Source organism: Vibrio cionasavignyae, assembly GCF_050337155.1.
In the GTDB taxonomy this organism is placed as follows: Bacteria; Pseudomonadota; Gammaproteobacteria; order Enterobacterales; family Vibrionaceae; genus Vibrio; species Vibrio nomapromontoriensis.
This window is the reverse complement of the sequence record NZ_JAKJSR010000015.1, coordinates 173,015-214,734: the sequence shown is the minus strand read 5'-3', so window position 1 is coordinate 214,734 and position 41,720 is coordinate 173,015. Positions and strand designations below refer to the sequence as shown.

The following is a 41,720-nucleotide window of genomic DNA, read 5'->3' as shown; positions in this document are numbered from 1 at the left end:
GCGCAAGTAGTCGTGGTAAGGCTGTAATTTGGTTGGTCGAGATTGCCGCTCGGGATACACAGACTCTTTACTTCTGTCTCGAAGATAAGTGCGAACGGTATTCCTTGAGATACCTAAATCTCTCGCGATGCGGCGGATGCTTTGCCCTTGCTGATGTAAAACGTGTATTTCCACTAGTTGCTCCTGATTGATCATAATCCGCCGCTTTGTCCATTTACGAACGGATAGTTTGCCTCAGGTGGGTCAATTTTAAATCGGCGTTAGTGGGTCATTTTTACATCGGCGCTGACACTAGCAAGCTAGTTATGGTAGGTGTGGATCTAAATACAGTCCGAGAGTTGCTAGGGCACGCGGATATGAAAATGACCCTTAGGTATGCTCATTTAGCCCCAGAGCACAAAGCTGCTGCTGTTAACATGATAGGTTAATGAGCACTTGATTATGTTTGGTTATTTGCTTGGAGTGCTCTTGGGTTTTTTGGCGCTTTAACGAGTTTGATTAAAAGAGCTGAGTGAACGCGAAGTTGAATCACTCAGCTCTCTATTATTTATTCCTCGCCGATATAATCATCGTTATTTGGATTGTGAGCGTCAGCCCAGTCATCCATATCGGCATCATTGTTTGGATTGTTGATGTCTGACCAAATATCGAGTTCGTCTTGAGACATATCGCTTGTATTAGGCATGTTACTTCCCTTTTACTTGGTTTGGATTTAGTTGTTTACCGCGGTTACCTTGGTTCTGGTCATATTGGCGGTTTGTGCCAGGTGTACCTTTATTGGCATTTGGGATATTTGCCGCGTTATCTGCTGGTTTAATCTTCTTTGTCATATCCTTATTTCTCTATTAAGAACTAGCACTCTGGATTCGTTTCAGTGTGAGTTCGAACCCCTGTCTAGTTGTGATAGTTTTAGGTTTAAGTCCATCAGAATTACGTTGCCATATAAACCGCAAACCCCTACCCAACTTGAACCTGATGAGGTTCGGTGAAGAGCGGATTTTGCGGCCTCCCAGACTGAGGTAGGAGTCCCCTAAAACAAGCTGCTGCTCGATTTTCAAGGCACGTTCAATCTGGCATGCAGAAATATGAGATTGGAATGCATCAATTATTTGTTCTGTCGATTTCATTCTTATCCTCCCTGATGGACAAAACAAGAATGATTGAGTGCACTGCACTCGCAAGAACTAATTCAACAATTCTTCTAAAAAATTATCGAACTCTTTAGCGTGTTCATATTGACGACAAATAGTCTCTTGATACTTTTTAACAACTGGGTGAGAAGAGTTCGTTGTGATAGCCGCTTGATACGCTTTGTCGAGGTTTCCTTCTAAATAAAGACCAATCATCGTATCACTTTGATTCAGAGTCGCACTTTGTGCCAGTAGAGCTTGCATTACGCTCGTTAGACCGTTTAGAGAGAGCTGTGGTAGCTCCTCAAATGGATTTGGTAGTTTATTTTCTTCTAAAGACGTATCAGAACGTAATACTGAAAGTAGCTCCTCTATCTGTTGGTGAGAAACTGAAACACCAAGGATGCTCTGCCTATGAAGCAATAGGCTCTCAAGCAGTTGGGCTGCTTCTAGTCTTTTTGCTTGGTCAGTGAAAATTGCTTTTACTCTTTTAGTGTCAGAAAAGAAACCTTGAAGTATTACAGCGTTGTGCAGTTTATCTAAGCTTTTTCGTGAGACCAAAAGGTGGTTCTTATCTGAAGCGCTACCCATCGACTCTCTATGTACATCTAGAAAGCCTTTTGACCTGATTAACGGATAAACGTGGTCTTTGAAGCTCTTGTGTTTCGATAGTTCAACATGGAATAAAGAGCGTATAGCGTCAGGTGGAGAAAGATAGTCAGATTTCACAAGATAACCTCAGAATTTTCTGTTCTGATGGCGGTCGCTCTTCAAGTGCGTACTTTGCTATAAATTCTGCGCGTTTGAACCAGTTGGAACGGCATCCATACTCTGCTTTGGCATGCTGTTCTATTACGCCTAGACAGTATCCAGCTCGTAAGCTCTCAGAAAGAGAAGTTGTTTGTGCCGCAAGAAGGTGCTTTTCATTTTTCGAAGCATAGATGCTAATTAACTCGACACAGCTCTCGGTAAGAGACGGAGCTTTTGCTAGCGACAGGGCTGGGGCTAAGCAGAGGGTTAAGATGAGAGTAATTTTTGATTTGGGCATTTAGATTTCCGCCTTCGCAGTCGGTTGTGGGTTCGTTGAATGGATAGGATTTGCAGTTTCTGTTTCGGTTTTACTCGAATTTATATTGTCTGATAGACGACTGGTTTTACTTGGTACAGATATGTAAAGACTAATAAGAACGAATATAAAGCTGAGTGCCTGACTATAGTTTTCACTTCTAAGTAACCCCCAACTAACGTAGCTAGTACCTTTCCATAGATCGATAAAAGCGAAAATACTAGCGACAAACCATGCGCATAGAACGAAAATGCCATACCAAGTTATGGGCTTTACAATGAGTAGCCACCACTCGACAGTAGTCCTGCGGCTATAGCGAATATATCTATCGAGTAGAATTACACTCAGAACGGCAAATAGGATTTCGATGCTAGACAAGTCTGCCAGCCCGTCTTGATACTCAAAGACATCAGCGAAAGTGATATAGAGGAAAAAAAAGGCAATTACTGTAGTGGTGAGAAAAAGTACTAGCTTGATTGTGTTTGCAAGCATGCGGCCTAAAGACCAATCGATTTCGCACAAAAATCGGTAAACAGAGTTCTTACTAAAATTCGTTGCAGGTGACTTACTATCCACGTTGTTAATCATCCATAATCCGTGACTTGCGTTCCAAATATTCTACCAGTTTAATATTTGTCGACAATCTTTGGTTCGCTGATTAGTTATGAATGTGAGCTGAAACGTGTTGTCTTTACGCATAGTAAGCAGGTACGCAAATGGAGGGTATCGAATTCTGATGGATTTCTCGGCTACCTCCTACGATATCGGTTAGTATGTTTTATTGGACAATTAGTGGCAAAGCAATCTTTGAGCGAATTATGGAAGATACTCGTGAGTACATTAGGTTAAGCGAAGTTGAAAAATTAACCAATTTAACCCATGAACAGGTGCTAGATGCAGTTGAACTAGGGACGTTTGAACTCAGCGCGTGGATAAGTGCTAGTGGTGCTGGGGGCGTTGATAAGTACAATGAGCTGTTGGTTATTTTTGATGTCAATGCAATAGTAACGCTATCCAATTCACAATCTCGTGAGCTGCTGAGCGGTGAACTTCGGTTAAAGCGCTTTTCAGCCAATAATATCAAGGCTCTACAAAATATCTCCAGCGTTGCCAAGCGGTTTCCTAATGCGTTAAAAGGTGAGTTCAGTGGTGTAAGAGAAGGGGTGTTTGCTTCAAAAGAGCTTAAAGAGGTTGTTGCTCCGATATTCGCCACCGTGCCCACAGTTGACAGTTTGAACGCTGCATTCAACCGAAACTTCAATGCCGAAGAGTTTAAGGCTTCAGCTAAAGAGGATAAGGTTCAGGCGTTACTGTCTGGCCTAACGACTATGACCACTTCATTGTCTCAAAGTGCCAAACAGCTGCAAACCGGCTTTTTCAGTTTAAAGCCAGAGGATATCAGGTTGGATAGACATAGGCTTAACCAGTATTTCAACCAAACTAACCGAACCGATAATGCATTGATTAACAGTTCGCAAAGCGTTAAACGCTCGGTTAACCACATAGCTTCAAGTCAATCAAATCAAGGTTGTCAACCGAATATTGTTACTCATCCGATTGAGCAGATTATTCTTAGAGTACTCAGAGTCTACCCTCATGCTAGGGTTAGTGAGGTTTGGAACTTGATTAAGCGAGACTGCCAACTGGATATAAACAGACAGTTTGACGATGAAGGAATAGTGTCTTTTGTGACGAATGATACATTGGGCTATTTTGGAGTTGGTACAAATAGTGAAAAAAAGATTACTCGTGAGTACTTTAGGAAGAAACTATTCTACGCAGTAAACAAAAAGCTAAAGAAAACGTCACCTTAAATGTCACCCTCAGCATCACGTGACGTTCGCGAGGAATATTGTTGAACCTCCATAAGCAACGAGGAACAACAATATGATTCAAAATACAAAGAGAGCTTACACAGAACAAGAAACGGCGGAATACATCGGAATGAGTCGCTCATTTCTGCGCCAATCTAGAATGGAAGGGCAACGCAAGAACAGAACGATAGCTCCACCATTTATCAAAATTGGACGCGCCGTCCGCTACCTCAAAGAAGATCTCGACGGCTGGTTAGAAAGTCACCGTAAACTGGATAGCTTACCTTGCGGAGGTGACTTTGATGCTGAATGAAAATCAACCTAAATTTCCCCACGTACGCTCTTCAGATAAGGGGAATCTTACAGTGCTCAATACTGCCGATAATCTAAAAGCGCTCATAGAGTTTTCTGGTTTGGAAGCAAAGCAGAACAAGATGACGTTAGAACCAGATATATTTGAAAAAGGTGTGTGTATTGGTTCTCCTGAGTCAGTGCGCAGCCGTTTGATATCAGAAGCTTCAATTCATGGTGCGCCCAAGTCTATGATAGATGATCACTTTAGTGCCTTGGCTCAAGGCAACGAGTACCACCCTGTTAAAGATTGGCTTAAGGGTGAATGGGATGGTGTACCAAGAGTTGCAAAGGTTCTTAACTGTTTAAAAGCTGCCAATCAAGAGCTTGCTAGCTGTGTTATGACACGTTGGCTAATTGGTTGTGTGGCTTCATTGCTGGTACCCAACTTCAAATCAAAGTTGGTTCCCGTGCTTCAAGGTGAACAGTCGTTTAGGAAAACAGCTTTTGTTGAACGTATTGCGAGCGTTGTAGCAGGGGCTTTTTTAGAGGGTGCAGAGCTTAATCCAGACAACAAAGACAGCGTGCTTTCAGTGATTCGTTCTTGGATTGTTGAGCTTGGTGAATTGGAACGTTCTACTAAGAACTGCCAAGGTGCTCTTAAAGCTTTTATCAGTCGTCAAGTAGACACGGTTCGACCTCCGTATGGACGCACAGACATCAAGAAACCACGCCAAACTAACTTGATTGCTACGGTTAATGGTTCAGATTTTCTTAAAGATGAAACCGGGAATAGCCGCTATGCCGTAATTGAACTAGTCGGCGTCACGGATATGGATACGCTAAACGATACTCTTGGATGGGAGTTTGATTCAACGGGTGAGTTAAGATTGGCGGTGCCAGAAAGGCTAAGGGAGTTTTGGCTGGAGGTTAAATACATGCTTGAAGTAGAGGGGCGCTCTTGGTATTTGAGTGAAAGTGAACAAAGGTTGATCTCGAGAGAGTCGGAGAAGTATGTTGATAAAGGAACATGGCACAAGCTGTTATCTGACCATATTTCGCTTTGTGGAGACAAGGCTAGGCAATGGATGACTACAAAGGAGATCTGCGACTTAATGCGATTCGACTACTCGAAAGCGAATGCAATAGGTAAAGCATTGACAATGCTCAGTAGTGAGGGGCTTATAGAACGCAAGAAGAAAGATGGTATTAGCCGATACTGTTTCCCAAAAGTATTATAGTTTTAAGTTAAGGCTTTTTCAGCACTTACCCCACTTGAGGTAAGGGGGGTAAGTGCTGTAGTTAAATGTACTTTTCGAGGCTTGTAGCATGCGAATGAACTATCTAAATGAAGGCTTCAAGTTGAGCTTTATGTCAGTTTCGTTTGCGTCCAATGCTTTCGTACAAAGCTGTCCTCAAAGCGATTTGTACGATAACAGAAAGGTTTAAATCAACACGTTCTTTAGTTAAAATAACTTATCTAATATCAGTTGGTTAACTATGAATGGCTTTAAAATCCGTTAGAATAAAAAACATATTGTCATTTGATGACTGCACGATTACCGATTTTAGTGATTTCAACTGCATTATAGGAAAAAATAATGTTGGTAAATCAAACTTTCTTAAGGTTCTACGCTATTTTTATGCAAACCTTAAAGAAGAGTCGGTTGTACCTTTACCTTTAAATTCTAACTATTCTAGTATAGGCACGATTACCTTAACCTATGATACGACTCGTTTGGAGGAGGTTATTAAGTCGAGGAAAAATAAAAGTATTTATCAAAAGCACATCTATAGTTCTCTATTTAAAGACGATAACTTCTATCTTGTTTCAAAAAGAAAGATAAGAAAGAATTTCTCGCTAACACTTACTATAAAAAGTAACGGCTCAATTAGTTGGTCAGATAAGGATTCAAATGTTAGGAAGATAATAAATAGAATATATCCTTTCTTCTTTATAGATGTTAGGAAAATTGACCTGTATGACTGGGACGGACTTTGGAAAACAACTAGTCAACTTAAGTTCCTTAATACGAAATCCTTAAAAACTGAGCAAATCGTAGACTTCTTTGATAAGAAGGTTTCGAGCAATAGTAACTCCTATAAAGAATATGTAAAGATAATAGGTGACTTAACCAAAGCTTCTCCATATAGCTATCAAGACTTAATTTTAAATTACATAAAGGTGGGGCTTAGTGGCCATAAATTCAATATTGATGGCTTTGAGTTGACTACGCAATCTGATGGTACTAATTCACATAAATTCATAGAGCTATTTCTTTCTCTAATTATAACTTTAACTAGGCGAGAGTTTATTACCCCAATAGTATATATTGATGAGCCTGAATTAGGTTTACATCCAAAGCTAAATGAAAAACTAATATATAATCTATATAGCCTATATGATAGTTTAAAAAAACGAACAGACAATAAATCTTTAGGAAAATACGCAACACCTTTTCCAACTGTGTTGATGACCACACATTCACCAAATATACTAAAGTCAATCATCAAAAGTTTTGAAGCCGAAGGGGAGCATAGTATTTTCCATTTCGGACTGAAAACTAGGAAGACAACTGTGTCTTTATTAAATACAAAGTTCAAGGATAAACGTTTTCTCAATGTATTTAGTGATAATGAGGCTAGGCTCTATTTTAGCGACTTTATACTATTTGTTGAAGGGGAAACAGAGCTAGAATTATTCGGTAATATGAGATTAATAGAGTATTTTGATTTCCTGATAAATGTGGATGTATATAAAACAAATGAGGTTATACTACGCTCCCTAAATCCAAGGACTTCAAAAGCACCAATACCATATTTGAATATCTATGATGCGGACAAGATGGTGTCATATGATTTTGATGAAAATAAATTCTTACTTAAGCAAAAAGAAGTTAACTTGATTAATTTGGTGGAGCGTTTTAAATATTCTTGTTTTATTTCGCCAAACTACGCAATAAAGAAAGCTTTGAAAGCTATTCTTACGATTAATGGTAATCAAGTCTCAACTAATTACCATGGTACTGAGTTTGAAAAATTCAAATACCTTTACTTCATTTCTATGTGTAATGAAGTACTCATGAAAACAGATAGAGTTCATATTGCCCCATCTACGATCGAAGAAGTACTTCTATGCGAAAGTTCAAGAAAGCTTGCTTTAAAGTGGTTAATTGAAGAAACGAGTAAATTAGCCGATGGAGTATTGATGATCGGTGGTGGTGGTGATATTAATAAAAAGTTAGATAGCCTCAGAGGCAAGTTGAATAAAAGCAATGTCGAGTTCATCTACTCTAGAGTGTTTACCAAATTACCTTATAGTGGAGAGTTATCGGAAGTCAATAAGGCATTTATCAGAAAGATATTGGTCTTAAACCTTATGGGGTTGGTCAAACAGTTTTACTGCAAAAGCAACTCTCTAAGCCGAAAAGACCAAGTTACAGTTTTAAGGCTAGCTCTTGATGGTAAAACTCATACGTTATGTAGTCAAAAGTCTAAGTTTTATGAGAGTCACATTAGTGATGATGTACAAATTGCCGTTGCTAGTATCAAGGAAAATTGTCTAAGGAAACTTCCATTTCAACTTGGAAAAACTGGAGGTTGGGTCACATCATTTATGGATTATGCAATAACCAGTATAGAGATAGACTCCCAAGATCGCGATGATTTCTATATAAATTTTACTCGAAACTTCCCTTACTTAAGTGATATACTAAAGAAGATTTCAGTATCGATAGTTTAGAGGTGTTTTGTTCGCAAAGCAGATGCTTTATGTATCCCAGTCTCAACATTGTCTAATCCGTGCATCCAGGTTGTGATGTACTTTTAATGCACGACAAGTTCGTGAAAAGATGAATTAGTATCTATATGGAATCTGTATGAAAAATTACACTGTTAGTAGTTCTATTCTATCCTTAGTCAAGGAGTGTATGTTTTTCAATGAAGGGAGTGGCGTCAAGTCACTCCCTTTAAGCTGTGTGAATGAAACAAAAGTTAAAAATAAGTTTATTTATAGTATCGCTGGTTTAGAATGCGATAAGATTAATCACATTCATGAGGCTTTAAATAGAAGTCTCTTTAGTAGAATTCCTGTAAATCAATCTGCTACAGCTTATGTTAAAAATAAAACATATCTTAATTTTCTTGAACCACATAGAAACCACTATCATTTTTTGAGAATTGATCTTAAAAACTTTTTCCACTTTATTAGTGATAAAATTGTTAGAGAATCTCTAAAGGCGCATGTTTCAACATCAAATATTAGTGAAACCTGTAACCAAAGCAATTTAGACTTGATTACAAGCCTTGTAACCTACACTGTACCTAAGTCAGCAAAAAACACTGATTTTGTTGGACGTTCAATTTTACCCATCGGTTTTAAGACGTCACCTTTGATCTCAAATATTGTATTTAGAAAGTTAGATATTTTAATAGAGAAGTTCTGTTCTGAACATAATATCACATATACTAGATACGCTGATGATATGCTTTTTTCTAGCTCGACAATGAGGGGGGATAACTATCGGGAAAAGACTCCGTTTGATGATATTCTCGGTATTAAAGATAGAAAACCATTCCTTCACTCTAAAAGATTTATTGAGCAGTTATCGTTTATAGTTAATCTTGACGGCTATAAGATTAATAGAAGAAAAACTATTAAGAAGTCTGGTTATATATCTCTCAATGGATACTTTATAGCTGGCTCAAACTATCCTTATATAAAAGGTGAGTTGAGAGTTTCAAATAAAAAGACGAAGATAATATCTAAACTAATTTATGAATGTAATACTGATAAAAGTGATCGAGAGATTCTTAAGGCAGTTTTCAAAATTGATGTCGAAAAGTTGAAGTTTAGGTTTAGCCCCAAAGATTCATTTAAAGATGAATACTGCCAGTCACAGGTAAACAATAAATTAGTTGGCTATCGTTCTTTCTTGATATCCATAATTAAATTCAATGATTGTCATCAATCTATGGACAAAGAATTTATATATAGATGTATTCGATTGGTTGAGAATATTGAGTTGATTCTTAACCGAAGAACGTAGGGACTATAAATTAATAGTCCCAATAGCTATTGATGCATTAGTCTTAGATAGCAACGTTTCTATTTAATGGTTGCTTTATTAGCTTAGCCCTAATGTTATCTTCCTAGGGCTAAGTGTTTTCTTCTAGCTACTTTTAGGTGTTGTACGTTTTTCCGAAGGAGGGAAGTAAGATATAGAATCAATGAGTATGTCGATCAATACATAGTAACTATCACCATAAATCGCTCTCCAATTTGATAAGTTATTATCAAGGTAACGATATACGGAATACCAATCACCATAAGAATTAATAGTCAGTATAGTTTCATATTGATTTTTACCAACGAAATCCTCTTTATTTCGAAAGATAGAGGGTAATGCACGAAAGTTTTCTCTTCTCAGCTCCAACTCACCTTGCTTAACTTTTAATATTACAGGATATAACATGCTTTCCGTATCACATGATAAATGCTTTATAAAGTCAATGTCATATTGTTTATCTCCTTTCTTTATTGAATAAGATTCATAGGAAAAACTTCGGTATTGAGGCTTAAGTAGTATTTTACTTTCTACTTTAATAGCCCCGTTTATCCACCAAGCATTTGCTTTCAACTCAACTGATGGCGTCACACTTAAAGGAGTTCTGCATAGTTCTAAGATAGTGTTATTTGTATTGTCTTGCAGATAATTTGATAGCTCTTTATAGATTTTTTCGCTTAAAAGCGACTTGAAAATATCTTCAAGATCATTGCTTTTTTTGTTAGTGACTCTATCAATAAAAATAGCATTTTGAGGGTTGATAACAGCTGCCATGCCCTGCTCAATGTCGTCTGCAAATACATAACCTTTTACGTTTTCCCCAAGGAATTTAGCCTTTACAATATAGAAGTCTTGTTCAGAATCCATTCCAATTACTTGTAACTTTTCGTCAACCTTTGGGTTAGTAGAAGACATAAACACGGTTCTTCGCAAAGCCGAATTACCGGCACGATAATCTGATACACTTTCTAGATTAGGCCGTTTGAAGATTTCAATTTCAGTTCTGGGAAAAACAAATTCTCCAATATAGGAAGAAGAACTGACCAATGTTGATTTAAGGACATAGCCATACTTGCCTAAAGTAGTTTTTACATAAAAGTAGCACTGAGTGATTGGTTGTCTTCCTTGTCGCTTTTGATAATCGATCGGTTGAATGCCGAGCAATCGTACTATCGTACCTGATGGGAGGTATGATGAAACCGGGGCGTGACCACCTTTGATTGACAGCATAAAAGTACCCTTGTCGATGATATGAAGCTCATTGGGGATTGGAGTACTATTACATTCCATTTCATCGGCTTGAACGTTACATACCACCGTCAATAATAAAGCAAACAATACTTGTTTAAGACTAATATCCATTCTTGTTATTACTCCACTACTGAAGACTAGAGTCCTTGAATTACCATAAACCATTATGAAACAAGTCAACATATAACGGTATTGCTCGTCAAGATTTCTGAACAAGGATGTGACCAACAGTAGATATCTTGAAAAAACTCTTAGGTATTGGAATCTTGTAGCTGAGATGTTCCTTCGTACTGGTTGAAGTCAATGTCAGGTTCTTATTCCAGTTCAAGAAAGTTCATCATGGCCACATTGTTGAGTAAAAAATCTGGACCATAGAAAGTAATTTTCACAAGAATCAAGCCAGGTTGTATTGTAAATGACTACTAAGGGACTTTACTAACGATGGACGACGTCTGGCAAATAGAAAAGGTCTATTCAATGGAAGTGTAATTTGCTACATATTTGCTATACATAAAGCCAAAAACAACAAAGGGCTAGCAATCACTAACTTGCTAGCCCTTTTAATATGGCGCTCCCGACAGGATTCGAACCTGTGACCTGCCCCTTAGGAGGGGGCCGCGCTATCCAGCTGTGCCACGGGAGCTTATGGCTTATAATACTCAATTATTTGAATAAGTTAAGCCTATATTGTTAGATTTATGGCTGTTTGTGCATGACATCGCCAATTTGAATACTATTGGCTAAGCTAGGTTGGTCTACGGTAGCCTCTGCTTCTCGCTCGTACACTCGAGATACCGTTAAAGTAATGTCACTTTGTGAGACTTTATTACGTGGCAATCCATTTTGGTCGATGAATGACCCAGTATGCCAAAGCGTGAGTTTATCTCCGGCTTGGACACCATGTACTCGCCCTAAATCTAGCGTAATTTTATTGCCGTAGCTGGCAACGACTTCTGGCAAAGTCATTTTACAAGACACTTCCGCTTCAAAGTCCAGCATGATGTTGCGGCTGATGCGTTGCATCATTTCTCCGTAGGTGGATGTCCAAAAACGGGCGCTTTTTGTATCCACTTTACTGGTTTTCGCAAACGGCCATTTGGCGATTTCACGGTATGAATGCTGGAATATCTCATGGCCTGTTTTGCCATCAAAAATAGCCAGATTCATGGCAAATTGTCGATTGGTGACATCATCACTCAGTAAGCCACCGGCTGTTATGGTGGCTGTCAGATCATTAATCTCACCGGTAATTAGGTATTGTGCGCCAAGATCTTGTGCGATCATTTTTATCCGCTCTGGCTGTCGCTTATCAATTTCATAGCGTGTTGTACCGACAGAAACAAAGCTGTATGAACGAGTGGCAAGCTGTTTTTCAATCACCGAGCTGTAATCTTCGCCAAGCTTATAGATTTGTCCCATCACGGCTTGCTGAGGATCGACAATGTCAAACATTGCCACCCCAAAGGTCTTTTTGTATTGCTCTTGATGGCAAGCCTTTGCCGATGGGTAGATATCTACGCGGACTTTAACGAACATTTGGTTGCCGCTGGTGTATTTATCATCAATGACAATATGGCGAACTTCAGAATCAATGAACTGGTATTGTTCTTTGTCATCTTCAAGCAGTGGCGCCAGCCCTGAAAGGCTGCCAATATCGGCTCCGGCAAAATCTACCGCTTTGTAGACCGCGTCCTCTAAGGCATAGATCCTTGCCGCCTTTTCTGACGATACGATGGTTGAGACACCAGTGACCTCATACCAAGCGGCGTGTGCCGAGCTGGCACCAATAGCGAGTAAGGTACTTGAAACTAAAGAACAAATAATTTTTTTCATGCGACCAATCCAAATGCGGAACAATATTTGCTAGATGATTATTGCTAAACGTTTACCAGCGAATATTGGAGCGGACTTTCTTATTAACGACAACAATGAGAAAGCAAAGATTGTTCCAACCTTCACAGGCTCAGGAATTAATCTACCCAATTCACAACTTTGGAGAGTGAAACATGAAAAAGTGGCTATTGATGGCATCGGTGTTAACACTGACCTCTTGTGCCTACTCACCAATCTATAACGGTAAAGAAACCTACAGCGGCAGTAAGTTTATGCTGATGGAAAGTCCCCGTCATACGATGGACTATTTTGTAGAAGGTTTGACCGAAGACCTTGTTGAGTCAAACACCAGTGTATCGGTGAGAACCCCTATTGCAGTGGCATCCTTTGTGGATTTGCAGAGTATGGAATCCACCAATTGGTTAGGCAACTCGGTATCTGAAGGATTCATTCATCAGTTACAACGCCGTGGGTTTAAAGTTGTCGATTTTAAAACAACAGGCTCGATACAGGTGACGAGCCAAGGTGACTTTGCGTTAAGCCGAGATTGGAAAGACTTAGCTCAAGAGCAACAAATTCAGTTTGTCTTGACGGGCACGATGCTACGTCAAGAAGGTGGTGTGTTAATTAATGCTCGTGTGGTTGGTATGCAATCGCGAGTCGTGGTTGCGTCTGCACAAGGTTTCTTACCTGCAGATCGCATTGGTCGAGATCTTGATACGTTAAATCAAATGCGTACAGAAGATGGGGTATTGATTCGTTCTGACCCAATGATGACCTCGCCGCATACTATAATTCTACGACCATAGGAAATGACAATGAGAATCTGGTTAATGGCATTTGCTATGATGCTGATGGTTGGTTGTACGCCCATAAGTGCACTTAACCAAAATAATTTAACGGCAGTGGGTTATGCGAGCATTAGCGAGCAATCGGGCCGCACTGAAGAAGAGAAGCAAGTGCGTGCCATGCGTGCCTCAAAAATTGATGCATACCGCGAGCTGGCAGAGCAAGTATACGGTCTTCGAGTGTCGGCAAGGGCAGATTTGCAAGATCAAAAGCTTGGCGTAGAGTCGACAACTGGGGCCGTTGATGGTGTGATTCGTGGTGCTGAAGTGGTGAGAAGCTATAAAGTCGGTGACAGTTATGTCACAGAGCTGCTGCTCGATATTGAAAAAATGGATAGGCTTCGTGACTACGGTGAAATCCGCCGTGTTCCAGAGAAGAAGCGTCAAACCTTGTTTTAATGGATAACAGTTTTTACGGATAACTGTTTTAACGGCTAACGCTAAATGCAGGGTATATAAAGAAGCGGCAATGATTGTCGCTTTTTTTGATCGTGTATAAGAATTAGGCGTGCTTAAACTTTGAACGTTTGTAACATTCAGAAAGCGCTAGGCTTTAAGGTTAGTGCCCAGTGTTGAAAGCGTATGGGTCTGTCCGCCGGCGTTATAGGTCATGCCTATCTTACCGTGGCTTTGTTGCATCAAATTATTGAGTTTATTAAAGCTGAGTTGGGCCCGTTGTAGGCTTTGTCCGTTAATGTCGTTAATTTTTTGGCAATCAAGAATGATGGATTTGACGGTGCGGACTTGTTCAGCCAGTAAGGCTTCATCGGTGAGTCTTGCGACGTCTTGGTGTTGGCTTAGTCTTTGGTCCGTTTGTTGAAGCTGACCAATGAGCGCCATTTTTTCTTTGGCTAATCGCTCAATATCACCAGACTCACGAGCCGCGATGGCTTTGGTCTCTTCCGACAATAGAAGAGACAGGGCTTTTGCATTTTTAAGTTGATAGTCAACCAAATCAACAAGGGCTGCCATTCATTTTACCTTATATTTATCGAGTGAGTCGCGCAGTGCGTTCTCCCTAGATAGCGCGAATTACTTTAAACCACCTAGCTCTTCTTCAAACTTAATCATGTTATCAGCAAGTTTTTCTGGGTCAACGGTATAAGAACCGTTAGCAATAGCTTCTTTAATGGCGGCAACTTTTGCCGTATCAAAGCTAGGTTGTGATGCCATCTGTTGATGCATCTGCCCAATTGCTTTACCGCCTTGACTTAATGTCACGGCATCTTGCTTTGCTGATGACTGACTAACAGGGGCTGAGCTGCTGCTTGTGCTTGTTTCCGAACGGGCAGGGGCACGACTTGTCGTCGTTAGCGTCTGACCAGAACGAATGTTATCAATGCCTGCCATAGTTAAGCCTTCTTTGCATATGTTCGTAAATAATAGTATTCGTAAACAATAGAGTTGTCTTGTATACCGTCAGTATCGACCTATAGCGCAGATACTTTAGGAAAAAATTAAAAGTCACGGGTAATAAATTAAAAATTCACGGTAATTTCAGCCACTCCAGTGACAATACCTTCAATTATACGCTGAGACTTGTCATTTTTCACTCTTACTTGGTCACCATTCGAGCCATCACTCAGGGCAGTGCCTTTGGTTGAAATGGTCATACCGCTTTTGACGGCGCGTATTACGACTTTTTCATTTCGGCATACCACGCAAACATCATTGCGTTCGATGACGTCTCCGAGCTTTACATTTCGTTTCAATTTTGAGCCAACGACTTGCTCAAAATCGGTAAATCCTTGGCGGCGAAAGCGGTTTTTATCGATCATTGTCATCATGACATCGCCTTGAGTGACAATACTTCCTCGTGCGAGCGGTCGTGTTGCGGCAACGAGTGGTAATGAAATGGTGAGTCTAACGGGCACATAGAGTCGCCAATTATCACTTGGGCATTCAACTAAAACCGTGACGTTACTGCTGGTGTTTCTGGCATTGGAAGAGGAGGTTTGCAAAGGCTCGATGCAATCGGTCGCATGGACACGAGAGTCGATTCGTCCTGCGGTTGCTGTGAGCTCAGCGCCAAATGGGGCATCTAAGGTATCCAAAACATGAGCTTGGGCTGCCTTTTGGATGTTTTCTATTTGTTCTGGCGTCGCTGCGTGCGTTAATGCACTAAAGAAAAACGTGTGCCAGACGATAAAGAGTAAAAGCCCACTAAGCACTCGCTTAAAATTGGGGCTGGAAGTATTCAAAAAAGATGTCTTATAATACAGCATTCTGTTTCTCAGGTTCCTCGTTGCCTGCAGTAGACTATCACTTTTTTGGCGTAAAGTTTGAGATGGAGATGAACTTATGACCGGTATCTTAGATTCGGTGAACCAGAGAACGCAGCTAGTAGGTCAAAACCGGCTCGAATTATTAACCTTTCGCTTAATGGGACGTCAGAGATACGGTATCAACGTATTTAAAGTCAAAGAAGTGTTGCAATGCCCGCGACTTACCGCGATGCCGAATCTACATCGCTTGGTAAAAGGGGTGGCACATATTCGTGGTCAAACTATCTCGGTTATTGATCTTAGCTTGGCCGTGGGTGGCAGGCCAACAACAGACATTGCCAACAGTTTTGTGGTGATTTCTGAATTTAACCGCAGTGTGCAAGGTTTTTTGGTCAGCTCCGTCGAGCGCATTATTAATATGCACTGGGAGTCGATTTTACCGCCCCCTGAAGGGGCTGGGCGTGCGAATTACCTGACGGCAGTAACGAATATTGATAACGAATTAGTTGAAATCATTGACGTTGAGAAAATACTTGCTGAAATATCACCGGTTGAAGAAGCGATGGATGGTAATCTTGCCAAAGAAATTGCAGAAGCGGAAGTAAAGCAACAGAAGCAAATCGTGAAGCGTATTATGATCGCCGATGATTCAGCGGTGGCAAGGAAACAGGTCCAACGAGCAATAGAGTCTATTGGCTTCGAAGCCATTTTAGTGAAAGATGGTAAAGATGCGTATAACAAGCTAGTCGAAATGGCTTCAGAAGGAGACATTCGCGATCAAATATCCTTGTTGATCTCGGATATTGAAATGCCAGAAATGGATGGTTACACCTTAACGGCAGAGGTTCGCCGTCATCCAGATCTTAAAGATCTGCACATTATTTTACATACTTCGCTCAGCGGTGTGTTTAATCAGGCGATGGTAGAACGAGTCGGTGCCAACGAGTTTATCGCTAAGTTCAACCCAGAAGAACTGGGGAGCGCAGTAAAAGCGGCTGTTGTAGCAGGTTAGCGAAACAATAAAATCACAATAGAACTTGTATTAAGCAAGCTTTCAAAAGCAGTATAGAGTAGTTAATGACAGCGATAACCATAAGCGATCAAGAGTATCGTGATTTTAGCCGATTTTTAGAGTCACAGTGCGGCATTGTACTTGGAGACAGTAAGCAGTATCTAGTGAGAAGCCGCTTAAGTCCGTTAGTGAGTAAAAATGGGTTGACGTCATTGTCTCACTTATTGAGAGATGTCGTATCGGGTCGAAATCGCGAATTGCGCATTGCCGCTGTGGATGCGATGACGACCAACGAAACATTGTGGTTTCGAGATAATTACCCGTTCACGGTACTATCTGACAAGCTGTTACCAGAAATGGCGGCAAATAAACGTCCGATAAAAATATGGTCAGCGGCGAGTTCTTCAGGCCAAGAACCGTATTCAATGGCGATGACGATACTAGAAACTCAAGCGAAGAAGCCGGGCATGTTGCCGAATGTGTCGATCACGGCGACGGATATTTCCAACACAATGTTGGATGTGTGTCGTTTGGGCGAGTACGACAACCTTGCGCTCGGACGTGGCTTGTCACCAGAGCGTCGCCGAGCGTTTTTTGAAGATGCGAAAAACGGCAAGATGAAGATAAAAGATAGCGCGAAACGCTTAGTGAACTTTCGTCCACAAAACTTAATGGACTCGTATGCATTGCTAGGCAAGTTCGACATTATTTTTTGCCGAAATGTGCTCATTTACTTTTCGCCAGAGATGAAATCACAAGTCTTGAATCAAATGGCGCGCAGTTTAAACCCTGGTGGGTATTTATTGTTAGGTGCATCGGAGTCGTTGACTGGGTTAACTGACAAATTTGAAATGGTGCGATGCAACCCCGGCATTATCTACAAGCTGAAACCTTAAACTTGAATACTAGCCTCGGATCATCCGGGGCTTTTTCTTACCCCTTTCCATAGCATTTCTTGCTAAGCTGTAGTCATGTGGTTGGGTCGCGAGCAATCACTAACGACATTCCTAATCAATACCATCGCGAACGTGGCGCAGATATTGCTGTGCTAATCCCGAATGCGTTTACTGAATCAATTTTCACACTCATAGACATCAAGTGTCTGGCACTTTATCTAGCACCTGAAGCTTAAACCGGGGCAATGGCTTTACCTAGTACCCGTAGGTTAAATAAAATTACCTATGGTTTAGATAAAAATCCCCATGGTCTAAATAAAAAGTAACAGAGGCTTAAAACTTTGGCGCGGAAATTGCTTTATATTTTACAAGGCACCTATTTTTGAACAATGAGGTTTAAATGGCCATCTCTTTTAACAATGCACTTGGCATTCATCAGCACACCGTTGGTGTACGCGAGAAGAACGCTGAAGTCATCTCTACCAACATCGCTCAAGCCAATACACCTGGTTTTAAAGCGAAGGGGATGGATTTTAATCGTGCGTTAAAAGCGGCAACCTCAGGGGCAAGCATTGGATTGGATCGCACCGATGGACGGCATATATCTGCCTCTACCAATGTGACAGGGGAAATGCTCTACCGTATTCCCGACCAACCCGATACCGGGGATGGGAATACCGTAGATGTTGATCTTGAACGAAACCTATTCATGCAAAACCAACTAAGACATCAGGCATCACTCGATTTTTTAGGCAGTAAGTTCAAAAATATGACCAAGGCAATTAAAGGGGAGTAATTAAGATGAGTTTATTTAATGTTTTTAACGTAACCGGATCAGCAATGAGTGCTGAATCAGTTCGTCTTAATACCACCTCAAGTAACCTTGCCAACGCCGACAGTGTTAGTAGCTCAGCGAAAGAAACCTACAAGGCGCGTCATGCCGTGTTTGGAGCTGAACTGAGTAAAGCGCGTTATAACCGCGATCATACCGTGCCAGTCAAAGTGATGGGTATTGTAGAGAGCGATAAGCCCCTAAGTGCAGTGTACAACCCAGATCATCCACTCGCGAATGACGAAGGCTATATCTACAAGCCAAACGTTAATGTGATGGAGGAAATGGCAAACATGATTTCTGCGTCTCGTTCATACCAGACTAACGTCCAGGTAGCAGAAGCGAGTAAGCAGATGTTGCTTCGTACCCTGCAAATGGGTCAATAGAGATAGGAGATAGCAAATGGCCGGAATCAACAATGTTGGTCAAAGCGGTTTGTCCTACGTTGACCAACTGAAAAAGCTACAGGACCAAAACAAACCTGCAGAGACCACGGGTAAGCAAGATCTTAAGCAAGAAGATTTCTTGTCTTTGCTCACCAAACAACTGGCTCAGCAGGATCCGTTTAAACCGGTGAGCAATGATCAAATGATTGCTCAAATGGCATCGTTTGCCACGGTAGATGGTATTGGCAAAATGAATTCTCAGTTCGAGAATCTCAATTCGTCAATGACATCAAACCAAGCGCTTCAAGCTTCCTCTTTGGTAGGGCGAGACGTGTTGGTGCCGGGCGCAGCAGGTGTTAAGGAAGCGGATAAAGGTATGGCGGCAATGGTGAAATTGCCTCAGTCTTTAGAAAATGTTTTTGTCCGTGTAGAAAATGAAATGGGTCAACTGGTTCGTACCTTCAATGCTGGCGCAAAACCCGGTGGTGATGCTCGCGTAGAATGGGACGGCAAAGACGATCAAGGTAATTCATTGCCGCCTGGCAAGTACAAGGTGAAAGCCTCGGGTTTGTTGGACGGAGAAAGCAAAGAGCTTGAAGTGTCTAGTTATGCAAACGTCAACAGCGTGCTTCTTGGCAAAGGAGACGGAAACGTACTACTCAATCTAGCTGGTTTTGAAAATCCAGTTCGACTTGCAGAAGTATTGGAAGTCGGCAAAGCGTGAAAATAAGCTAGGTTAGGAGATTAGGAATGTCATATGTATCTTTGAGCGGATTATCATCGGCTCAGTTGGACTTAAATACGACCAGTAATAACATTGCCAACGCCAACACATTCGGCTTTAAAGAGTCACGTGCGGAATTTGGTGATGTGTATTCGAATTCATTATTCACGAATTCGAAAACCACCCCAGGTGGCGGTGTTCAGCCAAGTAAAATTGCTCAGCAATTCCATGAAGGGTCGAGTGTATCTACGAACAACCCGATGGATTTACGCATCAGTGGTACCGGCTTTTTTGCCGTGTCTAAAGAGCGTTTAGTGCCTCAGCAAAATGAAATCACTCGAAACGGTGCGTTTCACCTGAACAAAGACAGCTACATGGTGACATCGAACGATGAGTTCTTACTGGGTTATGAAGTCAACAAAGATACTAATGAAGTTGTTTCTTATGAGCCTAAGCCAATTAATGTTCCGCCTGAATTTGGTAAGCCAAAACAAACGGCTAACATTGAAATTGGTGCTAACTTACCCGCTAATGGCGACCTAAAAGACCCGGCATTATTCGACTTTACAGATCCTGAAACCTATAACCGCTCAACGTCTTCAACGATGTATGATTCAATGGGTCAGTCTTATAAAATGACGACCTATTATGTGAAGGATCAGAATCAGCCAAACACATGGCAAAGCTACTACACGGTGAGTGATGGTGCGGGTGAAAAGCCAGTGAATATCAGTGGCGGTGACGCCTCTTCTCCAGCGGGGCACGTTGGGCATACAATACGTTTTAATAACGATGGTACATTGGCGAGCCTTAATAATGGCCAACCAATTGTGACAGAAGCAATTGGCGAAGGCCCTAATGCGGTTGAAATGAATGGTGCCGATCCCGCTCAACAATTGTCTTTTAAGCTAGATAGCACCACACAATTTGCCGCACCGTTTGAATTAACGAAGTTTAGCGAAGATGGGGCAACAACCGGTTTCTTAACCAAGGTTGATTACGATGAGAAGGGTAACGTGCTCGGAACCTATTCTAATGGCGAAAACGTAACGCTTGGTCGTGTTGCATTGGTTCGTGTTGCTAATGAGCAAGGTCTTGAAAAGAAAGGCGGAACTCAATGGGATTCAACCACCGCATCGGGCGCGAAAATTTGGGGTGAATCGAACAAAGGCTCATTTGGTACTATCAACAATGGTACGCTTGAGCAGTCAAACATCGATATGACTCAAGAGCTGGTGGACCTCATTTCAGCGCAGCGTAATTTCCAAGCGAACTCGCGTGCACTTGATGTACATAACCAGTTGCAGCAAAACATCTTACAAATTAGATAATATGTTGTGAAAAGTGCCAGTTTTTGACTGGCGCTTTTCGTTAACCCTGTCATTTTTGCCAATCTTGCCACTTGACGTGAATTTGCCACGTTACCTTGCCGCGTTAATTTGCCACACGGGGCCATTCATTTGCCGTTCTAGGCTCTATCGGTCAACTTTCTTTTTGAAATTGCATTTAACCTATTGTATTAGTTGTGTTTTATATATTGGCATACAATTTGCTTTATATGTTCTGTACTTTGAATATTGGAGCTATCAATGGATCGTGCCCTATATCTATCTATGAGCGGCGCAAAGCAAAATATGCAAGCTTTGCAACTCAGAGCCAACAACCTCGCCAATGCCAGCACACCAGGCTTTAGAGCTGATCTTGCCCAAGCTCGATCTATGCAAGCCTATGGTGAAGGCATGCCGACGCGTGTATTTAGCATGACGGAACGTCCTGGTCATAACTTCGAGCAAGGCAGTGTCGTGACGACAGGCCGTGATCTTGATGTCACCATAGAAGGACAAGGTTGGATTTCAGTGATGGATAAAACCGGCAAGGAAGGGTTAACTCGTAACGGTAGCTTACAGGTTGATCAAAACGGTCTACTTAGTAACAGCAATGGCCACTTGATCTTAGGTGAACGTGGTACGCCAATTACGGTGCCAATTCCACTTAAAAAAATTGAGATTGGTCGCGATGGTACGGTATCGGTGATTCCACAAGATGCGCCTGCAGACGAAATGGAAATTGTTGACCGTATTAAACTGACCAATCCAGATAATCGTTCACTATTCAAAGATACTAATGGTTTGTTCCGCAATAAAAACCCAGAGTTAGGCTATGGCCTTGATGGCAATGTCCAACTGATGACGGGCGCGGTAGAAGGCAGTAACGTCAACCCTGTAGGTGAGATGACCAGCTTAATTGACCTGCAACGTCAGTTTGAGATGCAAGTTAAGCTCATGAAGTCAGCGGAAGACATGGACAAGGCGTCTGATGCCTTGCTTCGCATGGGTTAATTGGATTAGGGGAATAAGATGCATCCGGCACTATGGGTAAGTAAGACTGGCTTAGACGCGCAGCAAACCAACATATCAACGATCTCAAATAACTTGGCGAATGCCTCCACCGTTGGCTATAAGAAAAGCCGTGCGGTATTTGAAGATCTGTTTTATCAAAATATTAACCAACCAGGTGGTCAATCTTCTCAAAATACGGAGCTGCCGTCTGGTTTAATGTTAGGGGCGGGCTCAAAAGTCGTCGCAACCCAAAAGATCCACACACCAGGTAATGCGCAAACTACCTCAAACAGCATGGATATGATGATTGAAGGTGATGGTTTTTTCCAAGTATTGATGCCAGACGGCAATATTGGTTATAGCCGCAATGGTCAATTCACTCTCAATGATGAAGGCATTATTGTGACATCAGGTTCGGGTTACTCTCTGGAGCCAGAAATTGCGATCCCTGAAGACGCTATTTCTGTCACTGTCGGTACTGATGGTGAAGTGTCTGTACGTGTTCGTGGTCAGCAAGATAATCAGGTGGTCGGTAATATCACAACCGTCGATTTTATTAACCCCGGCGGCTTAGAGCCAATAGGGCAAAACCTCTACTTGCCAACAGGCGCGAGCGGCGATCCTAATGAAGGTGTACCGGGCTTAGATGGCTTTGGGCAAATTCGTCAATCTATGCTGGAAAGCTCAAACGTGAATGTAACCGAAGAGTTGGTCAACATGATCGAAGCGCAGCGCGTATACGAGATGAATTCAAAAGTGATTTCATCCGTTGATAAGATGATGAGCTTCGCAACCCAGCAGCTATAGATTCCAGTGCCTAGATATTAATGCACCTAAATATTAAAGCGCTAGATAGTGATTGGTAAACGTAGACTTAGTAACGTGACAGGATTTAGGACCATGAAAAAACTCTTTTGCATTACCGTGTTAGCCGTATTGTCGGGCTGTGCTCAATTTGGGCCGCAAGAGTCGGTGGACGAAGTCGCAGACAGCACCACCGCGGTCGATGCAGTAGAAGGCGATCGCACTCAATCTTCGGGCATTGTTGATACGCTAAGAGGCAGAACGGATCCAGTGGCAGACGATCCGGCATGGGCACCTATTCACCCTAAAAATAAGCCAGAGCACTACGCTGCCGCGACCGGCTCCCTATTTAATACCGATTACTCCCGCGATTGGTATGATGATTCTAAACCGCGCGGTTTAGGTGACATTATTACCGTTACGCTTGATGAAGCGACCAAAGCGGCAAAAAGCTCTGATGCGGATTTGTCGAAAGCGAACGATTCCACGATGGATCCACTGGAGGTCGGCGGAAGACCTGTCACGATTAACGACTATGATTTCTCCTATGCCCTTAAAAATGACAACAGTTTTAAAGGCAACGCGTCTGCCAATCAAAGCAATAGTTTATCCGGCTCGATTACGGTGGAAGTGATTGAAGTACTAGCCAATGGCAATCTGATTATTCGTGGCGAAAAGTGGCTGACCTTGAATACTGGTGATGAGTACATCCGATTGAGTGGTACGATCCGCCCAGACGACATTGAGTTTGATAACACCATTGCTTCTAATCGTATTTCTAACGCTCGAATTCAATATTCAGGCACGGGAACACAACAAGATATGCAAGAACCTGGATTCTTGGCACGATTTTTTAATGTCTCTCTATAGGACAGGTTTTAACGAATCGAAAGCGGCAAACCCTCTCCTATGAGGGTTTGTTTGTATTTGGGGTAAGGTAATGAAAAAGTTCACATTTTTACTATTAGGTTTGTGTTTTGCCGCGGCAAGCGTACAAGCGGCACGCATTAAAGATGTGTCAGAAGTTGCCGGGGTGCGTAGTAACCAACTGGTGGGCTATGGTCTTGTTACTGGTTTGCCAGGTACGGGTGAAAAAACACCGTTTACCGAACAGAGCTTCCGCTCAATGCTAGAGCGATTTGGTATTCAAATGCCAATTGGCTTTAAGCCTAAATTTAAAAACGTCGCGGCTGTGATTGTGACGGCTGAGTTACCTGCGTTTTCAAAGCCGGGTCAAAAAATTGATGTGACCGTGTCGTCTATCGGTGCGGCAAAAAGCTTGCGTGGTGGCACATTGATGCAAACCTTCATGCAAGGTTTGGATGGAGAAGTGTACGCCGTTGCTCAGGGCAACTTGGTCGTGAGCGGTTTCAGCGCCGAAGGTCTTGATGGGTCAAAAATTGTCGGTAATAACCCCGTAGTCGGCATGATTTCAAGTGGTGCAACCGTCGAGCGAGAAATTCCGAGCCCATTTTCTCGTGGAGACTACATTACATTTAACTTACTCGAGTCTGATTTCACCACCGCTCAGAATATGGCGAACGCCATCAACAACTTCTTAGGTCCACAGATGGCAAGCCCGTTAGATGCAACATCGGTACGTGTTAGAGCCCCTAGAGATTTGAGCCAGCGTGTTGCCTTCTTATCTGCGGTCGAAAATGTTGAATTTGATACGGCCGACAGTGGTGCGAAAATCATTGTTAATTCGCGCACTGGTACGATTGTCGTCGGTAAGCATGTTCGTCTCAAAGCGGCTGCGATTACTCATGGTGGGATGACCGTGGCGATTAAAGAGAATCTCAAAGTGAGTCAACCGGGCGCGTTCTCTGGTGGCGAAACGGTGGTGGTACCGAATTCCGACATTCAAGTAACGGAAGGAGACGGTAAAATGTTTAAATTTGAACCGGGCTTAACGTTAGATGACCTAGTCAGAGCCGTCAACGAAGTTGGCGCAGCACCATCAGATTTAATGGCTATTCTACAAGCGTTAAAACAAGCAGGCGCCATTGAAGGCCAGCTTATTGTGATTTAATAGGGCAGAACATCATGATTAATAACCCAAATGATGTCGGCTTTATTCACGATATCAGCAGTTTAGATAAGCTTCGTCAACAAGCGACAAGTGGCGATAAAGCCGATGATAAAGCGGCACTTCGCGCTGCAGCGACGCAATTTGAATCGATTTTTACCTCCATGATGTTGAAATCGATGCGAGATGCCAATACGCATTTTGAATCGGATATGATGAATAGCCAAAATGGTCAGTTTTATCAACAGATGCTTGATGACCAAATGGCCAGTGAATTGAGCTCATCTGGCTCAATGGGATTGGCTGACATGATTGTTGCTCAGTTGAGTGCAGGGCAGGAAGATGAAGAGCCGAGTAGTGAAATTCGTATGCGTAATGAGGCGTTCCATAGTTCGTTACAAATGCCTTACGACGAAGCAAAAGCACGTGAAATGGCAGCGACGCTAGGACTCAATCATCGTAAACAAACCCAAGCCGTTGATTTTAATACGCCTCAAAGCTTTGTTGAGTCGCTGAAACCGTATGCCGACAGTGCTGCGAAATCACTCGGTGTGGACCCTTCCTTGCTACTTGCACAAGCGGCGTTAGAAACAGGCTGGGGGCAAAAAGTAGTAAGTAATAGCCAAGGTAGCAGTAATAACCTGTTCAATATTAAAGCCGACCGCAGTTGGGATGGTGGCAAAGTCGCCACGCAAACTCTTGAGTATCATCAGAATGTGCCAGTTCAAGAGCGTGCGGCGTTCCGTTCTTATCGTACCTACGAAGAGAGCTTTAATGACTACGTACAATTCTTAAATGAAAACCCGAGATATCAATCCGCTCTCAAGCGTGACAGTGGTTCAGAGTCGTTTATTCGTGATATTCATCAGGCAGGTTATGCGACAGACCCAAGCTATGCCGATAAGGTCTTACGAGTAAAAGCGCAGATTGACGACATGAATCTGTAGCTTTTTTCGAAGGTTACCTGATGTTGCGTTGGGTAACCTTTATTTATTGGCTTCACCGCTCACTCTATTATTACCCTACTTACATCTGTTGGTTTTAAAGCTTGCTTTAGTTACCTTGAGATACATTCCTTTCCTCAAATGACCCGATAAATAAATACTGGCATATATATTGCAAAGTTGTATGGCGAGCTGGATTCTAGTTCGCTGATTCTTTAAGCGTAATGTGTGATTGAGTTACGCGAATGGTTATTTTTGGGGGGCGATATGGCGTCAGATCTTCTGAACTTAGGTACGCAAAGTGTACTCACGGCTCAGAGACAGTTAAACACCACTGGTCATAACATTTCAAATGCAAATACGGAAGGTTATAGCCGACAGTCTGTAGTTCAAGGCACCAATAGCCCAAGGCAATTTGGCGGTCAGACCTACGGCATGGGTGTGCATGTGGAAAATGTTCGCCGCTCTTGGGATCAGTTTGCCGTTAAAGAGCTTAATGTGGCAACGACACAAGTTAACTATCGTAACGAGAATTTGGCTAACCTTGATCTCATGTCAGGGATGTTATCTTCCGTGGCTTCCAAAAAAATACCTGAAAATTTAAATGATTGGTTCAGCTCCGTTAAAACCCTTGCCGACACACCAAACGATGTTGGTGCGCGTAAAGTGGTATTAGAAAAAGCCAATCAGGTACGTCAAACGTTTAACAATGTGCATGAAACCATTCGCCAGCAGGCTGATACAGCGAATAAAAAGCTAGAAATGGGCGTTGAGCGAGTGAATCAACTCGCGGTGGAGATCCGAGATATTCATCGACTAATGATGAAAACTCCCGGACCTCATAATGACCTGATGGATAAGCATGAAAACTTGGTGAAAGAACTGTCCGAATACACCAAGGTGACCATCACACCGCGTAAAAATGCCGAGGGATTTAATGTCCATATTGGCAGCGGGCATACCTTAGTTTCTGGCACAGAATCTAGTCAGTTGAAGATGATCGACGGTGATCCCGACGTTCACCAACGACGTTTAGCCATGGTAGAAGGTAAAGGCATAAAGGCAATTACTGCGACAGATATTGGCGGTAAATTAGCGGGAATGTTTGAGCTACGTGATAAAGAAATTCCGTACATTATGGATGAACTTGGGCGAGTGGCGACGGCCTTTAGTTTCGAGGTTAATAAGTTACAAAATCAGGGGCTTGATCTGAATGGTCAGGTTGGCGCTGATATTTTTGTTGATACTAATAGTGAAGCCATTGCGAAATCTCGCGTGGTAGCGACGCCGCAGTCGAATGCGGATGTAGCGGTGTACATTGGTGAAACCAGTGCTCTTAAAGGCGGAGAATATGCGCTTAAATATAATGGCACGAATTACACCGTGACGAAGCCCGATGGTGAAACCATCACGGCGGAACTTAATATTGATGGTCGCGCGTTTTACGTTGACGGCATGATCATTGATGTTCGTAACGCGCCAGCGGCGGGTGAAAAACTCTTGATTCGTCCTACTCGAAATGGCGCGGCACAAATCCAAATGGACACTAATGATCCTAAAGCCATTGCTGCACAAAGTTTTGAAGCATCGACGACGTCAGCTCAAGGAACGGCAAAGTTTACTATGCTTGCCGCAGGGCAGCTGCGAGAATTTGAAGTACTGGTTTCCCCGACAGGGAAGGAGTTCGCAGTAACGGACACCAAAGGGAATATATTGTTAGCCCCACAACCTTATCCACCGTCTGGTCCCGTTTCTGTATTAGGTACGGAGTTTCAGTTGACGGCAGGCGCGTTACCGAATGATAAATTTACCGCCAATCTCACTCACTCAGAGGGTGACAACGGTAACTTACGCAAGATGTTTGATATTCAGCGTGACAAAAAAATGAATGGTAATGAATCGACCATTATTGATGTCTACCATAATTTGAATACTGACGTAGGGTTAAAGGCTTCAACCGCGACACGTTTACAAGAAGTGGCGGAATTAGAGCACCAAGCGGCACAAAGTCGAGTAGCATCCATTTCTGGCGTCAATTTGGATGAAGAGGCGGCAAACATGATGAAGTTTCAGCAAGCTTATATGGCGTCTTCTCGCGTTATGCAAGCCGCCAATGAAACCTTCGATACTATCTTGCAGCTAAGGTAGGAGCGCTAATTTATGATGAACCGAATTTCAAGTTTTCATAGTTATCAGACTGTGCAAAACGACATGCGTAAACAAGAAAATAAAATCCATCATAATCAGGCGCAATTGGCGTCGGGAAAACAGTTGCAAAAGCCAGCTGATGATCCGCTAGCAATACACTACTTACAAAAGGTTGGGCAGCAAACGGAACAGTTAGATCAGTTTACTGATGCGATAGTGTTGTCGCGTAACCGCCTAGAGCACCAAGAAGTGATGCTGCGTGAGACCGAGCAATTTTCTGATAGGGCAAAGCGTCTGACGATGGAGTCGATTAACGGCGCATTGTCACCCCAAGATCGTGAAGCGAAAGCGCGAGAGCTGCAAGAATTAGCAAAGAATTTTCTCGCATTAGCCAATAATCAAGATGAATCCGGCAATTACACATTTGCAGGAACAAAGCCCAAAACGCAGCCATTTTTTGCAGATAACCAAGGGCATATAGCCTATGCCGGGGATGATTATCAGCGAAAAATGCGTATTTCCAACAGCATGGAAATGCCGACCAGTGACCCTGGCAGCAAGTTGTTTATGGAAGTGGATAATCCGTTTGGTAGTTACAAGCCAAATTTCCAATTACAAAATGCTTCTGAGTTGTTACTTGATAAAGCGTATAACCAAAACTCGAATGATAACAGTACTTACAAAATCACTTTTGTTGATATGGGACGCGAGCAATTTGGTTATCAATTAGAGCGAAATGGGTCAGTGGTTAAAGCGGGTGATTACGATAATAAAAATGGAATTTCACATGAAGGCTTCAGTCTCCGTGTGAAGGGACAGATTACCGCGGGTGACGCGATTACGCTTAGTCCAAGAGACAGCTTTAGTGTCTTTGATACGTTTAAGGATGCGATTAAGGCCCTAGATTCTGATGCGTCTGATGCCTCCGCGAATGCAGAGCTGCATCGAGTGACCGAAGAGTTTCATACGGCGTTCTTACATCTGACTAAGGCAAGAACCGATGTTGGTGTTCGCCTAAGTACCTTAGATACGCAAGAGCAACAAAACGAAGATTTTAAAATTTCACTGGCCCGCTCAAAAAGTAATTTTGAAGATTTGGATTACTCCAAGGCGGTGATTGAATTTGAAGAAAACTCGAGAGCGTTACAAGCTTCACAACTGGCGTTTGGTAAAACCAAAGACTTAACGCTGTTTAATTATTTGTAATAGTTCACTCATTCCAGCTTATTTGCAATGGGCATATCGCGTAAACGCAAAGCCTTTGGAATGTAGAGACAATGGTCACGGCCTCGGTTGCCATATGCGCAATGCCATATGAGCGTAGGTCGATAAAGCGGCAATTATTCCCGCCTTGTCATTGCCTCTGAGAACCAAACGGCAGCGATAGTATTGTTATTAGTAATAACACGTGCTGCTAACATACAGATAAATAAAGGTTTTGTTAATTGTGCGAGTAATAGCAAATTTTTGGCATAGTACTTGTATATTAACTTTGGAAAGCATCAATAAGACTAACGGAGTTCGTTGGTTTATTTTAATGAATAGATACTCCATCTGATACGGGGTATCAGATGGATGTTGTCGGTCAGTGCATTTCCTTATGAGAGCAATGCTGACCACTTCGCAACCCATCTTGAATGTTTGCGAACTCATTTAGGAGAGCAAAATGGCAGTGACAGTAAGTACTAACGTGTCGGCAATGACCGCGCAACGTTACCTTAATAAAGCTTCTGGGGATTTAAACACCTCAATGGAGCGCCTTTCGTCTGGTCATAAGATCAACAGTGCGAAAGATGATGCAGCGGGTCTGCAAATTTCTAATCGTTTGACCGCACAGTCTCGAGGATTAGATGTAGCAATGCGTAATGCCAATGATGGTATTTCGATTGCGCAAACCGCAGAAGGCGCAATGAATGAGTCAACAAACATCTTGCAAAGAATGCGAGATCTTGCGATTCAATCCTCTAACGGCACAAACTCGCCGTCAGAGCGTCAAGCCATCAATGAAGAATCCAACGCGCTTCAAGCTGAACTGAATCGTATTGCTGAAACAACCTCGTTTGGTGGACGCCGTCTACTGAATGGTTCGTTTGGCGACGCTTCTTTCCAAATTGGTGCGAACTCCGGTGAAGCCATGATTATGGGTCTGACAAGCATTCGTGCCGATGACTTCCGTATGGGCGGCTCGACTTTCTTAGCTGAAAACGGCAAAGACAAAGATTGGTCAGTGGCACCTGATGCCAGTGATCTGAAGTTTGAATTTGTCACGAAAAGTGGTGAAGAAGTGTCAATTGATATCATTGCTAAGCAAGGTGATGATATTGAACAGCTTGCCACTTACATCAATGGTCAGTCGGATAAAGTGAATGCGTCTGTTGGTGACAACGGTGAGTTGCAGATTTTCATCGCTGAGCCTGATTTAGAAGGCGATCTTTCCATTTCTGGTGGCTTAGCCTCGGATCTTGGCTTGAGCAATGAAGCGAAGCAAATGACGGTTCAAGATATCGATATGACTACGGTCGCGGGCTCTCAGAATGGTATCTCGATTATCGACTCGGCATTAAAGTATGTGGATTCACAACGTGCTGACTTAGGTGCTAAGCAAAACCGCCTAAGCCACAGTATTAATAACTTAGCCAATGTTCAAGAAAACGTTGATGCGTCAAACAGTCGCATCAAGGATACGGACTTTGCTAAAGAAACAACCGCAATGACTAAGAATCAAATTCTGCAACAAGCAGGCACATCGATTCTTGCTCAAGCGAAACAGTTGCCTAACTCTGCGATGACCTTACTCCAGTAGTAAACAGCGTAGGTTAAGTAAGAGTGATAGCCGCCAGACGTGGCAATCTATCATCACTTACAGGCATGCATATCTTGCGAAGGTGTTGGGGCTCTCTCTCACAACCTGCCCTAATACGGTAACAAGGTATGTTCGGTTTGCCGGTTTGCGTTCATTTCTCTTGATCTCCACGCAGCCTCTGGCGACCACCCAGCCCCAGTTCTCTCAAAGGAAAAGGGGCTTTTTCTTTTTTTAATGCCAACGTTTTACATTAAACCATTTCACAAGCCGCTCTCTGCGCGAATAATTCGTTTTCCTCGCTATTTTTCCTCACTATCGTTTTGCTATTAAGCTGTTCTGCTAGCGATGAATATCACGTCTTTTCCAGCCCTAATTAAATGGCAAACCAGATGTTGTCGGCCTCGTTTACGTAAACTTTACCCTTTTTCTGCACTTTTTTTTCTGTTTGTCTAAATCCTAATCAAACGGTTATTTTCTTGGTTTTTTTGCACTTTTTTTCTAAAGGTTTTCATCCCCGCGTCGTTAAAGGATTAACTTTGAGAGAACTACTTGGTTTTCCGAGACGTCGGAAACCGCTACACCGGAAAATCAATTGGAGAAACAACAATGGCAGTAAACGTAAATACCAACGTATCGGCAATGACCGCTCAGCGTTACCTAAACAATGCAAGTCAAGCGCAAGGGACGTCAATGGAGCGTTTGGCTTCTGGTTCTAAAATCAACAGTGCAAAAGACGATGCAGCGGGTCTACAAATTTCTAACCGCTTGAACGTACAAAGCCGTGGTCTTGATGTCGCAGTACGTAACGCGAACGATGGTATCTCGATTGCTCAAACCGCTGAAGGTGCGATGAACGAGACGACAAACATCTTGCAACGTATGCGTGATTTGTCTCTGCAATCTTCAAATGGTTCTAACTCAAAATCTGAGCGTGTCGCGATTCAAGAAGAAGTGACCGCGCTAAATAACGAGCTTAACCGTATCGCGGAAACCACGTCTTTTGGTGGTAACAAGCTGTTAAACGGCACTCACGGAACTAAGTCGTTCCAAATCGGTGCCGACAATGGTGAAGCAGTAATGCTTACGCTTAATGACATGCGCTCAGATAACTCAAAAATGGGTGGTACGAGCTACCAAGCTGAAAACGCAAAAGATAAAGACTGGAGCGTAGCAGCAGGTTCTAACGAGCTAAACATCACGCTTACAGATACCTTTGGTACTGAGCAAAACATTGCCATCACAGCGAAAGCGGGCGATGACATTGAACAGCTAGCGACTTACATCAATGGTCAAACAGACCTAGTGAAAGCGTCTGTAGACGAAGACGGTAAACTACAGATGTTTGCTGGCACTAACAAAGTTGACGGTGAAGTTTCATTTGGTGGTTCACTAGCGGGTGAGCTAGGTATGCAAGACGGTCAAGCGGTAACCGTGAATACAATCGACGTAACAAGCGTTGGTGGTGCTCAAGAGTCCGTTGCGATTCTTGATTCTGCGCTGAAATACGTGGATAGTCACCGTGCAGAGCTAGGTGCATTCCAAAACCGCTTTGATCACGCTATCAATAACCTTGATAACATTAACGAAAACGTTAATGCATCGAAGAGCCGTATTAAAGATACAGACTTCGCTAAAGAGACAACGGAGATGACGAAGAACCAAATTCTTTCTCAAGCTTCAAGCTCAATTTTGGCGCAAGCAAAACAAGCACCTCAAGCAGCGATGAGCCTACTAGGTTAAGCACTTGAGTTAACGATACGCTTTACTTCTACTAAGCGTTTAAAAATAAAAACCAGAGCCTTGTGCTCTGGTTTTTTGCTTTTATGCAAATAGCCAACGCAATGCCATGCTTGTTTGTATTTCAGATCAGGATCACATTTGCCCAATCAATTGAATTAATTAGTCAAAAAACGTTTTTTTTTGCTAAAGGTTCTAAAACCGTCGCCGTTAAAGGGAATGAGAGAAATGATATAGATGTGCCAACGTGAGGTGAGAGACTCGGCGGCCATCTACCTAAAATGCCTAAGGAGATCTATATATGGCGATTAATGTAAACACTAACGTGTCTGCAATGACTGCTCAGCGCTATCTAAATACCGCTGCAGAGAACACAACTAAGTCAATGGAGCGTCTGTCTTCTGGCTACAAAATCAACAGCGCAAAAGATGACGCTGCGGGTCTACAAATCTCAAACCGTTTGAATGCGCAAAGCCGTGGTTTAGATATGGCAGTGAAAAATGCCAACGACGGTATCTCAATTGCACAAACTGCGGAAGGTGCAATGGATGAATCAACTAACATCCTGCAACGTATGCGTGACCTTTCCCTACAATCCGCAAATGGTTCGAACTCCAAGTCAGAGCGTGTGGCAATTCAAGAAGAAGTCACGGCGCTAAACGATGAATTAAACCGTATTGCAGAAACCACATCATTTGGTGGTAACCGTCTACTTAACGGCACGTATGGCACTCAATCATTCCAGATCGGTGCAGATTCAGGTGAAGCTGTGATGCTTTCTATGAGTAGCATGCGTTCTGATACTGCAGCGATGGGTGGCAAGAGCTACGCGTCGGAAGAAGGTAAAGATGCAAGCTGGCGCGTAGATGCTGGTGCAGATCTGACAATGAAGTACACCAACAAGCAAGGTGAAGAAGTTGAATTGTCGATCAGCGCTAAGCAAGGCGATGATATCGAACAACTCGCAACGTACATTAACGGTCAGAGCTCTGATGTAAAAGCATCGGTCAGTGAAGATGGCAAAATGCAACTGTTCGCTGCGACTCAAAAAGTAGTGGGCGAGGTTGAATTTGGTGGCAGTCTAGCGTCTGATTTAACGATTGGCGATGCAAAAGACGTGACGGTAAAAGACATTGATGTGACATCTGTTGGCGGCGCTCAAGAAGCGGTAGCGATTATTGATGGCGCACTAAAAAATGTTGACTCAGAGCGTGCTTCTTTAGGTGCTTTCCAAAACCGTTTTGACCATGCGATTAACAACCTCAGCAACATCAATGAGAATGTGAACGCATCAAATAGCCGTATCAAAGACACGGACTACGCGAAAGAAACAACAGCAATGACGAAGAACCAAATCTTGCAACAAGCAAGTACTTCAATCCTTGCACAAGCGAAACAATCGCCTTCAGCTGCATTGAGCTTACTAGGTTAATTCTAGGCAAGACAACCTTAGGCAAATCGTATTAGCGGCTGTCCGTGACAGCCGTTGATTTCCAATGTCATTTTCATTATTCATTTGGATATGAGGTAACATTGGGCAATTAAGGTTAGAAACGGGAGACTGTTATGGATATTTCATCCTACGCATCGAACATTCAGCCTTTTGCCTCTTCTAGTGGCACAGAAATTGCTTCAAAGAATACAACAAGTGCGTCAGCGCAAGGGAAGCCCAATGAGATATTGGCGAGCAAATTAGCGCCAAATCAAACGGTCAACCCAAGCAAAAAAGTCGAGAGTGAAGTGTTATCAGATGATAAGACTTCCGAAGTTATTCAGCAGATTGCCAAAGAGCGCCGAGATCTCAATGATGTCGAGCGTGAAAAGATGGTGGAACGCTTGGATGAATTTTTAACCACGTTGAATACGAGTTTATCGATTCGCATGGATGAAGATTCAGGGCGTCATATTGTCACTATTATTGCCAATGATACCGGTGAGATTATCCGCCAGGTCCCTGATGAAGACTTACTCGTCGTACTCGAACGCCTTGAAAAACACGCCTCTGTCAGTATTGATATGCGAGTTTAATTGAATACGTCACGCGTTAACTTATCGCGTTGCGATCGTGTATTACTTTCGAAGTGGTTTGGTGAATATGGGCCCGATAGGGATGTCTTCTGGCATGGATATCAATTCCATGGTGAGCAAAATAGTCAATGCAGAGCGTGTGCCTAAACAGCAACGTATTGACTATGAACGCACTAAAATTGATTCCAGTATCAGTGCCTATGGGCGGCTCAGAGAGTCACTAGATACGATGAAAAACCTAATGGCAAATTTTCGTCAGGAAAAAGCGTTTGCGGTACGCAGCGTGGACACTTCTGAAGAGAACATTGTCACAGCGACGGCTTCAACTGAAGCAATTGCTGGCAAATATGCAGTCGATGTATTGCAACTTGCCCAGAGCCACAAAGTGGCGTCTGACGTGGTGCCAGAAGATACTCGTTTTGGACCCGGCAAGTTGCAAATTTCCCTTGGCGAAGACAGCTTCGACCTCTCCCTAGGTAAAAATTCCAAACTTGTTGATGTTGTGCGAGCGATCAATGGATCTCGGGATAATCCTGGTATTCGTGCTTCTATCATTAAAGATATGAATGGCCCTCGCTTGATTGTGGCCGCTAACCAATCTGGCGCAGATAAAAGTATTCTTATCAATGTTGAGGCTGAGCCCGGCGATGACTTGTATCGTTTTGAATATAAAACGATAGAACAGCGTGTCAAACAACTTGAGAAAGCACAATCTGAAGCGCTTGCCCTATTAGATTTACCTCCGCAAGATGGCTTGGAACCGGCGCAGAATGTGGCTGATGGTGATGAGTTAAGCGCACAAGATACTCAAGCCGAAGGGGCGAATGCTGCGCAGACTGAGCAAGAAGAGGGGGCTGCGGATCAAACAGCGAAAGAGGCAAATTCTGGCCGCCCAGAGGATACGATACCGGGCTGGACGGAAACTGCATCAGGCACTCTGATGGATTCTTATCAAGCGCCAGAACCTGAGTTGGATGAAAAGGCGTTAGAAAAATCGAAAGAAGTACCTGGCTGGAGTAATACCGCCTCCGGTACATTAACCGATTCTTATGTCACACCAAAAGAAGCACAAGCTAAATTAGAGCAAGAACTTGAAGCTGAAAAAGCGGCAATCGCTAAAGCGGTTGCTGAAGGCGACATGACCGAAGCCGAAGCGAAAAAGATTGAACGAGAAAAGCTTACACCAGAAGAGCGTGAGCGAATCGAAAAAGTGGAGACAGCTCAAGCTGAACTAGCAGAAGCTCAGCGCTCACTGCAAATCTACAAAGGCATGGCAGAGGTCCAAAGCGCGCAAGATTCTATCGTGGTGCTTGACGGTGTCGCTGAGCTTGCAAGCAGTAACAACGTCATTGAAGATGCGATTGAAGGTGTTGACCTCACGTTGAAGGGCACAACTCAACCTGGAGAGCGTCCTGCGGAAATTGGTGTTGAATACGACAGACAAAGCGTTCGAGCTGATATCGAGCAGTTTGTTGCCGCCTATAACCAGTTCTATCAAGTATCCGCGGATCTTGCGAAAGTTGATCCAGCAACTGGCCAAGTAGGACCATTGTCTGGTGATAGTGTAGTTCGTAGTGCTGACTCCCGCCTAAAAAGTGTATTTTCAAGTGCGGTTGAAGGGGCGCCTGATGATCTGAAAACCTTGACTGAATTTGGTATTACGACCACGAGGCAGGGTAACCTTGAGATCAATTATCAGATGCTTGATAAGCAGCTTAATAATAATTTTAATAAGCTGGAAGATTTCTTTGGTGGCAATAATGGTTTTGCTAAAAAAGTTGAAGACGCTATCCACAGCATGACGGGCGTTACAGGTTCAATTCGAACACGTGAGAAAAGCCTGACCGAGCGAAACTACAGCCTTAATGATGACCAAGCGACGCTAAATCGACGCATGGAAGGGTTAGAAAAACGCACCCATGATAAATTTGCGGCGATGCAAGATGCGACCGGAAAGATGCAATCGCAGCTTGCGGGCATGATGAACGCGCTGTCTTGAGTTTTGCCGGCTTAGTTACAAAAGATGGTCATAAAGGCAACGGTTAGCGTTAGAGAAATCGAGTGGTGTAGTACATATAACGTACTGTTAATGAAAGAAAAAGGCAGAATGAGTGACGATATTCGATCGACTGCGTGATACAGATCACCAATTACTATCGCATTTAGATAATCTTGAGTTAAATACTGAAGAAATTCATGCTTTGGTCGATATAAGAGAACAAATTATAAAAACGTTGATTGCGGCTTGTGAGCGCAATCCTCGTCTAAAGCAGAGTGAAGAGTGGCGCTTAGCGGTGGAAGAGACACAAAAGGTTACCGCTAAGATGCATTCTAAAACCGAACAATTGGGGCTGTCACTGCGACAATACCGACACGGTAAAAAATCGCTACAGCAGTACCAAAAATTTATTTGAGAGGATAGTGATGCGTGGTTCATTGCAAGCATATAAGAAAGTATCAGTAGACAGCCAATTAAGCGCTGCCTCACCGCACAAAGTTATCCAGATGTTGATGGGTGGTGCTATTGAAAGGCTGATCCAAGCAAAAGCGGCTATGCAGCAAGGCAATATTCCAGTTAAAGGTGAGCGTATTGGTAAAGCCTTGGACATCATCATCGCGCTTCGTAGTTGCTTATCAATGGATGATGGTGGAGATATTGCCAAGAATCTAGATCAATTATATGAGTTCATGATCACACAGATCACAGAAGCAAACCACGAGAATAATCCGCAACCAATCGACGATGTTATCGACATTATCAGGGAAATTAAGTCTGCTTGGGATCAAATCCCTGCAGGTTTCCATAATTTGACCGCGGAAGAAGTTGGGATTTAAGCGGAATTAACCTCTTAATCTCGAAGTGATGAAGTTGCCTTATAAGGTTATTGTCAATAGAATAGACGCCATCCAATGCCAGATGGCGTTTTTTTGTCTCTAATTACTTATTTTATAAAATTAAACTTATAAATGCGGTGTGGAAAATATGTGGCCCTCTAGGCGCAACATGACAGATATTTGACGTTACTTTGGCCGTACTTTCTATCGAGGCATTAATCTCAAAAGATGCATGGCTTAGCTAAACTACTCGTCATCGCTGACGATGAGCAAATTCGTACTAATCTAAATACTATTTTAGAGTTTGTCGGCGAACATTGCGTCACCATACCTTCGAGTGACATACAGCAAGTTGATTGGTCGCAAGCCTGGTCAGGGTGTATTGTAGGGGCATTAGCACACCCTACGTTTTCTGACGCCTTACTTACCCAACTGTCTCGTTCCAACCATATCCCTTTATTGGTCACTAGTGAATTCACAGGCGCTGTGGAACCGCTTACTAATTATGTGGGCGAGCTAGAGCTACCTCTGAATTATCCGCAGCTAAGTGATGCCTTGCGACACTGCCAAGAGTTTCTTGGTCGCAAAGGGGTACAGGTTCCTTCAAACACTCGCAAAAACACACTGTTTAGAAGCCTTGTGGGTCAAAGCAAGGGTATTCAGGATGTTAGACACCTTATAGAACAGGTTGCCGGCTCAGAGGCTAACGTTCTTATTCTAGGCGAATCTGGTACCGGTAAAGAGGTAGTAGCTCGTAATATCCACTATCACTCTAGTCGCCGAGGTGGACCATTTGTGCCGATTAATTGCGGCGCTATCCCTCCCGATCTATTAGAAAGTGAACTGTTTGGTCATGAGAAAGGCGCGTTTACTGGCGCGATTACCTCTCGTAAAGGGCGCTTTGAGTTAGCTGAAGGTGGCACCTTGTTCTTAGACGAAATTGGCGATATGCCGATGTCGATGCAAGTGAAGTTACTACGCGTGTTACAAGAGCGCGTTTTTGAACGTGTTGGTGGCACAGCTGTGTTAAAAGCCAATGTGCGCATTGTGGCCGCGACTCATCGTAACCTTGAGAGCATGATTCAATGTGGTGACTTCAGAGAAGATCTTTTCTATCGATTGAATGTATTCCCTATTGAAATGCCATCATTAAAAGATCGAAAAGAAGATATTCCGCTATTGCTGCAAGAGCTGCTGACGCGTTTGGAAGCGGAAGGCGGACAACCGATTTGTTTTGCCCCACGTTCTGTTAATTCCTTAATGGAGCATGATTGGCCCGGCAACGTTCGAGAATTAGCGAATTTGGTAGAGCGTATGGTTATTCTCTATCCTAATAGCTTAGTTGACGTAAATCATCTCCCAGTGAAGTATCGTTACAGTGATATCCCTGAGTTCCAACCAGAGATGAATCTTTTTAAATCGGTGGAAGAGCAAGAGCGAGATGCGTTAGATAGTATCTTCGCTGACAACTTTACTCTTGGTGAGCCAGAGATCGATGATTATAACGCGCCGCAAGGGCTGCCTCCGGAAGGTGTTAATCTCAAGGAGATGTTAGCAGAACTTGAGGTGAATATGATCAACCAGGCGTTAGATGCGCAAGATGGTATTGTTGCTCGAGCCGCCGATATGTTGGGAATGAGACGAACCACATTAGTTGAAAAAATGCGAAAATACTGCCTCAATCGATAATGTGATGCCTGTCACGTCAATATGATGGCGACATTAATTTGACGCTATAAAATTGTTTGAAAACAAAAACTTAAGCTTGGTATGCTTTTTGCATTATCAGGCTTAAGTTTTTTATGGGACTGTATATTCTAAGGGCGTTAGCCCTCTGTCGTTGGGATAACAAAAGGAATGCCTCACTCATGAACTCGTCGCCTAGTGACGCCGTAGAGCCGATTACTCCACCGTCCTCCTCGCATTTAGATTCATTAGAGTCTCAGGTGGAACGCTATCAGCAAGTGATAGAGGCGATGCCTGCAGGGGTAATATTGCTCGATACTCAAGGGGTGGTTAGGGAAGCAAACCCAGAGGCACATCGAATTCTAGAACTGCCGCTCGTCGGGCAAAAGTGGTTTCACCTTATTCAGGTTGTGTTTGATCCCAAAGAAGACGACGGTCATGAAGTGTCGCTGCGCAATGGACGCAAGGTTCGTCTGGCTATTTCTGCGTCTTCAACAGGGCAATTAATTTTAATCACGGACCTTACCGAAACGCGCCTGCTGCAATCAAGGGTCAGTGATTTACAACGTTTATCCTCTCTTGGCCGAATGGTCGCATCGTTAGCTCATCAGGTTCGCACACCATTATCTAGCGCCATGCTTTACGCCTCAAATTTGGGGGCACCTAACCTCAATGACGCCACTCGTTCACGTTTTCAGATGAAGTTGGTCGATCGGCTACATGATTTAGAAAAACAGGTTAATGATATGTTGTTGTTTGCCAAAGGCGGTGACAACAAAGTCGTACAACGATTCTCGTTGAAGGACTTGGTGGCGGAATACCAACCCATGGTTGAGACAACACTGAAAAGTAATCATATCGACTACTTTATTGAAGTTGAACATGACGAGGTTGAACTGTTGGGCAACGCTAATGCGATTGCGTCAGCATTAAGTAATTTGGTGTTGAATGCGGTGCAAATTAGCGGCAAAGAATCGCAAGTGGACGTGTTTTTTCGCCCGGTGAATGACGAACTGAAAATTTCGATACAGGACAACGGACCTGGCATCCCTAAAGAACTTCAGCACCGAATAATGGAGCCGTTTTTTACCACACGTTCGCAAGGAACTGGACTAGGTCTGGCCGTGGTACAGATGGTTTGTCGTGCCCATGAAGGCCGACTCGAATTGATATCGGAAGAAGGAGACGGCGCGTGTTTTACCATGTGCTTACCCCTTGCTGGGACATCATCTTCTGACGCAAAAAATGAAGGACAAGAATAATGGCACAAAGCAGAGTATTGATAGTAGAAGACGACGAAGGATTGCGTGAAGCTTTGGTCGATACCTTGGCGCTCGCGGGCTATGAGTGGGTGGAAGCCGATTGTGCTGAAGACGCCTTAGTGAAGCTAAAAAGTCAGCCTGTGGATATTGTCGTATCCGATGTGCAAATGGCCGGAATGGGTGGATTGGCGTTGCTGCGAAATATTAAGCAGCACTGGCCAAATCTACCTGTCTTGCTGATGACGGCATACGCCAATATTGAAGATGCGGTTGCGGCAATGAAAGAAGGTGCGATTGATTATATGGCGAAGCCGTTTGCGCCAGAAGTACTTCTGAATATGGTCAGCCGTTACGCGCCAGTCAAGTCAGACAGTAATGGCGATGCGATTGTTGCCGATCCAAAAAGCATCCAACTATTAGCTTTGGCCGATAAAGTTGCCAAAACGGATGCCAGTGTCATGGTTTTGGGGCCAAGCGGTTCTGGAAAAGAAGTCATGTCGCGTTATATCCACAATCACTCGCTGCGCTCAGAAGGGCCATTTGTTGCGATTAACTGTGCCGCCATTCCAGACAATATGCTCGAAGCTACGCTGTTTGGTTACGAGAAAGGCGCGTTTACTGGTGCGATTCAAGCGTGCCCAGGGAAATTTGAGCAAGCGCAAGGCGGAACCATTTTATTGGATGAAGTCAGCGAAATGGATCTTAACTTACAAGCGAAGCTACTGCGAGTGTTACAAGAGCGAGAAGTAGAGCGTTTAGGTAGCCGTAAAAGCATCGCATTGGATGTTCGCGTTCTTGCAACGAGTAACCGAGATCTTAAGCAGTATGTTCAAGAGGGCAATTTCCGTGAAGATCTCTATTATCGCTTGAATGTGTTCCCAATTTCATGGCCAGCCCTGCGGGAAAGAACCGGTGATATTCCGCCATTAGCGACGCATTTAACAGAAAGGCATTGTAAGAAATTAGGAATGCCTGTCCCTAAATTTAGTGAGATGGCATTAGCAAAGTTGATGCAATACCCATGGCCAGGTAATGTTCGTGAGTTAGACAACGTTGTGCAACGAGCGCTGATTTTATGTGACCAAACTCTGATTGAATCTGAGCACATTTTACTAGAGGGAGTGGACTGGCAAGATGCTGCGGGTCTACAACAAGTAGTTGCAAACCCTATCGCTTATTCCAGCACTGAGTTACCTATTGCCGAACCTACTGTTGCGCCTGTTGCAGACTCTGCTTACTGCGCGGATAGAACGGCGGTATTGGAAAAGCCGATATCTGTTGGTGAAGGACTAGGAGGAGAGCTTAGGGATCAAGAGTTTGCCATTATCCTAGAAACACTAAAAGAGTGTGAAGGACGACGTAAAGAAATGTCAGAAAAATTAGGTATTAGCCCAAGAACCTTGCGTTATAAATTGGCTAAAATGCGTGATGCAGGTATAGAGATTCCCAATTAGTGATCTCACTCCAAATCACCAGTATGACCATATCGAGTTTTCGCGCTATCGACGCTAGTCACGAAGATGCCTTTCATGGCATAATTTTTGCTGATATCTGATTTAGCGCTGACAAATAAAGGACACTGTCAATAAAATGACAGTAAGTGAGAAAGCATGAGAGTTGATGGATTAAATACCGAGATGCAAGCGATGATGCTTGAAGCATCTAGTGCCCGTGCCACACCAACGGCACAGCAAGTGGGTGCTGATTTTGGTGACATGCTTTCACAAGCAG

At 43.1% G+C, this 41,720-nt stretch carries 42 protein-coding genes, 1 tRNA gene and 1 pseudogene (1 of these 44 cut by a window edge); 32 read left to right on the top strand and 12 right to left on the bottom strand.

Annotated features, from left to right (window positions below):
- Positions 1–195 (bottom strand): helix-turn-helix domain-containing protein (locus tag L4D74_RS12550; protein WP_428752411.1); only part of this gene is annotated, 195 nt, incomplete at its 3' end.
- A gap of 98 nt (positions 196–293) precedes the next feature.
- On the opposite strand from L4D74_RS12550, the pseudogene L4D74_RS12545 reads away from it, so the two are divergent.
- Positions 294–428, top strand: a pseudogene (locus L4D74_RS12545) (tyrosine-type recombinase/integrase); the annotation flags it as partial.
- 119 nt (positions 429–547) lie between these two features.
- Here the strand turns inward: L4D74_RS12545 and L4D74_RS12540 are convergent.
- The 5 genes from L4D74_RS12540 to L4D74_RS12520 form a co-directional block, all read right to left on the bottom strand.
- On the bottom strand, positions 548–685 hold the full coding sequence (locus L4D74_RS12540) for a hypothetical protein (protein WP_428752410.1): 138 nt from the start codon (positions 683–685) through the stop codon (positions 548–550).
- 1 nt (position 686) lies between these two features.
- Positions 687–830, bottom strand: coding sequence for a hypothetical protein (locus L4D74_RS12535; RefSeq protein ID WP_428752409.1), 144 nt, complete (start codon positions 828–830; stop codon positions 687–689).
- Positions 831–1,184: 354 nt separating this feature from the next.
- Complete coding sequence (locus tag L4D74_RS12530) at positions 1,185–1,859, bottom strand: hypothetical protein (protein WP_428752408.1); 675 nt, start codon at positions 1,857–1,859, stop codon at positions 1,185–1,187.
- Positions 1,849–2,178 carry a hypothetical protein gene (locus L4D74_RS12525; protein WP_428752407.1) on the bottom strand — a complete coding sequence of 110 codons (330 nt, stop codon included), beginning with the start codon at positions 2,176–2,178 and terminating at the stop codon, positions 1,849–1,851. The genes L4D74_RS12530 and L4D74_RS12525 overlap by 11 nt, the downstream gene beginning before the upstream one ends.
- Positions 2,179–2,784, bottom strand: a complete 606-nt coding sequence (locus L4D74_RS12520; RefSeq protein ID WP_428752406.1) for a hypothetical protein — start codon at positions 2,782–2,784, stop codon at positions 2,179–2,181.
- A 185-nt stretch (positions 2,785–2,969) separates the two neighbouring features.
- Between L4D74_RS12520 and L4D74_RS12515 the strand changes: the two genes are divergently transcribed.
- The 5 genes from L4D74_RS12515 (at position 2,970) to L4D74_RS12495 (ending at position 9,349) form a co-directional block, all read left to right on the top strand.
- Positions 2,970–4,010 (top strand): hypothetical protein, encoded by a 1,041-nt coding sequence (locus tag L4D74_RS12515; RefSeq protein ID WP_428752405.1) that lies wholly within the window; start codon positions 2,970–2,972, stop codon positions 4,008–4,010.
- A 73-nt stretch (positions 4,011–4,083) separates the two neighbouring features.
- Positions 4,084–4,323 carry a helix-turn-helix transcriptional regulator gene (locus L4D74_RS12510; protein ID WP_428752404.1) on the top strand — a complete coding sequence of 80 codons (240 nt, stop codon included), beginning with the start codon at positions 4,084–4,086 and terminating at the stop codon, positions 4,321–4,323.
- The gene (locus tag L4D74_RS12505) at positions 4,313–5,542 is read left to right on the top strand and encodes a VapE domain-containing protein (RefSeq protein ID WP_428752403.1); all 1,230 of its coding nucleotides are present in this window, start codon (positions 4,313–4,315) and stop codon (positions 5,540–5,542) included. Before L4D74_RS12510 ends, L4D74_RS12505 begins: the two co-directional genes overlap by 11 nt.
- A 263-nt stretch (positions 5,543–5,805) precedes the next feature.
- A complete protein-coding gene (locus tag L4D74_RS12500) occupies positions 5,806–8,043 on the top strand; it encodes a retron Eco8 family effector endonuclease (protein WP_428752402.1) in 2,238 nt (745 codons plus the stop codon).
- 136 nt (positions 8,044–8,179) lie between these two features.
- On the top strand, positions 8,180–9,349 hold the full coding sequence (locus L4D74_RS12495; protein WP_428752401.1) for a reverse transcriptase family protein: 1,170 nt from the start codon (positions 8,180–8,182) through the stop codon (positions 9,347–9,349).
- A 123-nt stretch (positions 9,350–9,472) separates the two neighbouring features.
- Here L4D74_RS12495 and L4D74_RS12490 read toward each other — a convergent pair whose 3' ends face one another.
- The 3 genes from L4D74_RS12490 to L4D74_RS12480 form a co-directional block, all read right to left on the bottom strand.
- Entirely contained in the window at positions 9,473–10,729 is a 1,257-nt protein-coding gene (locus tag L4D74_RS12490; RefSeq protein ID WP_428752400.1) for a hypothetical protein, read from the bottom strand.
- Positions 10,730–11,184: 455 nt separating this feature from the next.
- Positions 11,185–11,261 (bottom strand) — tRNA-Arg (locus tag L4D74_RS12485).
- A gap of 53 nt (positions 11,262–11,314) precedes the next feature.
- Positions 11,315–12,451: a flagellar assembly protein FlgT gene (locus L4D74_RS12480; protein WP_428752399.1), complete on the bottom strand. Its 1,137-nt coding sequence runs from the start codon at positions 12,449–12,451 to the stop codon at positions 11,315–11,317.
- 173 nt (positions 12,452–12,624) lie between these two features.
- Between L4D74_RS12480 and L4D74_RS12475 the strand changes: the two genes are divergently transcribed.
- Both L4D74_RS12475 and L4D74_RS12470 read left to right on the top strand, forming a co-directional pair.
- Positions 12,625–13,260 (top strand): FlgO family outer membrane protein, encoded by a 636-nt coding sequence (locus tag L4D74_RS12475; protein WP_250619698.1) that lies wholly within the window; start codon positions 12,625–12,627, stop codon positions 13,258–13,260.
- A 9-nt stretch (positions 13,261–13,269) separates the two neighbouring features.
- Positions 13,270–13,698, top strand: a complete 429-nt coding sequence (locus L4D74_RS12470; RefSeq protein ID WP_428752398.1) for an LPP20 family lipoprotein — start codon at positions 13,270–13,272, stop codon at positions 13,696–13,698.
- A 147-nt stretch (positions 13,699–13,845) separates the two neighbouring features.
- Here L4D74_RS12470 and L4D74_RS12465 read toward each other — a convergent pair whose 3' ends face one another.
- The 3 genes from L4D74_RS12465 to flgA form a co-directional block, all read right to left on the bottom strand.
- The gene (locus tag L4D74_RS12465) at positions 13,846–14,271 is read right to left on the bottom strand and encodes a flagella synthesis protein FlgN (protein WP_250619700.1); all 426 of its coding nucleotides are present in this window, start codon (positions 14,269–14,271) and stop codon (positions 13,846–13,848) included.
- A 60-nt stretch (positions 14,272–14,331) separates the two neighbouring features.
- Entirely contained in the window at positions 14,332–14,649 is a 318-nt protein-coding gene (gene flgM, locus L4D74_RS12460) for a flagellar biosynthesis anti-sigma factor FlgM (RefSeq protein ID WP_265676205.1), read from the bottom strand.
- 128 nt (positions 14,650–14,777) lie between these two features.
- On the bottom strand, positions 14,778–15,524 hold the full coding sequence (gene flgA / locus L4D74_RS12455) for a flagellar basal body P-ring formation chaperone FlgA (RefSeq protein ID WP_428752397.1): 747 nt from the start codon (positions 15,522–15,524) through the stop codon (positions 14,778–14,780).
- Positions 15,525–15,600: 76 nt separating this feature from the next.
- On the opposite strand from flgA, the gene L4D74_RS12450 reads away from it, so the two are divergent.
- The 24 genes from L4D74_RS12450 to fliE form a co-directional block, all read left to right on the top strand.
- Positions 15,601–16,536 carry a chemotaxis protein CheV gene (locus tag L4D74_RS12450; RefSeq protein ID WP_428752396.1) on the top strand — a complete coding sequence of 312 codons (936 nt, stop codon included), beginning with the start codon at positions 15,601–15,603 and terminating at the stop codon, positions 16,534–16,536.
- 65 nt (positions 16,537–16,601) lie between these two features.
- Complete coding sequence (locus L4D74_RS12445; RefSeq protein ID WP_265676203.1) at positions 16,602–17,432, top strand: CheR family methyltransferase; 831 nt, start codon at positions 16,602–16,604, stop codon at positions 17,430–17,432.
- A 400-nt stretch (positions 17,433–17,832) separates the two neighbouring features.
- Complete coding sequence (gene flgB, locus L4D74_RS12440; RefSeq protein WP_428752395.1) at positions 17,833–18,228, top strand: flagellar basal body rod protein FlgB; 396 nt, start codon at positions 17,833–17,835, stop codon at positions 18,226–18,228.
- Between the two features lie 5 nt (positions 18,229–18,233).
- Positions 18,234–18,650, top strand: a complete 417-nt coding sequence (flgC, locus tag L4D74_RS12435; protein ID WP_250619705.1) for a flagellar basal body rod protein FlgC — start codon at positions 18,234–18,236, stop codon at positions 18,648–18,650.
- 16 nt (positions 18,651–18,666) lie between these two features.
- Positions 18,667–19,374, top strand: a complete 708-nt coding sequence (locus L4D74_RS12430) for a flagellar hook assembly protein FlgD (RefSeq protein ID WP_265676199.1) — start codon at positions 18,667–18,669, stop codon at positions 19,372–19,374.
- A 26-nt stretch (positions 19,375–19,400) separates the two neighbouring features.
- Positions 19,401–20,705: a flagellar hook protein FlgE gene (gene flgE, locus L4D74_RS12425; protein ID WP_428752394.1), complete on the top strand. Its 1,305-nt coding sequence runs from the start codon at positions 19,401–19,403 to the stop codon at positions 20,703–20,705.
- A 258-nt stretch (positions 20,706–20,963) separates the two neighbouring features.
- Positions 20,964–21,713 carry a flagellar basal-body rod protein FlgF gene (flgF, locus tag L4D74_RS12420; protein ID WP_265676197.1) on the top strand — a complete coding sequence of 250 codons (750 nt, stop codon included), beginning with the start codon at positions 20,964–20,966 and terminating at the stop codon, positions 21,711–21,713.
- An 18-nt stretch (positions 21,714–21,731) separates the two neighbouring features.
- Positions 21,732–22,520, top strand: coding sequence for a flagellar basal-body rod protein FlgG (gene flgG / locus L4D74_RS12415; protein ID WP_265676196.1), 789 nt, complete (start codon positions 21,732–21,734; stop codon positions 22,518–22,520).
- 93 nt (positions 22,521–22,613) lie between these two features.
- Positions 22,614–23,387, top strand: a complete 774-nt coding sequence (gene flgH, locus L4D74_RS12410) for a flagellar basal body L-ring protein FlgH (RefSeq protein ID WP_428752393.1) — start codon at positions 22,614–22,616, stop codon at positions 23,385–23,387.
- A gap of 70 nt (positions 23,388–23,457) precedes the next feature.
- Positions 23,458–24,549 carry a flagellar basal body P-ring protein FlgI gene (locus L4D74_RS12405; RefSeq protein WP_428752392.1) on the top strand — a complete coding sequence of 364 codons (1,092 nt, stop codon included), beginning with the start codon at positions 23,458–23,460 and terminating at the stop codon, positions 24,547–24,549.
- A gap of 14 nt (positions 24,550–24,563) precedes the next feature.
- Positions 24,564–25,493 carry a flagellar assembly peptidoglycan hydrolase FlgJ gene (flgJ, locus tag L4D74_RS12400; RefSeq protein ID WP_428752391.1) on the top strand — a complete coding sequence of 310 codons (930 nt, stop codon included), beginning with the start codon at positions 24,564–24,566 and terminating at the stop codon, positions 25,491–25,493.
- A 264-nt stretch (positions 25,494–25,757) separates the two neighbouring features.
- Positions 25,758–27,638 carry a flagellar hook-associated protein FlgK gene (gene flgK / locus L4D74_RS12395; RefSeq protein WP_428752390.1) on the top strand — a complete coding sequence of 627 codons (1,881 nt, stop codon included), beginning with the start codon at positions 25,758–25,760 and terminating at the stop codon, positions 27,636–27,638.
- A gap of 12 nt (positions 27,639–27,650) precedes the next feature.
- The gene (gene flgL / locus L4D74_RS12390) at positions 27,651–28,844 is read left to right on the top strand and encodes a flagellar hook-associated protein FlgL (protein WP_428752389.1); all 1,194 of its coding nucleotides are present in this window, start codon (positions 27,651–27,653) and stop codon (positions 28,842–28,844) included.
- Between the two features lie 460 nt (positions 28,845–29,304).
- Positions 29,305–30,441: a flagellin gene (locus L4D74_RS12385; protein ID WP_428752388.1), complete on the top strand. Its 1,137-nt coding sequence runs from the start codon at positions 29,305–29,307 to the stop codon at positions 30,439–30,441.
- Positions 30,442–31,047: 606 nt separating this feature from the next.
- The gene (locus tag L4D74_RS12380) at positions 31,048–32,181 is read left to right on the top strand and encodes a flagellin (protein WP_428752387.1); all 1,134 of its coding nucleotides are present in this window, start codon (positions 31,048–31,050) and stop codon (positions 32,179–32,181) included.
- A gap of 298 nt (positions 32,182–32,479) precedes the next feature.
- Entirely contained in the window at positions 32,480–33,610 is a 1,131-nt protein-coding gene (locus tag L4D74_RS12375; protein WP_428752386.1) for a flagellin, read from the top strand.
- A 134-nt stretch (positions 33,611–33,744) separates the two neighbouring features.
- A complete protein-coding gene (locus tag L4D74_RS12370; RefSeq protein WP_428752385.1) occupies positions 33,745–34,206 on the top strand; it encodes a flagellar protein FlaG in 462 nt (153 codons plus the stop codon).
- A gap of 67 nt (positions 34,207–34,273) precedes the next feature.
- The gene (gene fliD / locus L4D74_RS12365) at positions 34,274–36,205 is read left to right on the top strand and encodes a flagellar filament capping protein FliD (protein ID WP_428752421.1); all 1,932 of its coding nucleotides are present in this window, start codon (positions 34,274–34,276) and stop codon (positions 36,203–36,205) included.
- 112 nt (positions 36,206–36,317) lie between these two features.
- The gene (fliT, locus tag L4D74_RS12360; protein WP_428752384.1) at positions 36,318–36,620 is read left to right on the top strand and encodes a flagellar protein FliT; all 303 of its coding nucleotides are present in this window, start codon (positions 36,318–36,320) and stop codon (positions 36,618–36,620) included.
- 10 nt (positions 36,621–36,630) lie between these two features.
- The gene (fliS, locus tag L4D74_RS12355) at positions 36,631–37,041 is read left to right on the top strand and encodes a flagellar export chaperone FliS (RefSeq protein WP_265676185.1); all 411 of its coding nucleotides are present in this window, start codon (positions 36,631–36,633) and stop codon (positions 37,039–37,041) included.
- A gap of 228 nt (positions 37,042–37,269) precedes the next feature.
- A complete protein-coding gene (locus L4D74_RS12350; RefSeq protein WP_428752383.1) occupies positions 37,270–38,730 on the top strand; it encodes a sigma-54 dependent transcriptional regulator in 1,461 nt (486 codons plus the stop codon).
- 179 nt (positions 38,731–38,909) lie between these two features.
- Positions 38,910–39,989 (top strand): sensor histidine kinase, encoded by a 1,080-nt coding sequence (locus tag L4D74_RS12345; protein WP_428752382.1) that lies wholly within the window; start codon positions 38,910–38,912, stop codon positions 39,987–39,989.
- Positions 39,989–41,443 (top strand): sigma-54-dependent transcriptional regulator, encoded by a 1,455-nt coding sequence (locus L4D74_RS12340; RefSeq protein WP_428752381.1) that lies wholly within the window; start codon positions 39,989–39,991, stop codon positions 41,441–41,443. Before L4D74_RS12345 ends, L4D74_RS12340 begins: the two co-directional genes overlap by 1 nt.
- A gap of 156 nt (positions 41,444–41,599) precedes the next feature.
- Positions 41,600–41,720, top strand: partial view of a flagellar hook-basal body complex protein FliE gene (fliE, locus tag L4D74_RS12335; RefSeq protein WP_265676181.1) — the beginning only. It continues 191 nt past the right edge of the window; 121 of the gene's 312 nt are visible here — the first part of the coding sequence; it begins with the start codon at positions 41,600–41,602; its stop codon lies beyond the right edge, outside the window.

What these genes read in the sequence shown, in the direction of transcription:
- L4D74_RS12540 (WP_428752410.1), bottom strand. Translation starts at nt 685, where the DNA reads ATGCCTAATACAAGCGATATGTCTCAAGACGAACTCGATATTTGGTCA.
- L4D74_RS12535 (WP_428752409.1), bottom strand. Translation starts at nt 830, where the DNA reads ATGACAAAGAAGATTAAACCAGCAGATAACGCGGCAAATATCCCAAAT.
- L4D74_RS12525 (WP_428752407.1), bottom strand. Translation starts at nt 2,178, where the DNA reads ATGCCCAAATCAAAAATTACTCTCATCTTAACCCTCTGCTTAGCCCCA.
- L4D74_RS12520 (WP_428752406.1), bottom strand. Translation starts at nt 2,784, where the DNA reads ATGATTAACAACGTGGATAGTAAGTCACCTGCAACGAATTTTAGTAAG.
- L4D74_RS12515 (WP_428752405.1), top strand. Translation starts at nt 2,970, where the DNA reads ATGTTTTATTGGACAATTAGTGGCAAAGCAATCTTTGAGCGAATTATG.
- L4D74_RS12510 (WP_428752404.1), top strand. Translation starts at nt 4,084, where the DNA reads ATGATTCAAAATACAAAGAGAGCTTACACAGAACAAGAAACGGCGGAA.
- L4D74_RS12505 (WP_428752403.1), top strand. Translation starts at nt 4,313, where the DNA reads ATGCTGAATGAAAATCAACCTAAATTTCCCCACGTACGCTCTTCAGAT.
- L4D74_RS12500 (WP_428752402.1), top strand. Translation starts at nt 5,806, where the DNA reads ATGGCTTTAAAATCCGTTAGAATAAAAAACATATTGTCATTTGATGAC.
- L4D74_RS12495 (WP_428752401.1), top strand. Translation starts at nt 8,180, where the DNA reads ATGAAAAATTACACTGTTAGTAGTTCTATTCTATCCTTAGTCAAGGAG.
- L4D74_RS12490 (WP_428752400.1), bottom strand. Translation starts at nt 10,729, where the DNA reads ATGGATATTAGTCTTAAACAAGTATTGTTTGCTTTATTATTGACGGTG.
- L4D74_RS12480 (WP_428752399.1), bottom strand. Translation starts at nt 12,451, where the DNA reads ATGAAAAAAATTATTTGTTCTTTAGTTTCAAGTACCTTACTCGCTATT.
- L4D74_RS12475 (WP_250619698.1), top strand. Translation starts at nt 12,625, where the DNA reads ATGAAAAAGTGGCTATTGATGGCATCGGTGTTAACACTGACCTCTTGT.
- L4D74_RS12470 (WP_428752398.1), top strand. Translation starts at nt 13,270, where the DNA reads ATGAGAATCTGGTTAATGGCATTTGCTATGATGCTGATGGTTGGTTGT.
- L4D74_RS12465 (WP_250619700.1), bottom strand. Translation starts at nt 14,271, where the DNA reads ATGGCAGCCCTTGTTGATTTGGTTGACTATCAACTTAAAAATGCAAAA.
- flgM (WP_265676205.1), bottom strand. Translation starts at nt 14,649, where the DNA reads ATGGCAGGCATTGATAACATTCGTTCTGGTCAGACGCTAACGACGACA.
- flgA (WP_428752397.1), bottom strand. Translation starts at nt 15,524, where the DNA reads ATGCTGTATTATAAGACATCTTTTTTGAATACTTCCAGCCCCAATTTT.
- L4D74_RS12450 (WP_428752396.1), top strand. Translation starts at nt 15,601, where the DNA reads ATGACCGGTATCTTAGATTCGGTGAACCAGAGAACGCAGCTAGTAGGT.
- L4D74_RS12445 (WP_265676203.1), top strand. Translation starts at nt 16,602, where the DNA reads ATGACAGCGATAACCATAAGCGATCAAGAGTATCGTGATTTTAGCCGA.
- flgB (WP_428752395.1), top strand. Translation starts at nt 17,833, where the DNA reads ATGGCCATCTCTTTTAACAATGCACTTGGCATTCATCAGCACACCGTT.
- flgC (WP_250619705.1), top strand. Translation starts at nt 18,234, where the DNA reads ATGAGTTTATTTAATGTTTTTAACGTAACCGGATCAGCAATGAGTGCT.
- L4D74_RS12430 (WP_265676199.1), top strand. Translation starts at nt 18,667, where the DNA reads ATGGCCGGAATCAACAATGTTGGTCAAAGCGGTTTGTCCTACGTTGAC.
- flgE (WP_428752394.1), top strand. Translation starts at nt 19,401, where the DNA reads ATGTCATATGTATCTTTGAGCGGATTATCATCGGCTCAGTTGGACTTA.
- flgF (WP_265676197.1), top strand. Translation starts at nt 20,964, where the DNA reads ATGGATCGTGCCCTATATCTATCTATGAGCGGCGCAAAGCAAAATATG.
- flgG (WP_265676196.1), top strand. Translation starts at nt 21,732, where the DNA reads ATGCATCCGGCACTATGGGTAAGTAAGACTGGCTTAGACGCGCAGCAA.
- flgH (WP_428752393.1), top strand. Translation starts at nt 22,614, where the DNA reads ATGAAAAAACTCTTTTGCATTACCGTGTTAGCCGTATTGTCGGGCTGT.
- L4D74_RS12405 (WP_428752392.1), top strand. Translation starts at nt 23,458, where the DNA reads ATGAAAAAGTTCACATTTTTACTATTAGGTTTGTGTTTTGCCGCGGCA.
- flgJ (WP_428752391.1), top strand. Translation starts at nt 24,564, where the DNA reads ATGATTAATAACCCAAATGATGTCGGCTTTATTCACGATATCAGCAGT.
- flgK (WP_428752390.1), top strand. Translation starts at nt 25,758, where the DNA reads ATGGCGTCAGATCTTCTGAACTTAGGTACGCAAAGTGTACTCACGGCT.
- flgL (WP_428752389.1), top strand. Translation starts at nt 27,651, where the DNA reads ATGATGAACCGAATTTCAAGTTTTCATAGTTATCAGACTGTGCAAAAC.
- L4D74_RS12385 (WP_428752388.1), top strand. Translation starts at nt 29,305, where the DNA reads ATGGCAGTGACAGTAAGTACTAACGTGTCGGCAATGACCGCGCAACGT.
- L4D74_RS12380 (WP_428752387.1), top strand. Translation starts at nt 31,048, where the DNA reads ATGGCAGTAAACGTAAATACCAACGTATCGGCAATGACCGCTCAGCGT.
- L4D74_RS12375 (WP_428752386.1), top strand. Translation starts at nt 32,480, where the DNA reads ATGGCGATTAATGTAAACACTAACGTGTCTGCAATGACTGCTCAGCGC.
- L4D74_RS12370 (WP_428752385.1), top strand. Translation starts at nt 33,745, where the DNA reads ATGGATATTTCATCCTACGCATCGAACATTCAGCCTTTTGCCTCTTCT.
- fliD (WP_428752421.1), top strand. Translation starts at nt 34,274, where the DNA reads ATGGGCCCGATAGGGATGTCTTCTGGCATGGATATCAATTCCATGGTG.
- fliS (WP_265676185.1), top strand. Translation starts at nt 36,631, where the DNA reads ATGCGTGGTTCATTGCAAGCATATAAGAAAGTATCAGTAGACAGCCAA.
- L4D74_RS12350 (WP_428752383.1), top strand. Translation starts at nt 37,270, where the DNA reads ATGCATGGCTTAGCTAAACTACTCGTCATCGCTGACGATGAGCAAATT.
- L4D74_RS12345 (WP_428752382.1), top strand. Translation starts at nt 38,910, where the DNA reads ATGAACTCGTCGCCTAGTGACGCCGTAGAGCCGATTACTCCACCGTCC.
- L4D74_RS12340 (WP_428752381.1), top strand. Translation starts at nt 39,989, where the DNA reads ATGGCACAAAGCAGAGTATTGATAGTAGAAGACGACGAAGGATTGCGT.